At 65.4% G+C, this 49,276-nt stretch carries 48 protein-coding genes and 8 pseudogenes; 13 read left to right on the top strand and 43 right to left on the bottom strand.

The features are described 5' to 3' along the window. Positions 1 to 223: 223 nt before the first annotated feature. From ACVOLI_RS07555 to mobH, 4 genes and pseudogenes are all read right to left on the bottom strand, one after another. Positions 224 to 1,705 (bottom strand): hypothetical protein, encoded by a 1,482-nt coding sequence (locus ACVOLI_RS07555; protein ID WP_003116800.1) that lies wholly within the window; start codon positions 1,703 to 1,705, stop codon positions 224 to 226. 228 nt (positions 1,706 to 1,933) lie between these two features. Further along, a pseudogene (locus tag ACVOLI_RS07550) lies at positions 1,934 to 2,415 on the bottom strand (efflux RND transporter permease subunit); the annotation flags it as partial. A gap of 92 nt (positions 2,416 to 2,507) precedes the next feature. After that, positions 2,508 to 3,704 (bottom strand): annotated as a pseudogene (locus ACVOLI_RS07545) (efflux RND transporter periplasmic adaptor subunit). A 293-nt stretch (positions 3,705 to 3,997) separates the two neighbouring features. Next, the gene (mobH, locus tag ACVOLI_RS07540) at positions 3,998 to 5,845 is read right to left on the bottom strand and encodes a MobH family relaxase (protein ID WP_003109768.1); all 1,848 of its coding nucleotides are present in this window, start codon (positions 5,843 to 5,845) and stop codon (positions 3,998 to 4,000) included. Positions 5,846 to 6,160: 315 nt separating this feature from the next. On the opposite strand from mobH, the gene ACVOLI_RS07535 reads away from it, so the two are divergent. From ACVOLI_RS07535 to ACVOLI_RS07525, 3 genes are all read left to right on the top strand, one after another. Beyond that, complete coding sequence (locus ACVOLI_RS07535) at positions 6,161 to 6,787, top strand: hypothetical protein (RefSeq protein ID WP_003109769.1); 627 nt, start codon at positions 6,161 to 6,163, stop codon at positions 6,785 to 6,787. 12 nt (positions 6,788 to 6,799) lie between these two features. Continuing rightward, the gene (locus tag ACVOLI_RS07530) at positions 6,800 to 7,432 is read left to right on the top strand and encodes an RES family NAD+ phosphorylase (RefSeq protein ID WP_003090219.1); all 633 of its coding nucleotides are present in this window, start codon (positions 6,800 to 6,802) and stop codon (positions 7,430 to 7,432) included. An 84-nt stretch (positions 7,433 to 7,516) separates the two neighbouring features. Further along, positions 7,517 to 7,882, top strand: a complete 366-nt coding sequence (locus tag ACVOLI_RS07525) for a DUF3742 family protein (protein ID WP_003090216.1) — start codon at positions 7,517 to 7,519, stop codon at positions 7,880 to 7,882. A gap of 11 nt (positions 7,883 to 7,893) precedes the next feature. Here ACVOLI_RS07525 and ACVOLI_RS07520 read toward each other — a convergent pair whose 3' ends face one another. From ACVOLI_RS07520 to ACVOLI_RS07445, 16 genes are all read right to left on the bottom strand, one after another. Beyond that, positions 7,894 to 9,414 carry a conjugal transfer protein TraG N-terminal domain-containing protein gene (locus ACVOLI_RS07520; protein ID WP_003090214.1) on the bottom strand — a complete coding sequence of 507 codons (1,521 nt, stop codon included), beginning with the start codon at positions 9,412 to 9,414 and terminating at the stop codon, positions 7,894 to 7,896. Between the two features lie 13 nt (positions 9,415 to 9,427). Continuing rightward, positions 9,428 to 9,787, bottom strand: coding sequence for a hypothetical protein (locus ACVOLI_RS07515; protein ID WP_003090212.1), 360 nt, complete (start codon positions 9,785 to 9,787; stop codon positions 9,428 to 9,430). Beyond that, the gene (locus ACVOLI_RS07510) at positions 9,784 to 11,178 is read right to left on the bottom strand and encodes an integrating conjugative element protein (protein WP_003109770.1); all 1,395 of its coding nucleotides are present in this window, start codon (positions 11,176 to 11,178) and stop codon (positions 9,784 to 9,786) included. Before ACVOLI_RS07510 ends, ACVOLI_RS07515 begins: the two co-directional genes overlap by 4 nt. 9 nt (positions 11,179 to 11,187) lie before the next feature. Next, positions 11,188 to 12,138 carry a TIGR03756 family integrating conjugative element protein gene (locus tag ACVOLI_RS07505; RefSeq protein ID WP_003109771.1) on the bottom strand — a complete coding sequence of 317 codons (951 nt, stop codon included), beginning with the start codon at positions 12,136 to 12,138 and terminating at the stop codon, positions 11,188 to 11,190. Beyond that, entirely contained in the window at positions 12,135 to 12,581 is a 447-nt protein-coding gene (locus ACVOLI_RS07500) for a TIGR03757 family integrating conjugative element protein (protein ID WP_003109772.1), read from the bottom strand. The genes ACVOLI_RS07505 and ACVOLI_RS07500 overlap by 4 nt, the downstream gene beginning before the upstream one ends. Positions 12,582 to 12,745: 164 nt before the next feature. After that, positions 12,746 to 13,240, bottom strand: a complete 495-nt coding sequence (locus ACVOLI_RS07495; protein WP_003090203.1) for a JAB domain-containing protein — start codon at positions 13,238 to 13,240, stop codon at positions 12,746 to 12,748. 175 nt (positions 13,241 to 13,415) lie between these two features. Beyond that, a complete protein-coding gene (locus ACVOLI_RS07490; protein ID WP_003090202.1) occupies positions 13,416 to 14,183 on the bottom strand; it encodes a DsbA family protein in 768 nt (255 codons plus the stop codon). A 24-nt stretch (positions 14,184 to 14,207) separates the two neighbouring features. Further along, complete coding sequence (locus ACVOLI_RS07485) at positions 14,208 to 17,099, bottom strand: conjugative transfer ATPase (protein WP_003105079.1); 2,892 nt, start codon at positions 17,097 to 17,099, stop codon at positions 14,208 to 14,210. Continuing rightward, a complete protein-coding gene (locus ACVOLI_RS07480) occupies positions 17,099 to 17,527 on the bottom strand; it encodes a TIGR03751 family conjugal transfer lipoprotein (RefSeq protein ID WP_447914603.1) in 429 nt (142 codons plus the stop codon). The genes ACVOLI_RS07485 and ACVOLI_RS07480 overlap by 1 nt, the downstream gene beginning before the upstream one ends. A 1-nt stretch (position 17,528) precedes the next feature. Beyond that, a complete protein-coding gene (locus ACVOLI_RS07475) occupies positions 17,529 to 18,947 on the bottom strand; it encodes a TIGR03752 family integrating conjugative element protein (RefSeq protein WP_003109776.1) in 1,419 nt (472 codons plus the stop codon). After that, positions 18,937 to 19,848 carry a TIGR03749 family integrating conjugative element protein gene (locus tag ACVOLI_RS07470; RefSeq protein ID WP_003105643.1) on the bottom strand — a complete coding sequence of 304 codons (912 nt, stop codon included), beginning with the start codon at positions 19,846 to 19,848 and terminating at the stop codon, positions 18,937 to 18,939. Before ACVOLI_RS07470 ends, ACVOLI_RS07475 begins: the two co-directional genes overlap by 11 nt. Beyond that, positions 19,845 to 20,537, bottom strand: a complete 693-nt coding sequence (locus tag ACVOLI_RS07465; RefSeq protein WP_003105641.1) for a PFL_4703 family integrating conjugative element protein — start codon at positions 20,535 to 20,537, stop codon at positions 19,845 to 19,847. The genes ACVOLI_RS07470 and ACVOLI_RS07465 overlap by 4 nt, the downstream gene beginning before the upstream one ends. Continuing rightward, positions 20,534 to 20,932, bottom strand: a complete 399-nt coding sequence (locus ACVOLI_RS07460) for a TIGR03750 family conjugal transfer protein (RefSeq protein WP_003105639.1) — start codon at positions 20,930 to 20,932, stop codon at positions 20,534 to 20,536. Before ACVOLI_RS07460 ends, ACVOLI_RS07465 begins: the two co-directional genes overlap by 4 nt. 11 nt (positions 20,933 to 20,943) lie before the next feature. Continuing rightward, on the bottom strand, positions 20,944 to 21,303 hold the full coding sequence (locus ACVOLI_RS07455) for a TIGR03745 family integrating conjugative element membrane protein (RefSeq protein WP_003090173.1): 360 nt from the start codon (positions 21,301 to 21,303) through the stop codon (positions 20,944 to 20,946). A 16-nt stretch (positions 21,304 to 21,319) separates the two neighbouring features. Beyond that, positions 21,320 to 21,553 carry a TIGR03758 family integrating conjugative element protein gene (locus ACVOLI_RS07450; protein ID WP_003050225.1) on the bottom strand — a complete coding sequence of 78 codons (234 nt, stop codon included), beginning with the start codon at positions 21,551 to 21,553 and terminating at the stop codon, positions 21,320 to 21,322. After that, the gene (locus ACVOLI_RS07445) at positions 21,550 to 21,933 is read right to left on the bottom strand and encodes an integrative conjugative element protein, RAQPRD family (RefSeq protein WP_003105635.1); all 384 of its coding nucleotides are present in this window, start codon (positions 21,931 to 21,933) and stop codon (positions 21,550 to 21,552) included. The genes ACVOLI_RS07450 and ACVOLI_RS07445 overlap by 4 nt, the downstream gene beginning before the upstream one ends. A 203-nt stretch (positions 21,934 to 22,136) precedes the next feature. Between ACVOLI_RS07445 and ACVOLI_RS07440 the strand changes: the two genes are divergently transcribed. The 8 genes from ACVOLI_RS07440 to ACVOLI_RS07405 all read left to right on the top strand — a co-directional run bounded on the left by ACVOLI_RS07440 (position 22,137) and on the right by ACVOLI_RS07405 (position 29,375). Then, positions 22,137 to 22,607 carry a helix-turn-helix domain-containing protein gene (locus ACVOLI_RS07440; protein ID WP_003050245.1) on the top strand — a complete coding sequence of 157 codons (471 nt, stop codon included), beginning with the start codon at positions 22,137 to 22,139 and terminating at the stop codon, positions 22,605 to 22,607. Next, complete coding sequence (locus tag ACVOLI_RS07435) at positions 22,604 to 23,179, top strand: PIN domain-containing protein (RefSeq protein WP_003109777.1); 576 nt, start codon at positions 22,604 to 22,606, stop codon at positions 23,177 to 23,179. Before ACVOLI_RS07440 ends, ACVOLI_RS07435 begins: the two co-directional genes overlap by 4 nt. A 17-nt stretch (positions 23,180 to 23,196) precedes the next feature. Continuing rightward, entirely contained in the window at positions 23,197 to 24,111 is a 915-nt protein-coding gene (gene cap6 / locus ACVOLI_RS07430; RefSeq protein ID WP_003105629.1) for a CBASS system CD-NTase-associated protein Cap6, read from the top strand. Further along, positions 24,108 to 24,578: a type III CBASS phage resistance system CD-NTase-associated protein Cap8 gene (cap8, locus tag ACVOLI_RS07425; protein WP_003105626.1), complete on the top strand. Its 471-nt coding sequence runs from the start codon at positions 24,108 to 24,110 to the stop codon at positions 24,576 to 24,578. The genes cap6 and cap8 overlap by 4 nt, the downstream gene beginning before the upstream one ends. After that, positions 24,575 to 25,075 (top strand): type III CBASS phage resistance system CD-NTase-associated protein Cap7, encoded by a 501-nt coding sequence (gene cap7, locus ACVOLI_RS07420; RefSeq protein ID WP_003090159.1) that lies wholly within the window; start codon positions 24,575 to 24,577, stop codon positions 25,073 to 25,075. The genes cap8 and cap7 overlap by 4 nt, the downstream gene beginning before the upstream one ends. Further along, the gene (locus ACVOLI_RS07415; protein ID WP_003105624.1) at positions 25,075 to 25,977 is read left to right on the top strand and encodes a CBASS oligonucleotide cyclase; all 903 of its coding nucleotides are present in this window, start codon (positions 25,075 to 25,077) and stop codon (positions 25,975 to 25,977) included. Before cap7 ends, ACVOLI_RS07415 begins: the two co-directional genes overlap by 1 nt. Before the next feature lie 38 nt (positions 25,978 to 26,015). Continuing rightward, entirely contained in the window at positions 26,016 to 26,741 is a 726-nt protein-coding gene (nucC, locus tag ACVOLI_RS07410) for a CBASS effector endonuclease NucC (protein ID WP_003050273.1), read from the top strand. A 66-nt stretch (positions 26,742 to 26,807) separates the two neighbouring features. Further along, positions 26,808 to 29,375 carry an AAA family ATPase gene (locus ACVOLI_RS07405; RefSeq protein WP_003105622.1) on the top strand — a complete coding sequence of 856 codons (2,568 nt, stop codon included), beginning with the start codon at positions 26,808 to 26,810 and terminating at the stop codon, positions 29,373 to 29,375. Between the two features lie 40 nt (positions 29,376 to 29,415). Here ACVOLI_RS07405 and ACVOLI_RS07400 read toward each other — a convergent pair whose 3' ends face one another. From ACVOLI_RS07400 to ACVOLI_RS07300, 21 genes and pseudogenes are all read right to left on the bottom strand, one after another. Next, positions 29,416 to 30,165, bottom strand: coding sequence for a TIGR03747 family integrating conjugative element membrane protein (locus tag ACVOLI_RS07400; RefSeq protein ID WP_003105620.1), 750 nt, complete (start codon positions 30,163 to 30,165; stop codon positions 29,416 to 29,418). Next, positions 30,162 to 31,307: pseudogene (gene traD / locus ACVOLI_RS07395) on the bottom strand (conjugative transfer system coupling protein TraD); the annotation flags it as partial. The pseudogene traD and the gene ACVOLI_RS07400, both read right to left, overlap by 4 nt. Beyond that, a pseudogene (locus tag ACVOLI_RS07390) lies at positions 31,234 to 31,863 on the bottom strand (TIGR03759 family integrating conjugative element protein); the annotation flags it as partial. The pseudogenes ACVOLI_RS07390 and traD, both read right to left, overlap by 74 nt. Positions 31,864 to 31,898: 35 nt before the next feature. Further along, positions 31,899 to 33,032: a DUF6094 domain-containing protein gene (locus ACVOLI_RS07385; protein WP_254917107.1), complete on the bottom strand. Its 1,134-nt coding sequence runs from the start codon at positions 33,030 to 33,032 to the stop codon at positions 31,899 to 31,901. A 40-nt stretch (positions 33,033 to 33,072) separates the two neighbouring features. After that, entirely contained in the window at positions 33,073 to 33,720 is a 648-nt protein-coding gene (locus ACVOLI_RS07380; protein WP_003098901.1) for a hypothetical protein, read from the bottom strand. A gap of 76 nt (positions 33,721 to 33,796) precedes the next feature. Next, positions 33,797 to 34,057: a hypothetical protein gene (locus ACVOLI_RS07375; RefSeq protein ID WP_003098905.1), complete on the bottom strand. Its 261-nt coding sequence runs from the start codon at positions 34,055 to 34,057 to the stop codon at positions 33,797 to 33,799. Positions 34,058 to 34,073: 16 nt separating this feature from the next. Next, positions 34,074 to 34,481, bottom strand: a complete 408-nt coding sequence (locus ACVOLI_RS07370; RefSeq protein ID WP_003098908.1) for a hypothetical protein — start codon at positions 34,479 to 34,481, stop codon at positions 34,074 to 34,076. Positions 34,482 to 34,716: 235 nt separating this feature from the next. Continuing rightward, the gene (locus tag ACVOLI_RS07365; RefSeq protein ID WP_003098911.1) at positions 34,717 to 34,926 is read right to left on the bottom strand and encodes a hypothetical protein; all 210 of its coding nucleotides are present in this window, start codon (positions 34,924 to 34,926) and stop codon (positions 34,717 to 34,719) included. 94 nt (positions 34,927 to 35,020) lie between these two features. Next, positions 35,021 to 35,710: a DUF3275 family protein gene (locus ACVOLI_RS07360; RefSeq protein WP_003098913.1), complete on the bottom strand. Its 690-nt coding sequence runs from the start codon at positions 35,708 to 35,710 to the stop codon at positions 35,021 to 35,023. A 94-nt stretch (positions 35,711 to 35,804) separates the two neighbouring features. After that, complete coding sequence (locus ACVOLI_RS07355) at positions 35,805 to 36,632, bottom strand: DUF932 domain-containing protein (protein ID WP_481534130.1); 828 nt, start codon at positions 36,630 to 36,632, stop codon at positions 35,805 to 35,807. Positions 36,633 to 36,777: 145 nt separating this feature from the next. Beyond that, on the bottom strand, positions 36,778 to 37,683 hold the full coding sequence (locus tag ACVOLI_RS07350) for a DUF3577 domain-containing protein (RefSeq protein ID WP_003098919.1): 906 nt from the start codon (positions 37,681 to 37,683) through the stop codon (positions 36,778 to 36,780). Positions 37,684 to 37,993: 310 nt separating this feature from the next. Further along, positions 37,994 to 38,444, bottom strand: a pseudogene (locus tag ACVOLI_RS07345) (XF1762 family protein). Between the two features lie 141 nt (positions 38,445 to 38,585). Further along, on the bottom strand, positions 38,586 to 38,870 hold the full coding sequence (locus tag ACVOLI_RS07340; protein WP_031629745.1) for a DUF3085 domain-containing protein: 285 nt from the start codon (positions 38,868 to 38,870) through the stop codon (positions 38,586 to 38,588). A gap of 45 nt (positions 38,871 to 38,915) precedes the next feature. Beyond that, a pseudogene (locus tag ACVOLI_RS07335) lies at positions 38,916 to 39,434 on the bottom strand (Tn3 family transposase); the annotation flags it as partial. Next, complete coding sequence (locus ACVOLI_RS07330) at positions 39,398 to 39,913, bottom strand: Tn3 family transposase (protein WP_003098931.1); 516 nt, start codon at positions 39,911 to 39,913, stop codon at positions 39,398 to 39,400. The gene ACVOLI_RS07330 and the pseudogene ACVOLI_RS07335, both read right to left, overlap by 37 nt. An 18-nt stretch (positions 39,914 to 39,931) precedes the next feature. Continuing rightward, positions 39,932 to 41,458, bottom strand: a pseudogene (merA, locus tag ACVOLI_RS07325) (mercury(II) reductase); the annotation flags it as partial. A 19-nt stretch (positions 41,459 to 41,477) separates the two neighbouring features. Continuing rightward, a pseudogene (locus tag ACVOLI_RS07320) lies at positions 41,478 to 41,864 on the bottom strand (hypothetical protein); the annotation flags it as partial. Between the two features lie 21 nt (positions 41,865 to 41,885). Then, positions 41,886 to 42,299 (bottom strand): hypothetical protein, encoded by a 414-nt coding sequence (locus ACVOLI_RS07315; protein ID WP_003098951.1) that lies wholly within the window; start codon positions 42,297 to 42,299, stop codon positions 41,886 to 41,888. 136 nt (positions 42,300 to 42,435) lie between these two features. Then, the gene (locus tag ACVOLI_RS07310; protein WP_003108988.1) at positions 42,436 to 42,747 is read right to left on the bottom strand and encodes a hypothetical protein; all 312 of its coding nucleotides are present in this window, start codon (positions 42,745 to 42,747) and stop codon (positions 42,436 to 42,438) included. Positions 42,748 to 43,083: 336 nt separating this feature from the next. Next, positions 43,084 to 43,584, bottom strand: coding sequence for a signal peptidase II (gene lspA, locus ACVOLI_RS07305; protein ID WP_003098955.1), 501 nt, complete (start codon positions 43,582 to 43,584; stop codon positions 43,084 to 43,086). A 3-nt stretch (positions 43,585 to 43,587) separates the two neighbouring features. Beyond that, on the bottom strand, positions 43,588 to 46,500 hold the full coding sequence (locus tag ACVOLI_RS07300) for a heavy metal translocating P-type ATPase (RefSeq protein ID WP_003098961.1): 2,913 nt from the start codon (positions 46,498 to 46,500) through the stop codon (positions 43,588 to 43,590). Between the two features lie 92 nt (positions 46,501 to 46,592). Here ACVOLI_RS07300 and cadR point away from each other — a divergent pair, with 92 nt between their 5' ends. Continuing rightward, entirely contained in the window at positions 46,593 to 46,991 is a 399-nt protein-coding gene (gene cadR / locus ACVOLI_RS07295; RefSeq protein ID WP_003098965.1) for a Cd(II)/Pb(II)-responsive transcriptional regulator, read from the top strand. Positions 46,992 to 47,058: 67 nt separating this feature from the next. On the opposite strand, the gene ACVOLI_RS07290 is transcribed toward cadR, so the two are convergent. Next, a complete protein-coding gene (locus ACVOLI_RS07290; RefSeq protein ID WP_196588568.1) occupies positions 47,059 to 47,421 on the bottom strand; it encodes a DUF3703 domain-containing protein in 363 nt (120 codons plus the stop codon). Between the two features lie 24 nt (positions 47,422 to 47,445). Further along, positions 47,446 to 47,682, bottom strand: a complete 237-nt coding sequence (locus ACVOLI_RS07285; RefSeq protein ID WP_003098970.1) for a sterol desaturase family protein — start codon at positions 47,680 to 47,682, stop codon at positions 47,446 to 47,448. A 384-nt stretch (positions 47,683 to 48,066) separates the two neighbouring features. On the opposite strand from ACVOLI_RS07285, the gene ACVOLI_RS07280 reads away from it, so the two are divergent. Beyond that, positions 48,067 to 48,702 (top strand): cation efflux transmembrane domain-containing protein, encoded by a 636-nt coding sequence (locus ACVOLI_RS07280; protein WP_003098972.1) that lies wholly within the window; start codon positions 48,067 to 48,069, stop codon positions 48,700 to 48,702. The last annotated feature ends 574 nt before the right edge of the window (positions 48,703 to 49,276 follow it).

The following is a 49,276-nucleotide window of genomic DNA, read 5'->3' as shown; positions in this document are numbered from 1 at the left end:
AACCGCGCGCCCGCTCGCCCCCCGTCTGGTGGGGGCTTTTTAATCCGGCAATGGGCGTTTAACACCGGGCGCGCCCAGGGTGCCACCCGGATTCGGCGCCCCCGCGGCCCGGGGCGGCCCGGGGGGGGCGCGGTGCTGATCGCGGTTATTCCTTCGTCTCGATGCGCCACCACACAAAGCGAAGCGCCCCGGTCGAGGCCGGGGCGCTTGCCTTCGGCGCGGGTCAAGCGGCCAGTGCCTCGGCGGGTTCATCCGCCATTGCCTCGGTATCCTCCGGGGCGTCCTGCTCCGGGCCTTCTTCCTGCGCGGCCTCCTGCGGGCCTTCGGCCTTGAAGATGGCGGGCATCCAGCCGGTGCCATCGGCCAGCCGCTCGGCCTCGCTGGCAATGTCGGCCTTCTTGAGCTTCGCCAGCCGGGTGACGAATTCCGGTGCAAACGCGCCCACGGCATCCAGAATCACGGCCTTGGAAACGTGCTTGAAGTAGCCTTCTGCGGTCGGCTTCCACCATGCGGCCATGTCGAGGCCCACGGCCTGCGCCAGTTCTGCGCCGGGCTGGTGCGGCGTGGCACGGGGCGTCACCACGTCCACCGTGGAAGCCACGCACACGGCCAGCAGCCGCACCAGTTCGTCTTGCGACTTCGCCAGCAGCGCGGCGAACAGTTCGGCGCTGTCCTCCGGCAAGGCTTCCCCGGCTACCTGTTGCAGTTCGCGCAGCGCCACAGCGGCGGGCGACTCCGGCCAGTCCGGGGCCATGCCTTCCAGCCGGTCTTGCACTTTCAGGCTCACGCCCAGCGGCAGGTCGTGGCCGTGGTAGCTGTCCTGCAAAACCTTCTGCACCATGCCATGCACCAGCGCGGCCAGCGCGACGTGCGGATGCCGGGCCACTTCGATTTGCAGCGCCGCCGTGCGGTGGGCGCTCAACCGCTGCGCCAGCTGGTCGGACAGGCTCGCGGCCTTGGGCGGGTCGTCGGCGTCCTCGTGCTCCTCGTTGGCGGCTTCGCCTTCGGTGCTGCCGAAGCCGCGCCGCAGCTTTTCCAGCGTGCGCAGCGCCTTGGCCTCGGCTTCGCGCAGCAGGCCGCGATGAATAACAGCCTCGCCGTTGCGGTCGATGGTGACGATGGCACCGGCCACCTCGCGCACTTCGGGGGCGTAGCCTTGCAAGGCATTCTCCGCGTCTTGCAGTTCTCCGACCACCTGATCGCGCCGCTGTTCCAGCTTCTCGGCCTTGGCCTCGTCCTCGGCGTCGCAGGCTTCTTCCAGTTCGGCGTCGATCTTTTCGAGGCGGGTTTCCAGCGAGGCGATGCGGCGGGCCTCGCGGGTGGTCGGCTCGCGGCGGTGGCGCGGGGCGTTCTGGAACGCCTGCCGTTCCTCGTAGGCCAGATGCGGCACGGCCTCCACCCATGCCCAGCCCTCGGCGCGCACGTCCTCGGCCAGCGTTGCCAGCTTGTCGCGCACGAGCGTTTCCAGCACTGCGGTATCGGTGAGGTAGGTTCCGGCATCGCCTTCCGCGAACAGGTCGCGGCGGATGCCGCCGCCTGCTTGCCGGTAGGCGTCCAGCCCGACGAAGCGCACCAGCGCGTGCGCGGCGTCGATTTCGCGCTCGGTCAGGCGCTCGCGCAGCTTGGACGGGCTGCGCTGCCATTCCGGCGCACCATAGAACGTGGCTTCCTGCGCGGCGTGGTCGTCGGCGAAGGGACACAGCAAGACCGCCCCCTCACGCCACCCACGCACGCCGGTTTTCGGCAAGCGGAGCGCGCAGGCACGGATCAGCGAGCCGGGCCGGAGGCGCCAGCGATGGAAGCCCGACAGGGGCGAGACTCGCGCAGCGAGGCTCAATGCGCAGCACGACAGCGCGACGGCGGCACGCCGGGACGCCCGACTGCTTGGGACAGGACTACTCGTTGTCGGTCTTGCGCGGCTCGATGTGCAACTGTCCTTGACGTGCAGCCGGGCGTAGTTGCGAAGGTACAGCGTGTCGTACTGCTTATCGGGCGATGTCAGGTGCACCACCATCAGGAAGGCGGGGGACTGCTTTTGGACGGTGATGCCCTGGCGCACCACATCGCGGGCAGCCGGGCCTGAGCCTGGGCGACGCGGTTTTGTACCCGCACCGTCGCGTCATCGGCGTTGATGCCAGAACGGAAGGTGACCGTGGTCACCAGCACGCCGTCGGAGCCGGCGACAGACTTGATGTACATCATGCCTTCGACGCCGTTGATCTGCTCCTCCAGGGGTGTCGCCACGGTCTCGGCAATCACCTTGGGGTTGGCGCCCGGATACACGGCGCGCACCACGACCTTGGGATATTCGCTGATCGGCAGCGCCGGGATCGCGAGCAGGCCCGAGACGAAGATGACGATCGACAGCACAGCCGCGAAGATCGGCCTGTCCATGAAGAACTTGGAGAGGTCCATGGGCTAATACCTTGAAAGGAGTCCAGGGGGAAGCGCGCCGCGCCGCTCGTTGTGTGATACGTCCGATCGGTGGCGCGCTCCGGCGTGGTGCTTCATTTGGTGGCGGACGCGGGCGCCGCAGCAGCCACCATGGGCACCGCCGTGGCCTGCACAGGCATGCCCGGCAAGAACACCTTCTGCGCGCCGTTGACGATCACGCGGTCGCCCGCCGCCAGCCCCCCTCGCACGATGCGCAGCCAATGGGAACTGCCACCCAGTTTCACATCACGTCGCTGCGCCAGTCCATCCTTGTCTACGATGTAGACGTAGTTACGGTCGTGGTCGGTCAGCACCGCCTTGTCGTCGATCAACACGGCCGAGAATTCGCCGCTGCCGACCAGTCGCACGCGGGTATAGAGGCCCGGCGTGAAAACGCGATCCTTGTTGTCCAGCACCGCGCGCACGGCGATCGTGCCGCTGCCCCGGTCCACCTGGTTGTCGAGGAAGTCCACCGTGCCGGTGTGAGAGAAGTCCGCCTTGTCCGCCAGGGCGATCTGGACCGGCAGCTGGCCGCCTCGCTCGCTGGGGCGCTCTCCCTTGCGCGCCATGCGCGAGTAGCGCAGGAACGCCTTCTCATCGGCCTCAAAGTAGGTATAGACCCTGTCCTGGAACACGATGGTGGTTAGCACACTGGCTGCATCGCTGGCGGCCACCAGGTTGCCTGCGGTAAGGCGGGCACGGCTGGCGCGCCCGTTGATGGGCGAGCGCACTTGGGTCCTCTCCAGGTTCAACTGCGCCGTCTCCACCGCAGCCTGCGCGGCCTGCACCTCAGCCTGCGCGGACTCGTCAGCGGCGCGGCGCTGCTCCCAGGCCTCGGTGGAGACAGCCTGCTGCTCGACCAGCACCTTGGCACGTTGCGCCTCGCTTCTGCTGCGGCCGGCTTCGCTGCGCGCCCGGGTCAATTGCGCCTGGGCCCGGGCCAGTTCCGCGCGGTAGCTTCGGGCATCGATCATGAAGAGCACATCGCCCTTCTTGACCTCGTCTCCTTCGCGATAGGCGACCCGCTCGACGTAGCCAGACACCCGTGGGCGCAGCTCGACGCTCTCGATGGCTTCGATGCGTCCGTTGTATTCGTCCCATTACGTGATGGGCTTGATCTCGACCTGCGCGACGCTGACTTGCGGCGGCGGTGGATGGCCTCCGGCGCCAGCTCCGGCGTTCTCTTTACAACCTGCGAGCGCCATCGCGCTGAGGGAGATCAGTATCCAAAGCAGGCGCACGCCGCGAGGGTCGGAGCTGGAAGTCGTCATCTGAACAGGTTCCGTGGTCAGGTCGTAAAGCGAATGAAGCGAGCGCGATCGCGCTGCACGCTGTCCCCTGACGCTGCTTTCTTGGCAGCGCAAGACCATGAGCGACAGATGCGGCAGAGATCGAATCCCGTTGGTTGTCGGCTTCTCGTCTCGTCGCAGAACGCGCGCGCAAACCGACCTCGGCGGCATTACAAAGCCTCAAAACTTGAGGTCAAGCGATATCGACGTTCTGATTCGCGCCGTTGCGGATTGGTCCGCCGCGTCGCATTTTTGGACGGCTCTTGAGCCGCCGGTTACGCGAGAAGTGACAAGTAAGGATTGTTCGGTGGTGGCTCTGCGAACAGGAGCCGAACATCGTGCAATAGATAGCCATACAGGCGGCGGGACTTCCTGGGGCCTGTGACATCGCACGTCCAGATGTTCAGGCCCCTGGGCTTTTTGCGATGCAGTTGCAGGCGCTCGAAGCGCTTTTGTACCCATTGCCAATCCTGCTGGTTCTCCTGCTTGGCGAGAGTCCCGACCTGGGGGTGTTCTTGTGCGTAGCGTTGGAATACCCCGGGGCTGACCAGGTAGGCCGTGTCGCCCACCGTATGCACGAGCGCCTTCGCGTCGTTGATGACCAGCCGGCGGGTAGCGATACCTTGTTTCAGCCACGCCATGAAGTGCTCGCCCGATGGCTGCGCCGACGAGGACGTGGGCACCGGCGCTGATGACGGCACGGGCACCATCGAGGTTGGCGGTGGCGTTTGAGGGCCAGCGGCGGGTGCGTCGCCCGAGACGGCTTCCGCATCCTGTTGGGGAACAAGCAAATCGCCGATTCCTACCATCGCCAGCAGGTCCTCCATGACATCGGGTGCGGCTTGTGCGGCAGGCAAGTGAACCGGAGTCGCGGCGTCGACGCCCTCCCATGGAAGGGACTCTTGATCGTCGGTGGCTGGCTTTGCCGTCATTGCCGGCGAGGGCACCAAGGCATCGGCATTGTTGGGTGCCGGTGTCCCGTCGATTGCCACTGCCCCTGCGAAGGGCGCTGGCCGCTCTCCAGACTCCCAAATCAGCGCGGGAGCGAGACGCAGCAGGGTGAATGAGTGGGACCAGCCAGTCGTGCTGGTCACGGTCGCGCGCCAGACCGCCTTGCCGTCCGGCGTCGGTTGCAACATGCCGTGATCCTGCAGCACGTTGAAGACGGCGGTGTTGCTCGCGGGGATGCCGTCGACGCCTAGTGACAGCAGGTGCGCACGCAGCTTGTCCGAGACCGTCTTGCTTACCAGCCACAAGGCATCCTCGGTGATCCAGCCATCGGAGGCTTCCGGCTGGTTCAGCTTCAACTGTTCCTTGAGCAGGTAGCGCAGCCCGTCGAGCAACTTGCGCTGCAGCGCATGCTTGTGTGCAGCCATGGCGCGGGCCGGATCGCCGCCCAGTTCCTGGGCCACCGAAGCCCGGTCGGCCTGCACGACAAGTTCGCCCAGCACGCCGGCGCGCTCGTACTGGCCGGCCAGGACGTAGAGCAGCGGTCCCCACAGGTCGGGATAGCCACTGAGCCAGTCCAGGGCATCACGGTCGAGCAGTTGACGGTAGAGTAAACCTGTCGCGGCGCTGTGGAGCCGATATTCCCGATCGTCGCGGTAGCGGAAGCGGTATGGCTGGTGCAGCGGGCCGTGCCAGGGGTGCCACAGCGAGCCGTCGGACAGTTCGACGTGCAGATCGACGGCGATCTTGCCGATGTCGTGCAGCAGCGCGGCATAAGCGACTGCGGCAGTCCAGGCTTCAGACTGCGCCGCCTGGTCTTCGGGACTGCCGCCAATGGGCAGCAGATGGGACTGCCGCAGCTTGAGCGCATAGGCGACGATCTCCAACCCGTGATCCAGCATGCCGCCGGGGTAAGCGTGGTGATGGCTTTCCGATGCGGGGAATTGTTGGACCAACTCGGCGTAGTGCTCCAGCGGCGTGCGGTATAGGGTGGCGAACTGCCGCCGCGACAGCGACGTGCGCTGCCAGATGTGTTCCAGCAGCTTCTGCCGGCGCGGTGTTGCCAGCAGCGATGCGGCCGATTCGGGCCGCAGCAACCCTTTCGGGAGGTCGGTGGCGGGCGCTGGCGACGGGGCAGCGACCGGGGGCCGTTTTCGCTGGAACAGGGAGAGCATGCGGGTGTCCTCTGGGGGGCCGGCCGGGAGGCCTTTTCGCCTTTTCGAGGTAGGGCCTTTCCCCTTGCACCCCATTCCCTTGCCGTTTCGGCCCTTTGGCCTTTAACCGTTTCGGTATAGCCGGGCCTGGGTTGCGTCTCCAGCGTCAATGTGGAACCCGCACGAATGGATTGGACGGAGACCTGGCGCTGGCCCCTGCCTATGCTGCGGGGACGCTACCCCCGGCAGGTAGGCTCTCGCTCAGGCGACTAAGTTGACAAATGCGACAAGGGCGACTAGAGTGAATCCTGTCTCAAACCTGCTTGGGAGATGACCATGCCCACCGCCATTGAATTCATTGCCGATCGTCTGCCGCGCGTCACCGTGGAGGACGTGCGCCGTTTCGCGGATACCGTTGAAATCCGGGATGCGCCGGCTTTCGCGGCCGAGTTGCAGGCGTTCATTCACGAGCGCGTGGAGGCGGTAAAACTGCCAGCCAACCTCGAAGGCGAAACGGTGGAGCAGGCCCTGGCGCGCAAGGCGGCCGCGCTGCGCACCGAAACGCGCTGGACCCCGACTGAAACCGACGTCCAGCGAGGCCGCGCCGTGTTGCTGGAATCCTTCAACCAGCCGCACAACCTGCCGATCCCCGAGTACGCCAAGCTGGCGGACAAGTCGCGCCAGCAGATCTACAAGGACATCCTCGCGCGCCGGCTGCTGGCGCTGAATGTGGGGCCGCGCGGCCAGAAGCTGCCCGACTGGCAGCTCGACCCGGTGAAGCAGCAGTTGACCCAAACCGTGCTTCAAGAGGTCGAGGGCATCGACCACTGGACGATCTACCGCGCACTATCCGAACCGCTCGAAGGCTTGGGCGGACGCTCGCCGGTGGATGCGGTGACGCATGGCACAATCGATGACGTGGCCGAAGCGGTGTTCAACGTGCTGGGCGTCCAGGTGCATTGAGGCAAGACCGCCATGAGCCGCGAACTGCCCTTGTTCTTGATCGATGCGGGTGAACTGCTCCAGCATGTGAGCCGCGTCGTCTATCGGGGCAGCCCGCTGTACTATGGCCGCAGCGGCACCAATCGCTACGACGACCCGGCGCGGACCTACGGCGTGCTCTACCTGGGCCGCGACCTGTCCACGGCGCTGATGGAGTCGGTGTTTCACAAGCACCAGTGGCTGGCGGACGAGAAGCGCTCGATTGCGCTGAAGGAAGTCGAGAGCCGGCTCGTGCGGGCCGTGGGGGTCCTGGACGACGTGCGCTTGGCCGATCTCACGGCCGAGGGTGTCATGGCGGGTTACTTCGGCCTGAACCTGGAACAGTTGGCCAGCCGCGACTACACGCACACGCAGCAGGTGTCCGCCCAGGTGCATGCGATGCTCGGCGATGATGGCCAGCCGCTGTTCGACGGGGTGCTCTATCCGTCGCGCAACAACTATCCCGCCAAGAGCATCGCCCTGTTCGAGCGTGCGGCAGCAAGAGTCGGCGTTGTCGATGACATCGACCTGGTGGACCATGTGGACTGGCCGCGCTTCGTTGCCACGTATCGCGTCGGCGTGGAGCCTGATCCCGGGCCGGTGGAACCGGATGACGAAGCGTCCTGAAGCGGCAAGAGAGCACATTGAAGCCCCAAACAGAATGAAATGGACCAAACTGGAATAGGCATCCCTCTGTAGCAGGAGACGACCATGAACACCACGACCCGCATCAGCACCGCAGAACGCCTCGGCCGCACCTTTGGCCGCGGATGGCGCGCCTACGCGCGCGGCGAACGTCGGGCGTCGAACTGGTTGGTGTCCAAGGGGGTGCCGGCGGCCGTTGCCACCGCGCTCGTGTGGGTGGTCAAGCTGTCTGTGGTGGGATTGCTGCTCTACGTTGCTTTTTGGTTCGCACTCGTGTTGTTGGGCGTCGTGGCGGCGGCGTGGGCTGCTGCTGCCAATACCTCTGACGAGGACGAGTGGCCTTTCACCGATCTCACAGAACTGCGCAAGACACCGGGCTACGATCCCAATCTGTACAACGATACGTCGCACGAGTTGTACACCGACGACTGACGGACTCCGGGCTACTTCAGCTTGCCTCCCGTGAGTGCCCCAGCCCCCTTGCCCCCGGCTTGGCCGGCGCTCTTGCTGCCGTCCGACAACCCCTGAATGGCATGTCCCGCCCGAATTCCAACCCAGGTCAGGCTTGCCAGCCAGAATCCTGGCAGCACCAGGAACATCGTGCCCGCGACGAACATCAAGAGCATGTCGCCGAACGCATTGTTCAGCCCCACCAGCGGGTCGAAGTTCGTGTGTGGCCGGTTCCAGCCAAAGCCCCAGCCATAGAGCGCATCGAGGATAGTGCTGTCGATCCAGCGAGCGAGCTGGAACCAGAAATCCACGAAGAACAGCGCGAATTGCACGACGCTGACCGTGACGACCGTCTTCAGGTCATAGGTGCCCACGACCAGCACGAGCGGGATGCAGATGACCAGCGCCATCTTGAGCAAGGCGAGGACCATGGGTAGAGACTGTCTCACGACGTCCATGGCGGGAAACGCGGCAATCGCGCCGACGGCCATCCCAACGTCTCCCGTGGCCCGTGTCACGATGTTCGGCAAGGTCTTGTCGATCTGGCCTCCGTAGTCCGTATAGACGCTGCCCTGGTTCAACTTCTGCTGCCGCGGTGACGCGATGGCTCGGATCACCGAGTCGTCCACCTCGGCCCGGCTCAGGAACCCGGCCCAGCCCGCCAGGCGACTCAACAGGCTCGGGTCCACCTGACCCAGCAGGCGTGCCCGCAGGCCGTTACTTCCATCGCTCCACCACTGGCGGCAGGTCGGGTAGCCGCCACCGCTGGCCACCTGCGCAAGCCCTGCGTCGCGGGTGCTGTCATAGGGCCAGTCCTCGCGTGGGGTGCTGGAACGGTATGTGTCGTAGTAGCCGTTCGTGTCGGTGAAGAACCGCGATCCGATCCAGGTCACGTCGTGCATCTGCTGCTCATCGAGCTGAGGGCGCTGCATGAACAATTTGGCCCGTGCAGGCCCATAGCAATCCCGCGAGAAATCCGCTACTTCCTGAGCCAGCACCGGGTCATCGATGCGCGTAGCGTCGATCTCCATGCGCATCTGCCGCAGGTCCGTGCCGCACGGGATCGCTGCCACCGAAGCGCCCGTGACGGCGCGCGAGAGCGCGTGCATGAACGCCCACCACACCGGCACCTTCGCCGACTGGTTGTTGATGGTGCTGAAGGACTGCGACCAGCCGGTATCCCCGGGCTGCGCCACGCTGACCTGGCACTGGGCCGAGCGCGAGCTGTCGTACTGGATGGTGTTCAGGTCCACGTCGATGAACGGAATGCCGGCGAACATCACCACCACGATGGCGACGAAGACCCGGTTCTCGATGCGGGCGGCGCTCAGCACGCCTTTGTTGCCCTCGTCGGCGCCTTCCGCACGGGCCTTCAACCACTCCTGCACGATGATGGCGACGAAAGGCAGCGCGAATACCCCGCTGGATACGAGGACCGCCCAGATGCCGTTGTTGACGATCCAGGACACGAGGGTTAGGTAGTACTCCAGGTAGTCGGTCGTGAAAAGCGTCATGGCCTCGATCCCCTCAAGCGGCCTGCATCAACAGGCTGGCTTCCAGCGCCACGATGGCAACAATGCCGGCGACCTCAGCGCGAATCAGCCGGCGTCGGGCCAGCGTGCTGTCCTCGCGCGCCAGCAGCCGCCGCCGCATCCAGACCCAGCCGCAGGCCGTCGCCCCGTACAGGAACAACCGCCACACGAAGAAGTAGCCCGATGCGGCCGCGAGCCACCGCTCCCAGCCGGCCACGCTGCCAACGAGATAGATGCCGGCGATGTTGGCGCCCACCGCAGCGGCGACGATCACGGCCGCCCACAGCAGTGCTTTCGCCGCACGCCGGCTGATGAGCCAGCGCAAGGGGCGCCAGGCCATGCGCTCCGCGCTCATGGCCGGCCTCCCGGATTGCCCTTCTGCAACTGGTCGAGGCGGTCGGGCACCGGATCGCCCTCATAGATGCCGCGCGAGCCTGCCGCGCGCGTGCCATGGCGCTGGATGATGGCCATCGGCGAGTTGTTCGCCAGCTCGCGCCGCAGTTCAAGTTCGGTCTTGAGGTTGCGGATCTCCCGGTCGAGCGTGTCGCTCTCGTGGTTCACGGCCTCGACTGCCAACTCGTTGGCTGCCACGTTGGGCTCTTTCTTGCCGGTGAGCAGCGTGCGCTGGAGCAGCAGTGCCTTCTCCAGCACCGACGAAAGCGCCACCTCGGACGCGAGGCGCCGCGCCAGCAGGTCCTGGTCCGGCTCGTCGCGCAGCGCCTCGATGACGCCGCGCGTGATCGGCAGCGACGTGCTGCCGGCCTCGCGCAAGTTCTCGAAGGTGGTGTTGCGCACGCCGGAAACCAGTTCCTGCAAGACTTCCAGCTTGGCTTCGTACTCCTCCTGGATCAGCGGCGTCAGCCCGACGCCGGGCACCGTCTCGGTCTTGGTGCAGGAATCGCACGTGCGCTGCACCTGTTCCCCGAGGACCCGGGTGGCCCATTCGGTCGCCTGCTGCGGCGACGTCCAGGTCTGGCAGGACAGGCTCGCGCAACTGGTGGACGCGATGGAGGATGTGTCCGTCACGCCGCGCCCGTTGACCAGGTTGTAGCCCGCGCGGGTGACGTCGCCGACCACGCGGATGGCGGACTGGCCTGCGCCACCGGCATTGCTGCCGCCCACCCAGGGAAGGCCGTCGTTGCCGCGGCGCGTCTCGGCCTGCTCGACGGCCGACACGGCATCGTTGCTGCCAACCGCGTCACGCAAGGCCATGCCTTCGGCCATCTGGCTCCAGCCAAGCTGGCCACCCGCAGTCTCGGCCATCTTCTCCGCCATGGCGCGGCACGTCAGCTTGGAGCGGTCGAAGTCCAGCCGCGCCTGCAGCACGCCGTTGGTCAGCAGGTTGTACAGGCCCGGATCGGCGCGCTGAATGATCAGCGCCGGCAGCGATGCAACCGCGCTGGTCGCGCTCTGGATCACGTTGCTCATGATCTGCTGAAAGCCGTTCGTGATGCCGTTGAGCTGATTGCGCAGCGTGGTCTGGATGCTCATGTCGCCGCAGATCAGGTTGCTGTTCCACCCCACGCCGACCCCGATGGAGCGCATGCCGGCCGCGCGGCCCATGGACACCGCACTGCCACCGCCGATCGAGTACATGACGTCATCGCCGAGGACGGGGCCGCTGTTCTGGTATCCGACCTGCGCCCACGCCAGGCCGCAGACCAGAGCGAGCGGGCCGGCCAGCGCCTTCGGGCGCAGCAGGCGGCACGCCTTGGCGGAAAGGTTCATCGATTCAGGACGCTTCATCGTGGCACCTCAGAGGAAATCGACGCTGCCCAGGAACACCTGCCCGCGGCGTTCGCAGCACGCATAGGGACGCCACAGCGCCCAGGCGTAGTCGCCTTGTTGGGCCTGGGTCAGCGTGCCGCTGTGCGGGAACACCACGCAGGTGTTGGACAGGCGCGGCGTCAGCTCCTGCCACTTGCCCGTAGAGGCATCACCCTCCATCAGCGCGCCGGCCGGCCAGTAGCCGTCGCGGGCGTTGGCAAGCAGCGGCTGGTACACGTGGATCTGCCCGCGGCGCGTGACGACATCACCGGCGCGCTGGGCCACGACGGCCCCGGATTTGTAGTCATCGGTCTGATGCAGGAAGCCGCCGCGCGGATAGACATTGCCCCAGAGGTTCATCGTGGTGCGCGCACCGACCTCGCGCATGCCCGGAATCAACGCCTCCGGGTAGGCCATTTCAGGCACGTTGTAGCGCCAAGCCAGCGTGTCCAGGGTGCTGAGTAGATACGGCATGAAGGCCGTGCCCGCGCCTTGGCAGAAATAGCCCGACGACGATGCGAACTGGTTGAATACCTCGCCGCCAGGATGGCCGATGACATCGCTGTTCTTGAATTTGGCGAGGTTGTTGTCGTGGTCTTCGTTCGTGGTCCCATCCCCACCTGCCTGTGCGGATGGGTTGGGCGTGCTCATCGCCTGCACCTCGACCCAGGGGTTCTCTCCGGTGTTGCTGTAGCTGGAGACGACCGCATCGGGCACGTAGTGCCGGACCTTGGTGGATGTGCGCACCGTGCAGCCCGTCCAGGTGCAGTAGAGCCAGTAGCAGATGCCCACCACCCGGTACTCCAGGCAGTCCGGCGACATGACGGAGGACACGATGGTGGCGGTGTTCAAGGCGTAGCTGCCCGTGGCGCTGATCAGCAGCAGCGAGGCCACGGCGACGCGCAGGCGGCGCAGCAGGTCGAATGGGCGATGGGTCACGGCTGCGTCCTCCGGTGTTGCTCGATGCGCGCGACGGCCCGGGCCACGTCCGGCTCGCCATAGACCACAAAGCGTTGATCCACCACGACGGCCGGGATGGTCGTGACACCCAAACTCCATGCGTCGGTGACGCCCTGGTAGGCGGTGCCGATGCGGCGCTGAAGATCGGTGCCGCCTTGCTTCAGGCGTTGCCGGACGATGGCTGCTGCCCGCTCAGGGTCGGCTGGAAGATTCGCGGAAAGCTCGGCCTCGATCCGGGGCGTTTCGCCCAACTCGATCAGTCGCTCGCCGCCCATGGTCTTGACCGGGTGGCGGCTGTCGGTGACGACCACCACGTCGGCGGCGAAGGTGGCCGGGCTGAACACCGCCAGAGACGTCGGCAGCGCCACGGCCAGGCCAAGGGTTCGCCAGCCTGGTGCGAACCGGGTAAAAGCTGCTGGCATGTCATGTGCCCCGGAAGTTGATCAGGGCCATAGTCAAACGCCGAACCCCAGGCGGCCCCAACAAACAATGCGCATCGCGGCCACCCCGCATACCTGCTTGCGTCGCCGCAAAGAAAAAAGCGGAGGCCGAAGCCTCCGCGCTGATCAACGAAGCAGTGCAACCCTTACAGCAGGCCGGACTCCGCAAAGGAGAACGGGGCACCCTGGCCGACGATGATGTGGTCCAGTACCCGCACATCGATGAGCGCCAGCGCGGCCTGCAGTTGCTGGGTCAGCATGCGATCCGCGCTCGACGGCTCGGAAATGCCCGAGGGGTGCTGGTGCGCGAAGACCACCGCGGCGGCCTTCAACTCCAGCACACGCTGCACGACGACACGCGGATAGACCGAAGTCGAGTTGATCGTGCCCCTGAACAACGGCTCGTAGGCCAGCACCTGGTGCATGCTGTCCAGGAACACCGCGGCGAATATCTCATTGGGCTCGGCGACCAGCTTCACGCGCAGGTAGTCGCGCACGGCCGTGGGGTCGAGGAGTTTCGCACCCGCTTTGAAAACCCGCTTCTCCAGCAGTGCAATGGCTTGCTGGATGATCCAGTCCTCGTGTTGGGCAGCGATGGCGGAAAGCGACTCCAGGCAGGAGTCATTGACGACGAAAGACATGGCGAACCTCCAGACGGTGAGATCGGAGGGCGCGCGCCCTGGGAGGGCAAGCCCTCCTGGGGAACGAACAAGGTGCATCCATCACCGCGGCAGCGGTGATCGTTCGCGGCCAGGATGCGAGGCGAACGGGTTTCGGTCAGCGCAGTGGACTGCGCCGTAGCCTTGAAGACCGGGGCTACCTGGGCATGTCGCCGACGACGTCGGCAGGCATTTCCGATGTAGTAGGTGTGGCGGCGGGATCGCCGGCCGCGAGCATGTCCATGGCCGACAGCAAGGCATCGCCCTCGATCGGACCCTGCAGTAGGATCGCCTTGCCGGTTTCGCGATCGTGCAGCCGCAGCGACGGCGTGGCGGTCACGCCGCTGCTCGTGGCTTCCGCCGTCTGGGTGCGGATCGGCGCCTCGGGCCGTTCGCTCGCCAGACACTGCTCGATGGCTGGCGTAAGGTCGGGGTACCGCAGGTCCTCGGGCAAGCCCTGGCCGTCGCTGCGCGTGTGGGCATAGACCCACTCGACAGCCTGCCAGAAGGCGGCATGGCCGCCAGATTCGCCGGCGCACTCCGCCAGGCTCGCTTCGGCAGACGCGGCCGGCTCATGCGCGGCCAACGGGAGGTGGTGCCATTGCAAGGCCACGTCCGCGTTGCCGGCCACCCAACGCTTGAGCACTGGGAAATAGGATCGGCAGAACGGGCATTCGAGGTCCGCGTAGAGCGTCAGCGTGAAACGCCCTTCCGGATTTCCCATCTGCCACGGAGGCCCGGCCACCTGCGTCACGCTGACCGGCGTTGAAGTCTGGGGAGTGGACTTGCCAGAATAGCGGGACACGAGCCAGATCAGCAGCAGCGCTACCAGCACGGCGGCCAACACCCAGGGCCAGCTGAGCCTCCAGCGCCGACGGCGGAACGCCTGTACCTGCATCGGAATGGATGGGCGTTTCTGTTCCATGGCGTTCTCCGGTGTACGGCAGATTCAGGGCAGGTCCAGGGTCGGCGACTCGATGCCACGTGCCCGGTCGATCTTCTCAGCCACCTTGAAGGCGGCATCCAGCTCGCTGACGCCGTGCTGCTGCATGAGCTGGTAGCGTTCTGCCTTCTCCTCGGGCTCGGTTTGCGCGAGCGCGAGGTAGAGACTTGGCGGCACGGCGCGGAACAGCACTTCCATGCTCTTGGAGAGGATGACGCCCTCGGTGAACTTGCCCGCTTCCTTGCGTGCGGAGAGCATCAGCGCCTTCTGCGCCGGCGAGAGTTCGCGGAACCTGGCGATCTTCTCCACTTCGTCCGGCGGCATCGACAGGCACACCCACCACTCGATCATGTTGAGCATGGGCTCTGCGGCGCGCGGCAGATCGTCGATGTTTTGCGTCGCCAGCCAGAACCAGGCGCCCAACTTGCGCCACATTTTTGTAATTTTCACGACATAGGGCGCGAGCAGCGGGTTCTTGGTGATGATGTGACCTTCGTCGGTCACGTTGACGATCGGCCGGCCCAGGTACTGGTCGCGCTCGGCGATGTTGTTCACCGTGCTGATCAGGCTGATGTAGGCGATGGAGAGCTGCGCGTTGTAGCCCTCGCGGGCATAGGTCGCCAGATCGACCAGCGTGATGTCGGCCTCGGGCCACGGCGTGCCGTCACGGTCGAACATCTCGCCGTCCGTGCCTTGGCAGAACATGTCCATCGCGTCCGCCATCTCCAGCAGCCGCACGCGCCGCATCTCGGGCAGCGTCGGGTCCTGGCCACGGGCGCGCAGCGCGTTGCGCACGTCGCGCGTGAGCACGGTGCGCTTTTCGGCCACGCAATGTTCGGCGGCGTCGAGGATGCACTGGCGGATCAGCGAGCGGTCGGCCCGCGTCATCCGCGCTTCTTCCTTGTCTTCGCCGCCCGTGATCATCAGCCGCGCTGTGATCTCCAGTTCGCCCAGCACGTCGCGCTGCTCGTCCGCTTCCATGGCCGAGGCATCGGGGGGCAGGTCTTCGTCCAGCGCGTCGGCATCGAGCGTCTGTACGTCGCTGGGCGTTTCGATCAGCCGGCGTGCGTCGGCGAACGGCGCCAGGCTGATGCCCGATCCGGGGGCCAGCTTGACCCGGTTCACGGTCAGGCCCAGGCGCCTGGCGAAGTCGCTGAACAGGCCGAAGCTGTTGCCGGCTTCCACGATGAAAAGCCGCGGCCGGTAGATGGCCGTCACCTGGTTCAGCAGGTTGTTGAGCGTGGCGGACTTCCCCGAGCCGGTGGGGCCAAATAGAAACAGATGGGCATTCATCTGCCGATCCAACCTGTTCAAGGGGTCGAACGTAATCGGGCCGCCGCCGCGATTGAACATCGTGATGCCGGGATGCCCCGTGCCCTGGGCGCGGCCCCATACTGGCGACAGGTTCGCCGCGTGCTGGGCGAACATCAGTTGCGTGTACCACCGGCGCCGGTCCTTGCCGGGGTTGTAGCAGCACGGCAGCCAGCGCAGGTAGCTGTTGAGCGGCGCCACCTCGTCGTCCTCGCGCACCGGCTGCAGGCCGGCGTTGAGCATCACGTTCGCGAGGTCCAGGCCGCGCCGATCCAGTTCCGCCTCGTCGCGCCCGCGTAGGTAGAACGCCAGAGTGCCCCGGTAGAGCTTGTGCGCGCTGCCGATCAGGGAGCGGGCTTCATGCACGTCCTTGAGCGTCTGCTCCGACGCCAGCGTCTCGCCCACAGCTTTCTTCGCCAGATGGTTGAGGTCCGATTCGAGGACGTCCTGCGGCGTGGCCACCATGGTGAGACACATCAAGGTGTCCTCGGGCATCTGGTCGAACAGCGTGTTGATCGCGTCCCCCTTGCGGGTCTCGCCGGTCAGGTGCCCGGTGCCGGGCGGCATGCGCAGCCGGTCGGTGATCAGCACGCGGTGCGGCATGCCGTCGAAGTACCAGGCCCCTTGCGCCACGTCCGAGCGCGGCTGCCCAAAGAACAGCCGCTGGCTGAAATCCCGCCCGCTCGCCAGCTCGATCTCGCCGGCCTCGCTTTCCTCGGTACTGTCCGGATAGCGCGCCAACGCGTAGAAGCGCTCCCGGTCCTCCACCCCAGGCCCGAGCAGCGTGGGGCGCGGGTTGAACCACCGCAGCAGCCAGTCGTGGACGTCGGCCGCGACCATGCGCCGGGCCTGGATGCCGGCGTTCGCCAGGCCGCCGCACAGGCGGTCGCAGACGATGCCCAGCATCTGCTCGGGTGTCTGGCCGCGGCGGTTTGCCTGTCCCTGTCCGCTCGCGCGGCGGTACACCACCATGCGCACGCGCCGCGTCTGGCCGCGCCAGCGCAGCCGCGTGACCACCGTGTCCTCGAACAGGCCGCCGGGCTTGGCCACAGCGCGCAGGTGGTGGCCGAAGAAGCGCAGGTAGAACTCGGTGAACGCCGAGCCGCGCGCACGTGGCTGCACGTAATCGCGCAAGGTCTGCATGTACTGGTCGAAGCTCGGTTCGTCCTGGGCATAGAGCTGGAGCACCCACGGGTTCTCGTCCAGTTCATCGAAGCTGTCCTGAAGCGCGTTTTCCAGGGCGTCGCGGGCATGCGCGAGCCAGCCGGGTTCCCGGCCTTCGGTGCCCAGCGGCACCAGCTCGTAGAAGGCGGCCACCGATTGGCCGTCCTCCAGGAGCATCGATTTCGACTCGGGCAAGAACTCCACCCAGGGCAGCAGTTCCACGAAGGACGGTGCGACGTCGTACAGCGCCTGCTCGTCGGCCACGGTCGCCGGCTTGCGGCCCTGGACCGCGGCGCCGGGTTCGGGGATGCCGGCTTGCTGCAAGGCCTCGACGTGGCGCTGCCAGCCGTCCGGCTGCTCGTCGGCGGCGGTGTCTTCGGCGCTGACGGCAGCCAGCTTCGGCCATGGAAGTTTCCACCGCATCAGTAGTCCTCCGTCCTCTCGCCAGGCATCGCGTACTGCACGCGCTGGTACAAGGGGAAAACCGTCGTGTAGCCCGGCACGGGAACGGGGTCGGTGCCGGCCAGGTGCGGGTACACGTACATCACGAGATCGGGATTGGGCAGACGCTGGAACTGGCGGTGAACCTCATTGCGCGCGGTGCGCGTGTAGCGCATCTGCTCGACAGGTGCGGCCTGCACGTCGGCGTCGGTCAGGGGCCGACGCAGGCTCTGGCGCGCATCGAGCAACTGGCGGCCGGCGTTCCGTCCGGCTGCGCCACCGCCGTCGCCGGCCTCCTGCTGCCAGATGTCCATCATCGTGCGGTCACCGTGGGTCAACAGCTTTTCCTTGCTGGTGGCGCAGCCGGCGAGCACCGCGACGGCGAGGGCCAGTGCTAGGCCACGGGCCAGGTTAGTCAAGTTCAAGGGCATGGCTTTCTCCTGCGCGGTGATCGACCTTGCGGCCTTCGGGATCGAAGTCGATGGCGAGCGGCTTTTCGAGGTGGACGGCAACCTTGGCGCCGGGTTGGACATAGACGGCGGCGAAGGCTTGGCCGTAGAGCTTGTTGACCCAGGCCGACATGTCCCGGACACCGCCCGCGAGAATCTGGCCGACCGCTTCTTGGCCGGTGATGCCCACGGTGCCGATGGAGCCGTCCGAGCCGACATAGGACATGCGGCCGCTGCCACTCTCGATGAGCGAGGCCACACCGGCACCGGCCGCGGTGATTAGGGCCTGCGAGCCGAGGTATTGCTGGGCGTTGCTGCGCCGCTCGCCGCTGACGCAAGGAATGCCGTGGGGATCGCTGATCCAGCCCAAGCCGTCGCGCTGTTGGTTGTTCTGCTGGTTGCCCTCGCGGTCTTCGGGGATCGTGCGAATCGTGCCGTCGTTGAAGACGAACGTGATGCTGCGCACCTGACCTCGCACGCACGAGAGCGTCCAGTCGCCCGAGGCGGTGCCGCTGAACACGGCGCCGGCCACGTCGGGAATGTCGATGCCATTGGCGGTCAGGTTGTCCGGCCCGACCAGAACTTTGAACGGATAGGGATCGTTGACCGTGCCGTCGATCGGCACGCGGCCGATCAGGGCCGTCATCGCCACCGATCCCATTAGCGTCGAGTTGGTCGGCACGGTATAGACCGGCTTGGCATTCTTGACCCCGGCGGCGCGGGCGCCCGCGTTGGCCACGGTTTCAGCGGTGGTTTCGAGCGTGCTCTGCGCCGGGCCGAAGCTCGTGGGGAAGCTCATGCCGCCGCTCGCGCCACGCCCCCCGTTGCGCCCCTCGGCGGGCTTTGCGTCGTCCGGCTCGACCCACCGCACGCCGCCCTCCATGCCGGCCTCGTCGCCGCCCTGCAGCCCCAGGCCCACGGGCAGGTCCGCATGGCCGCCGCCGCGCCCGCCGATGCTGTCCAGGCGCCGCTGCAGGTCGGCGAGCAGCCCTTCGGTCTGCTGGCGCGCGCTGGCCGCCTGCTCTTGGTCGCGGCGCAGGTTGGACCGCTCGGATTCGAGCGCCGAGTTGATGCGCTGGTCGATGGAGTTCTCGCGCTGGCGCAGCCGCTGGTTCTCTTCACGCTGCGACTTGTTGTCCGAGAGCGCGGTCTGAAGCTCGGTGCGCAACTGCTTCACTTGGGCAACGAGCGTCGCCACGGTGTCGCGCGGGGTGTCGCCTTCGATGCCCAGCGCCTTCATTTCCTCGGGCGTGAGCTGGGCGCCGTTGTCCGCCGCGGGTGGCGCCGTGCCGCCTCCACCCGAGAACAGCCGGATACCGGCGAACAGCACCAGGATGGCGACAGGGATCATCAGCCACTTGAGCAGGCCGTTACTGCGCATGGCGGGCCTCCTTGGCGTTCTCGTCGCCGTCCGGCTGCGGCAGATGCACGGCAGGGTCGAAGCGGTGAATCGCCGGCAGCAGCGACTGCGCGAGGCCGCGGCCGCGCGTGACCAGGTACAGCACGGTCGTGTCCTCGGTCGTGCCGCGCGGGCCCAGCGCCTCGTGCTGGAAGGTGGCGGTGAGGAAATCGCCTTGCAGCACGCGCGGGTCGAGCGCGACCCAGTCGGCGCCGGTGTTGGTGAGGCGCACGGCAGTCACCCATTGGTCTTCCAGGCGCCACGACGCGAGCACGGCCGCGCGCACCGGCAGCGTTGGCATCAGTGTGTCCAGGTCGAGGTCGCGGGGAAGGTTGACCCGCATGACGCCCGGAAGCGGCTCGACGGTGCGCAGCGGTGCGTAGAGGTTCTGCGCGGCGAAGCGCGTCAGCACGACAGGGACCGGAGTTTCGCGCCGCGCGGTCCGCGCACCTGCCTGGCCCTGGGCGCGTGCCGGGGCCTCGGCACTGTCGGCCTGCTCGCCATAGCGTCCCGGTGCGCTGTCACCCTCGACGATGCGCACCGGCTCCAGCTCGGCTTCCCCGTCCTTGGGCGGTTCGGCTGCGATGTCCAGCAGGATCAGCGCGCCCGTGTCGGCGTCCTGCAGTTGCAACCGCGTGGGCTCGATCGGCTCGCTGGCACGCAGGTACACCGCGCCGCCCGCACTCTGCACGCGCAGGCGTTTGCCCACGCCTGCGGGCACGCCCACGCGCACGTTCCGGTCGATGAATACGATGCGTTCCTGACCGACCTTCAGCGGCACTGCCAGTGGCATGCGTTCCCAACGCAGGATCTCCACCGCCTGGGCGACGGGTGCCGCGGCCACGGCCAGTAGCCCCAGCAGCGCGAGTACAGGATGCTTCATGGGGTGTTTCCTCCTTGAGGCGCTTGCGGATTCAGGTCACTCGGCGCCGGGCGCGCCGGCTCCGGTGCACTGATGCGCTGGGGCGCGCCTTCGTAGCAGTCCAGCGCCAGGCCGAACGGGTTGCGGGCGGGATCGACGTCCACCCGCGTGACCTTGATCGGATAGCGCACCAGGGCGCGTTTGACCTGCTCGGCGCCGTAGTACTCGTCCGCCGTGATGTCCAGCGTCACCACCCAGTCGCGATCGGATACGGTGCGCACGCGCGCCGTGGGGTCGTCGCCATAGCCGCGGCCGGGAATCTCGTAGATGCCGCGCACGCGCTGACGCAGCTCGCCCGTGGAGCGGCGGTAGTCATAGTCCGCCCGCAGGAAGGCCTGGCAGGACGGGGTGAGGTACGGCGAGAGCGTATGGAGGTTGCGCGAGTAGTCTTCTTCGCCATTGGTCGGCCAGCGGTTCAGCGTCTGGAACACGTAGAACGTGAACGCATAGACCGATTCGGGCGGCACTTCCCACCACTTGCGGGTACTGCCAGAGCGCAGGTCGGGCGGGACGTGGATGGTCAGGTCGCGCGGCGCGCTCCACCAGCCGCCGCCCATGACCAGGGCGACAATGACCAGCGCGCCCGCGCCCAGGCGCAAGGTCTTGATGTGCGCCTGCAGGTGGGCGATCTCGTTCTTGAAGCGGCTCATCGCATGCTCCTGCGGGTGGACCAGAAGCCCGAGCGCGAGATCAGCACGTGGCCGCCCACCCAGCCGGCCATCAGCGGATGGCGCGTTGCGATGCGCCACTGCAACTGTCGATACAGCCAGGTGTCGGGGCGCCCACGCTTGAGGCGGCGCAGGATGCCGCCGCCGATGAACACGCCCAAGGCCACGCCCAGGACAACGAACGTCGGTGCGATGGCGATCGTGCGGAACACCCACGAAAGCGGCGCGCCGACCAGCAGGCCGGCCGCGCCGGACAGGCCGCAGCAGATCCACAGCTCGTCGGCGGTGAGGCCGCGCACGACCACGGGATGGCGGTTGAGCCGGTGCGGAAGGAACGTGACCGTCCCGTCCGCACGGACGTGCTGCTGCTCGGACATACCGGCCTCGCTTACAGGATGCCGGTGGCTTCGGTGAGCAGCCAGATGCCGATCACGAGCAGCACGGCGCCGATGGCGACCGTGAGGCCGAATTGGCCCCACGTCTTGCGGCCGGTGTGGATCTCCGCGTAGGTGCCGTAGGCGTGGTAGCAGACGCCGATGAACATCGACGCCACCACCAGCAGGGCCACGAGCATGATGATGTCGTAGCCGTAGTTGCGGATGGTCTCCATGATGCCGTTGCCGGTGCCGCGCGTCGGGTTCTCCAACTGCGGCAGACCTTGCGCGAACGACAGTGCGGGCAGCGCGGCGGCGCCCAGGGCCACGGCGGCGCGCTGGGCAAAACGGGAAGTGAGGTTGCGGTTGTGCATGGTCGGGCCTTTCATGTCAGGACAGGAGGAAGAAACTCAGGACGAGGTACATCGCGACGAAGCGGATGCAGACGCCGAGGAACTGGCGCTGGTTGAGGCGGCTCTCGGACCACCCCACATAGGCCGTTCGGATGGCCCAGACGCCCCACACGAGCAGGACCGCGAACACGACGCCGACCAGGACGGTCGCCATCGCGGAAGGCGCGATACCGCTGTTGGCTTGAAATGCCGAGACCTGGGCGCCGTTCATTGCTCGCCCTCCGCAGTCGTCTTCGGCGATGGCGAAGCGGCCCGCTCGGTGCGGTAGTCGCCGGCCAGTTCGGAGGGGTCGCGCGGCTGAGCGCGTGATGGCGTCAGGTGGAACTGGATGCCGGCGCGCACGCGCGCCAGGTCAGCCAGCAGCCGTGGGTAATCGAAGTGGTAGCGCTCGCCCGGCTGGATGGGGGCATGCGCGGCGCTGTCCGCGACGGTGCGTTCCAGCGCGTCGAGCTGGCGCAGCGCGGCGACCAACTCCTGGCGCTGCGCCGGGGACTCGGCCAATGCCATCGGGGACTGGCCCAGCACGAGGGCCGTCACGAAACAAGTGGGCACGCCGCGATGCGCGGCGCGCAGCCAGATCGAAGCCACCATCGCGCCATTCCTGTGTGATCAGCAATGGGTTGATCGTGGAGATCAGGGCTGTTTCAGGCCGCAAACAATAGGAACTGGCGGACGACCGGATTGGGCATGCTGCGAGCGAACCTACAAAAGCACGGGTCGCGCTTCGATTATTGCGTTTTTCGAGTATTTCGAATATGATCGGCTCTGCAACCGTTTTCGCTTAGGAGCTACCCATGACCACCGCCACTGCCCAATCCAAGATGACCCTTCCCGCCGCGGGAGAGGTGAAGGCAGCCGTCCAGGGTCAACGTGCCTTGGCGGCTTACCTCGCAACCCAGTTCGAGACGCAGCACATCCAGATCTTTGATGACCACAAACAGGCTCATCAGGTGGAACTGCCTACCTCGGCTTTACGCCTGCTGGTCGACATCCTGGCCGAGTTGGCCGATGGCAATGCAGTAAAGGTGGTGCCCGTCCATGCAGAGCTGACGACCCAAGAGGCGGCGGACTTGCTCAACGTGTCCCGTCCCCATTTCGTCAAGCTGCTCGAAGATGGGGTGTTGGCATTTCATCGCACCGGCAAGCACCGCAGGGTGAGGTTCGCCGATCTGATGCAGTACAAGGAAGCGCGCGAGCGCGCCAGTGAGCAGGCGATGGCCGAACTCGCTCAGCAGTCGCAAGAGTTGGGAATGGGATACGAATGAGGCATTCCCCATTCACCGCCGTCTACGACGCGTGCGTTCTATATCCCGCGCCACTGCGGGATTTCCTGATGTGGCTCGGCCTGTCTGGCCGCTTCCGGGCGCGGTGGAGCCAAGCCATTCATGAGGAGTGGAAACGCAACCTGTTGATCAACCGCCCCGATCTCACCCGGGTTCAGGTCGACAGGACGTCGGATCTCATGGACCGGGCAATTCCGGACGGCTTGGTGGAGGGCTACGAAGCGCTCGTGGCAGGCCTGACATTGCCCGATCCGGACGACCGGCACGTCCTGGCTGCGGCGATTCGCTGCGGTGCGAGCGTGATTGTGACGTTCAACGAACGGGATTTCCCGAACGATCTGCTGGCTCCGTACGGCATCGAATCGCAGCACCCCGATGAGTTTGTGGACAACCTACTGGATCTGGACGCGGCCGCCGTGGTGTCGGCTGCGCAGCGCCAGCGTGCCCAACTCAAGCATCCGCCGATCGAGGTGGACCGCTATCTCGAAATCCTGCTGCGCCAGGGCCTTGTGCAAACGACCAAGGTGCTGGCGACCTATCGCACCATTCTCTGACCCGCCGAGAGCCACGGATGACCAAGAATCCTTCATCAGACGCCACTTTGCCGAAAGGCATCCATCGAAGCTGGAAGCTGCCGGACACGTCGCTGGGCGCCCTGTGGGATTCCATCGTCATGGACGAAGCTCTCAAGAAGCAGTTGCTGTCACAGGCGATCGTCAACTTCACGGTGCGCCCCAAGGTGGAGCGCACGGTACTCCCCCTGCACGGCGTGATCTTGTTGGTCGGCCCGCCGGGGACTGGGAAGACCTCCTTGGCACGGGGCTTGGCGCATCGTGTGGCCGAATCTTTTTCTTCTGCGAAGTTTCGATTGCTGGAAGTAGAGCCTCACACGCTGACGAGCTCTGCAATGGGAAAGACTCAACGCGCCGTGGCAGACCTGTTCTCGCAATCGATCGCAGAATCCGCAGCGGCGGGCCCGACGATCGTCCTTCTGGACGAGGTCGAAACGCTTGCGGCTGATCGAGCCAAGCTCAGCCTGGAAGCCAACCCGGTTGATGTGCACCGGGCCACCGACGCGGTGTTGGTGCAGTTGGACATGTTGGCCGAACGCAACCCGCATCTGCTGTTCGTGGCCACCAGCAACTTCCCACAGGCCGTCGACAGTGCCTTCCTATCTCGTTGCGACATGGTGATGGAGGTGCCACTGCCCGGCAAGGATGCCTGCAAGCAGATCCTGGTGGACTGCCTGAATGGCCTGGCAAAGACATTTCCGGGGATTGGCAAGCTTTCCTCGGCTCACCAGTTCGACGCGTGCGCTGGCGAGTGCGTCGGATTGGATGGTCGGGCCATTCGCAAGGTCGTAGCCAACGCCCTCGCGGCCGACCCGCAAGTGGCTATCGATCCGAACAAGCTTTCCGTAGAGCACCTGCGCAGTGCGATACGACAGGCAACGCAAATGCGCCTTCAAGGAGGGAAGCAAAAATGACCACCGTTGTCAGCCGGACGTTTCGCAGCTCGCCGCACCGCGATGCGTTGCAGACGTGGGATGCCATTGTCGAACTGCTCACTCAGGGCAAGGACGGCACGGCTCGCTCTGAACTCAGGGCCGTGGCGGGCGTGGCCGCCAGCTTGATCGCCGACCAGGCACCCAAGAGCGCGCCCATCGTTGCGACATGCGATGGACCACGGACCAGGATCTACTGCCTCTTCGACGAAGACGCGATCGATGGTGATGATGCCAACGAAGAAGTCTTGGGGTTCGAGCCGTTGAAGGGAGACTGGGGAGTCTCGCTGCCGTGTCCGAAGGAGCAGCTCGGCTGGGTGCAAACCGCGCTCAAAAAGCACAGTTCTCGCATCATTGCACGGGACTTGAGCCAAGGAATTGCCACGCAGGCGCAGGCCGATGCTGGACAAGCGCTGTCGCTCGACCTCGGAGGTTTCCTCAAGTCATGAGCACCGTCGCCACCTACTCGTACACGCACTCGGTTACCTATGTGACCGACAACATCCTCAAGAGCTTGAAAGACATCATCCTGCTCAGTGGGCTGGACCCCGAGCACTTCGCGGATCGCTGGGAGAGCAATACCCGAGCCATCAAGACGTGGCTCGGGACCGGTGATCTGCGCAAGGTGATTCTGGAGATCTACAACCCGGCAACCGACAAACTCGTGACCCGATGGGATATCGACATCGTGTATGGGTGGTCCGATGGCGACGGCAGCTTCTGGACGGATACCGAGCAGTTGAAGTACGCGATCAAGAAAGCTGGGCTGCTGCCATCGCAGGCCAAGTACAAGTTAATGCTCGATACAAAGCCAGGGCGGCCTGATGTGGAGGGGTGGAGCAAAGGAAGTTATCGCTCGACGGATGGAATGGTCAAGCAGAGCCTAGGCTCGACTGTCGAACACAGCGGCCTGGCGGGTCAGGCCGGATATTGGAGGCAACGCTGATGCTGTCGATCGATGAAGCTTTTCGCAAGTTCAAGTCGCGTCTGGAACTCAACGAACGCGAACAGAAGAATGCCTCGCAACGCCAGAACGAAGTGCGGGACTACCTGCAGACCAAGTTCGGCATTGCGCGCAGCTTCCTGACCGGGTCCTATGCTCGATACACGAAGACGAAGCCGCTCAAGGATATCGACATCTTCTTCGTGCTGAAGGACTCGGAGAAGCATTACCACGGCAAGGCCGCATCGGTAGTGCTGGATGATTTCCACTCTGCATTGGTGGAGAAATACGGTTCGGCGGCCGTGCGCAAACAGGCGCGCTCGATCAACGTGGATTTCGGTGTTCACATCGACGCGGAGGACAACACGGACTACCGGGTGGTCAGCGTGGATGCGGTGCCCGCATTCGACACCGGCGACCAGTATGAGATCCCCGATACGGCGTCCGGAAAGTGGATCAAGACGGACCCGGAGATCCATAAGGACAAGGCGACCGCAGCGCACCAAGCCTATGGCAATGAGTGGAAAGGTCTCGTGCGCATGGTGAAGTACTGGAACAACAATCCCAAGCACGGCGATCAGAAGCCGGTGAAGCCCTCGTTCCTGATCGAGGTAATGGCCCTTGAGTGTCTTTACGGCGGCTGGGGAGGATCGTTCGATCGCGAGATCCAGTCGTTCTTTGCCACGCTTGCCGATCGTGTTCATGACGAGTGGCCGGATCCCGCCGGACTTGGCCCGGCGATCAGCAACGATATGGATGCCGCGCGCAAGCAGCGCGCGCAGCAGCTGCTGTTCCAGGCGAGCCAGGACGCAAGCATCGCCATCGACCACGCGCGTCGTGGTCGCAATATCGAAGCGCTTCGCGCCTGGCGCGCACTGTTTGGCCCCAAGTTCCCACTGTCCTGATTCCATCGGCTTCCATACACGTCCCATCGAGGTACAGCATGTCCCAGTGGTCGCTTTCCCAGCTCCTGTCGTCCCTGCATGAAGACATCCAGCAGCGCTTGTCCGTAGTACGCAAGACCTTCGGTCACCCGGGTACGAAGGGGGATGCGAGCGAGAACGTCTGGATCGACATGCTGGATACCTATCTGCCCAAACGGTACCAGGCGGCGAAGGCGCATGTGGTGGACAGCCTGGGGAACTTCAGCCAGCAGATCGATGTGGTGGTGTTTGATCGGCAATATTCGCCTTTTATCTTCACCTACGAGAACGAGACGATCATTCCAGCCGAAAGCGTGTACGCCGTGTTCGAGGCCAAGCAGACGGCTGACGCGGGGCTTGTGGCCTATGCCCAGGAGAAGGTCGCCAGTGTGCGCAGGCTGCACCGCACGAGCCTGCCGATCCCGCACGCTGGCGGGACCTACCCAGCGAAGCCGTTGATTCCGATTCTGGGTGGCTTGCTCACCTTCGAGAGCGAATGGAGTCCTGCATTGGGCCCATCCATGGACAAGGCGCTGAACGCAAACCTCACCGAGGGGCGTCTGGACATCGGATGCGTTGCCGCCCACGGGCACTTTTTCTATGACCAAGCCAGCGGCGCGTACAGCTACACCAACGAAAACAAGCCGGCGACCGCGTTTCTTTTCAAGCTGATCGCGCAGCTTCAGTTCAGTGGAACGGTCCCCATGATCGATGTGGAGGCTTACGGTCAGTGGTTGACCAAGTGAGGGGTCGCTGTGGCAAGCATACGTTCGGAGTACCACCGGTTCCTGGCGCACTTGACGCAGCGGCACGTGCACGACGACGTGCGCCGGCTGGCGCACCTGGTGCTCGATCACCTGCAGCCACTGGCCGAGGTCGGTGCTGCACGCCGGGGGCGCTCCACGCGCTTGGCGCCGCTGGCCATCGCGCATCTGGCGCAGATGCCTGTCGCCTACGACGGGGACGCGCGCGGCCCCGAAAACGGGCCGGCGCTCGGGCGACTGCACCAGCTCGAAGTCGGGCCGTTTCGAGGATTCATGCGGCAGGAGACGTTCGACCTCAGCCATGACATCACCTTGGTCTACGGTGCCAACGGCACCGGCAAGAGCAGCTTCTGCGAAGCCTTGGAAGTGGCGATGCTCGGTTCGATCAGCGAAGCGCAGGCCAAGCGGGTCGACCAGCGGACGTACTGCAACAACGCTCGCCTGCGCCGCCACATCGCGCCAGTCCTGTCGTCTACGGCGGCGGGCGAGGCGCAGGCCGTCCAGCCCGACGAAGCTGAGTATCGCTTCTGCTTCATCGAGAAGAACCGCCTCGACGATTTCGCCCGAATCGCCGCGCGGACCCCGAGCGATCAGCGCCAGCTCATCGCCACCCTGTTCGGCGTGGACCAGTTCAGCGAGTTCGTGCGCGGCTTCAACCCCTCGCTCGATCAGGACCTGATGCTTGCCGGCGTGCAGGCGGCGCAGCTGGCGCAGCGTCGCCTGCAGTTGGCGAACTCCGAACAGACCATCGCCGCCTACCCGCAGAAGATCGCAGCGGTCGAGGGCCTGGAACAAGCTTTGGCGCAGCGCATGTCACCTGGCGCGACCTATCAAACCTGCGTGGACTGGCTGCTGGGTACGCCGCAGCAGCAAGGACGGCTACCGTATGTCCAGGCTCAGCTGGACGCCAACCCGCCTGCCATTCACGAGGTGACCCAGGCCCGCCTGCAAGCGTTGCTGGCAGAGGCCTACCGCGTCCAGGGACTGTGGCAAGCGTCTTCCGCGCAACTCGCGGCCCGCGCCGGCGAGGTGTCGTACGCGAAGCTCTACGAGGCCGTGCAAGCGTTGGCGGACGGGGCGACCGCGTGTCCGGCATGTGGAACCGAACTGGCCGCCGTGGCGCAGGACCCGTTCGCCAGGGCGCGAATGGGCCTGGAGCAGCTCGCGCAACTGGCCGTCCTGCAGCAGCAGGAGGCCGGGCATCGGACACAGTTGAGCGAGGCGGTCCGAGCGCTGTGTGACGAAATGCGCCGCGTGGTGGCGGCGGCTGGGGTCGCTTGTCCTGCCGAATCGCAGGCCGCGGGCCTGCCACTGCTGCCTCCCACGTCGGCGGGCAATTGGCTCGGCGGCGGGGTGAATGGGGACCAGCGCGCCTGGCAAGCCCTCTTACGGATCGCACAGATCATCGAAGGCTTCGACGCGCAGGCGCGCGACGTGAATGCCCAGCGCGGCGCGATGGCCCAGGAGCGGGACCGCCTGCAACAGCATCAGCTGGAGATCGAACGGCTGCGGACCATGCGCACGACTGCGGATCAGGAGCTGGCGGCCGCCCGCCAAACCGTGGCCCAATTCGACGACGCGAACCGCGGCCTGATCCAGGCGGCCACGGACGAAATGCCGGTGGTGGTGCACCATCAGCGGGTCAAGGCCGCCTACGACGGTTTCCTGCCCGAGATTCAGGCATACCTGACCGCTCTGCCGGGGGTTCTGCTACAGGGGCTGGGAGACCAAGCCCGCCATCTCTACAACGCATTCAACCGGGCCGATCCGCCCGGCGATCTGCTGCACGCGCTGTGGTTGCCCGTGGCCGAGAACGGCAAGATCGAGGTGGAGTTCGCCGGCGAGCCGGGCGCGCGCTACGACGCGTTGATCGTCTTCAGCGAAGGGCACATCAAATGCCTGGGCCTGGCGATTCTGCTTGCCAAGAACCTCGCGCAGGGCTGCCCCGTGGTCATATTCGATGACGTCGTCAACGCGATCGACGACGACCATCGCGATGGCATCTGGCGTACCTTCTTCGAGGACGGTTTGCTCCACGGCAAGCAGGTTATCCTCACCTCGCACGCAGAGGAGTTCCTGCACCGCATCCAGCAGGAGTTGGGCGTGCGCCGCGCCGCGGCCATTAAGCGCTACAAGTTTCTCCCGCATCAGGGAGAGCACGAACTGCGGGTCGACAGCGACCCGCCAGCGAAGAACTATGTTCTTCTGGCCCAGCAGGCGTTGGCGGCTGACGAGAAACGCGAGGCACTGCGTCAGGCCCGGCCGGCGCTGGAGAGTCTGACGGACCGCCTGTGGACGTGGCTGGGTCGGCGGGCGGACGGCCGGATCGACATCAAGCTGAGCGGGCCCCGCGCGCCTTGGGAGCTGAACAATAAATGCACCAAGTTGCGGTCGGCCGTCGAGCGTATCGCGGCGCAACATGCGGGTGCGCCGGATGCCGTAGGGGCGTTGGTCCGGCTGCTCAATGTCAGCGGTACGAGTATTGAATGGGGTTACCTCAATAGCGGTGTGCACGACGCTCAGCGCGATCATGAGTTTGATCGGGCGACGGTAAGAACGGTCGTCGAGGCGGTTACGGCGTTGGATGCTGCTCTTGATACCCTGCAGAACCGATGAACGGCACACGGCTTTGCAGAGCCGTGCCGCCCGTGTCACCTCATAAGTACTTCTTGAAGCTGCCTGCGGTCAGGCTGACTGCCATCCCCAGCAACGCCGCGCTGGGCAGCAGGATGACCAGAGGATGCACCGATATGGGCAGAGCGAGATAGGTGGCCCAAGGCAGCACGGCCAACGGCATCAGGCTGGCCTTCGCGCGGTGGTAGATGAAGCCGGATTCGCGGCCCGCGCCGAACCGGCGCACATCCCGTCGCACCAGGCCGTCAATCAGGCCGACGAATGCCGCCGTGAGGATCAGCGGCAGCGTGAGCACCAGGACCAGCAGGCGCACCAGGAAGGTGAGCGTCGTGAAGGCCGCAGCGATCAGGTAGCTTTCGGCCCAGACATAGACTTGGCTGATGTAGTAGCGGAAGTTGCGGCTCTGCCCGTGGCTGGGCGCGCGGACGCGCTCGGCGGTCTGGCTCATGCGCTCCAGCAACCCCGAGCGCACGAACACCCACTCGTACCCGGTATCCACCAACTCGTGCGCCGTGCGCCCGGGCTCCTGTACCACCACGCTGCGCGTGAAGTGGTTGGACAGGTGCCCGAGTTCGTACCGCAGCATCTGCTGGGAGTGGCGCCAGCCCTGGTCCTTCCAGAACAGGTGCATGCCGGCGCACTCCACCACGATCGAGAACAGCAGCGAGCCAATGAGCACCCCGAGCAGCCGGAACGGTAAGGTGATGGTGCCGACGATCAAGCCTTGGCGATGGTTCTGCTCCCGCTGCGCGGTCGAGGCGGCATCCTTCATGGCACGGCCTCGTTGCCCGCGCCATCGTCGGCGCCGGTGGCCACCGCGCCGGGCTCGGCCGCAGCGGCATCGTCCAGCAGGTCGTCGGGCAAGGCCGCATCCTGCAAGGCCGACGAGCTGGTGAACTCCCACCACTGCGTGGCCTCGCTGTAGCTCTGGCGCATGTACCCGGCCAGTTGCTGCAGGTCCGCCGGCATCACTTCATCCGGGTCCGGCGCCGGCAGCGGCATACGCACCTTCCAGAGCTGGCCGCCCTGCAGCAGCGCGAAGCACTGGCCCTTGGGCAGGCCGACGACGTGTGACGGCTCGATCATCGGCACGCTGGCCATGCTGATGCGGTCCTGGGTGTTCGACGTGAAATCCGTCGCGCCGCGGATGTCTGAGCTGTCCGTCGCGCCCGAGACGATGGTGGTTGTATAGACCTCGACCTTCGGCAACTGCCTCGTCAGCAGTTCCGCGGTGGCCGTCTCGCGCACGCGCAACATGAATAAATTGTTGAAATTCCCGATCACTTGGCCGGCCTTCGCGCGATTTCCGATGCGGGCCTCGATGTCCGAGAGCGTCTGCGTGTACGCCGTGACTTGCAGGCCGGCACCGCCGCCCTTGTTGATGAGCGGGATGAATTCATCGCCCATCAGTTCATTGAATTCGTCCGCGTGCACGTTGATCGGCACGCGAGCGCCAGCCACTGCGCCGGGCAGGCCATCGTCGATTCCGTGCTTGTAGATGTGTCCGGCCACCGAAACCAGGTCAGAGAACATCGAATTGCCGACCGCTGCGGCGACCTCGGCGTCAGACAACGCATCCAGACCCACATAGACGATGGCCCGCTTTCGGATGACCTGCATCCAGTCGAAGATCGGGCGCGGGTCGGCCAGGTCGGAGTAGTTCGGCGCCAGGAGCTGGGCGATCTTGCCGCTCGTGAGCTTTTCCAGCAGCGGCAGCAGCGATGCAACGATCTTGTCGAAGTAGGTCTTGTCGTAGCGCACCGCCGAGCGCAGGCCATCGAGCACAGGGTCGTAGTTGCGCGCCTGGGAGAGGTATTGCTCCAGCGCCACCACACGCTTCTCGCGCCCGATCATGTTCCTTGGGATGTTCTTCTCGTTGAGCTTGGCCTCGATCTGGACGATCATCCTGGCGGCTGCCCACCATGTACAGGTCGAACTCCGCGCCCGAGGATTGCAGGCGCTGCACGAGCTGTCCGCAGGCTGCGCAGCCGTCCTTGACGAACACCGCCATGCGGCCGCTGCCGCGCAAGGGACTGCTGGATGGGCCGGCGCCCGGCTTGTCGTCGGGCAGGTTCACGCGCTGCATCCCCGGATTCAGGCGCTGCCAGGCCTCGTCGTAGGCGCGCTGGTAGGCGAGCAGCTTCTCGACGCGGCGCGCTTCCACCTGCACCTGCAGTTCCGCATAGCGGCGCCGTTCTTCGTCCGTGCGAGCTTCGATGCCCAGGGCGGACAGCGGGTCCAGGTTGGGCGAGTAGATACCCAGCGGCCCATCCATCAGCTCGCGGTAGCGTGCCCATTCTTGTGGCTGCAAGCCCCATTCGGTTGCCACCCGGTCGTCCAGCACGCGGGCGGCCAGCGGGCGCTCCTGGCTCTGTGCGTTGCGCGCCGAGGTCGTTGCGGGCTGCTGCGCCCAGGCGGGCCATTGCGACGACGCCACCAGGACCGCGAAAAGGAGGATCGACGGCTTCATGGGGTGCTCCGGTCAGGGAATCGCCACGCGGCGGGTCAGCGAATGGTCAGCACCTCGCCCCTTGTCGGGGAGCCAGGCGTCATGTCCCACGCGCGGATAACGGGCACAAACTTGTCGGTGAGGATGCGTGTCTCGGCGATGGAGCCGTCTTCGCGTTCGGTGAATTCCCGCTGGAGCGTCTTGTCCTTGTGGGTGTCACCTTTGACGACGAGCACGCGCCCCGTCTGGGAGCGCACGACGCCGGAGATCGCGCCCGCGGCCAGAGCCAGGGCGAGATGCCAGTGGGACAAGGCCCGCGCCGGTGGACGCAGCGACTGCTGCGCGGTCCCCAAGTGCGTGTCCAGCGACGGCCAAAGGCCTTGCAGCCGGCCAACCTCGTCGGCGAACTGTTCGGGCTCCATCGTCACGCGGAAGAAATGCTCCGGCTCGGCCGGACTGGCGGGGACGATGTACGGCAGGAACGGCCATTCGCTCGGCAGTTCCTCGGCTTCGACTTCGCCAAGCCCAACCTGCAGCAGCAGATTGCGCACGGCCTTGACGCCATCGGGTGCCAGCTCCCGCTGACGGACCCGGCGGCCGAAGATCACCACCTGCTTGAACTGCGTTTCCACCGCTCGGTAGATACGCAGATCGGTGTAGTGGCGCGTCAACCAGCCGACCAGCTCCGCGTCGAGCACGTAGCCGGGGACGATGAAGACCAGCACGCCGCCGTATTGCAACAGCGACAGCGAACGCTGATAGAACAGCTTTTCGAGGCGGGCACGGCCCTGGCCCTGATAGCCGATGTTGCCGTTGACGTCCTTGGACAGGTCGCCATACGGTGGATTCAGCCACAGTAGTCCGAAGGACTGCTTGGAGATCATCGTGTCCATCAGGTCCGCGTGCAGGCAGTGATCGACCAGGCCGCGGGCATGGCGCGCCCGCTCGGCGTCGAATTCGACGGCGAACGCCTTGGTCTGTTCGCGCCCGAGGGCATGAGAGGCTTCGGCGATTGCCACGCCTTCACCGGCGCAGGGATCGAGGATGCACATCGGCCCGTCGCTGGGCATCAGTGCGTTGAGGGCTCTTTCGAGCGTGGGTTCGTCGGTCGGGTAGTACCCATTTTTGGCGAAATTGCGGGCGAGCCGCGGGAACATGAGAGCCATGGAAGTCTCCTGGTTGGCGGGGATGAATGACGGAAGCACGCCAAGGCGTGCCTCCGAGGGTGGGTCAAGCCGCTACCGCTTCCGGCGTCCAAATCTTGGCCGGATAGGGATAGGCGGTGAGCGCGTCACTGCGGATCAGGGAGCCCAGCGCCAAGCTCAGCGCCGGCACGTCGATGGCGAGCCGATGGCCTTCCAGCGGCCCGAGGGCGAACGGAAGGCGGGCCAGCATCTCGCGGCTTTGCAGCAGTTCCAGCACGGTCTCGCGCCAGTGGTCGAGCAGCGGCAACGGGCAGGTGTCCCGCACCAGCATCCACAGGCGGTCAAGCCGGTGGGCGCTGTCACGTGGCAGCAGTGCCAATGCGCTGGCGTTGGCCTTGTCGGGCTTGACGCAGCGCCGGTCGAACAGCCACACGTTGGACAGCGAACCGAACAGCGTTCGCCGGTAGGCGCGCGTGATGCGCTTTTCCAGGCGATCGACGTTGCCGATGAATACCGGGACGCTGCCGCCCTGGTCGGTGATGACGTGGAACTGGTCCAGTCCCTGCTCGTCGCGCCCGAGGGTCAGGCGTGCAAGGAACTGCTGGACGGCGGTGTCCCGCGCCCAGATGGACAGGAAGATCAGGTTGCCCTGGTCATCGCCGACGCAGGCGTCGGCCATCACGTCCGGGCATTCGTCGATGCGGTACAGCGTGGAAGAAGTGTTTGCGGGCATGGTGGTGTCCTCGGATGAACGGGAACAGCACCGCCCGCTGGGGCAAGTACTGCCCCAGGGGGTGGAAGAAAACCGCTCAGTCCGGCTCGAACTGTTGGGTGTGCGGATTGAAGTGAAGCGCCTCGTCCACCGCGGTGATCGGCGTGAAGCCGTCCAGGTAGATGTTGTTGAGGTACTGGTCGCGGTAGGTCAGCGCCTGCCGTGCCTGCTCCTCGGTGAGGCCGTTGTCGATGAAGTACCCCAGCATTTCCTCGTCGGAGGAAACTTCGTCGTTGGACAAACTGCCTTCAACGAGCTTCAACAGCGAGAGCGGGAGTGCAGCCAGGATCGGGTCCATGTCGGTTCCTCCTGGCTCAGGCCAACAGCGCCGCGGCGGGTGCCGTGACAGCCGTGGGTGTGCGCCGCCGTGCGTGGTAGGCGCGAACGCCTGCACGCCAGTCGGCGGACTGCTCCGGTGCGAGGTCCAGATAGGACAGCGGGCACGAGTAATAGTACGGATGCATGGACTCTTCCAGCGGCTTGTAGCCCCACTGGTTGCCGCTTCGTTCCAGCAGATCGCAGCGGATGTAGCGCAGGGACTGGCCCGGCGCGAGATCACGATGCACACCTTCGACCTTGGCGGTCAGTTCGACCACGGACCACAGCACGTTGCTGCGCAATGCGTGAGCGATAACCTTCGCGCTGACGCGCTCGGTCTGCTGTGGTGCGATCAGTTCCGCGATCAGTTCAGACCGCGATTGGGGAGAGAAATACCAGCCCATGAGAGGCCTCCTCGAAAAGTTGAGCTGGAGGCCTCCCCGTGGGGAAGAACCCCCAGTGGGTGATGGAATGCCGCAGGTGCAGCGAAGGAAAACCTATGCCTTGCCCTTAGTCCCAGTCGTCATCGTCGCGATCACAACCAGCCGGGCAGCTGCCGAACTCGATCCCATGCGAGCAATAGCCGTGCTCCGCATTCCAGTCCTGGGTTTCCTGCCGTTCGGCCGGTGTTGCGTAGTCTCATTCCTGTGCGATCTTCAGCGCCTGTGCGCGCTGTTCTTCGGGCAATCGACCGAGTTGCGCGTCGATCGCCGAACTGAAGCGTTCGACGTAGTAGTCGTGAGACAGTCCGCAACCCTTGGTGGCTTGTGCGGCTGCCGTCTCGCAGAGAGCCCGCCACGCGGGTTCATCCAGCGCGGAGCGGGGGATATCGCAAGCGATGGTGGACATGATGAAGACCTCCAGAAGATGGCCAGGGCCTCCCCCGCATGGGGAAGGAACCCCGGCGGGTGGATGAAGAACACCGCGCATGCGGCGTCTGCGATCACGCAGGTTGCAGTTCGGCCTGGCGGCTCCACTCCTGCGTCTTGAAGTCCAGCGCGTAGCCCAGCTCGCCCAGGCGGACGATCTGTGCACGCAAAGCGCGGCGGTCGATGGTCGAATCCAGTTTCACGGACTCGCCCAGCGGCCACAGCAGGCCGAAGAGCGCGGGGTCACCGTCTTGGGTGCTGCCGGGGGCAGCAGCCTCAGCAGGTGGCGGCGCATCCACGCCAAAGGGCGTGGTATCGACCATCGGGTCCGCGGACGCCTGCACGGGTGCGGGCTTGGCGGGCCTGGACGCTTTGGTGGGCTTGGCCGGCGTTGCCGCAGGCTGCGCCCCTTGCTCTTCATCGAGCGGATCGACGTCCTGGGTGGCGAAGCTGCGGGCTTCGTCGCGGCTGAGTTTGTCGATGCCGTTGAGCGTCATGCCGTCGAGGCTGGCACGGATCTCGAACCGCATGCCGCCGCCGACCGGATAGGACTTCGGGAAGATGTACCTGATGATGAATTCCCCGTCGTACTTGCCTTCGGGGTACTGCTCCAGCTCCGGGTCTTTGACCTCGAACGTACCGAGGTGCGTGGCGAGGCGGCCAACCGTGAACGGGCCGTTCTTGCCGCGGATGGTACGCAGCGTGAGCTGGCCGGGGACGACGATGGGCGCAACCGATTTCTCGGGTGCCAATGGGGTTGCCATGATGGTTCTCCTGATGATGAATGACGGGCCGCCGACGGCACCCGGTGGATGAGAGGAAATGGCTTCGCCCGAGGTGGGCGAGGTCCGCGTGGCATCACGCCTTGAGCTGGCGCATGCCTTCGGCCAGCAGCCACAACGCCCGGTTCAGGCGCAGGTTCTGGTCGATGCCTTGCACCGGACGGGTGCGCTGATTGCGGCCGTTGGCCGTGCGTCCGTTCAGGCCCCCTTTGACGAGGTTCTCCTGGACGCGGTTGAAGACGGCCCACAGGTCGTTCTTGCGGTCGTCCCATCGCCGGGGTGCCAGCAGTTGGCACTCCGTGACAGGCGTGGACTTGGCTGGATCGTCGTACTTGAGTGCGAGCGCGGAGTTTGCAAAGACCTCCGCTTCGCCCTCATCGAGGGTGATGGTGCGCATCGCATCGCGCGCGTTCTGCACGCGCTCGAAGCCGTCGAGGACTCCGTAGGCACCTTCGATCACCTGGCTGACCACGTCGCCCTTGTGGGGAACGCGGATGTCGGCGGTGGTGTCACCGCAAACCAGGCCGTTGTGGCAGACGAACCGGAACATGCCGGCGAGCATCTGATAGCTGCTCGTGCCGTCATGGCTGTTGAGCAGGATGATCTCGTTCGACTCGTCGCCGTTGATCTGGCTTGCATGGCGAAGTCGGATGAGGTGCTTCGTGTACTCGCGCCGGTCTTCGTTGCGCACGCGCGTCTGACACACCATGAAGGGCTCGAAGCCCTCCTGGCGCAGCTTGGTCAGCACGGTCGAGGTCGGTATGTAGGCATACCGATCGGACCGGCTCCCATGTGGAGCGTCGGCGAAGATCGACGGAACGACGGCACGAATGCGGTCGTCCGAGAGTGGGCGATCAGAGCGCAGGATCGGGGATTGCGGAGCAAAGCGGGATACCAGAGACATGGCTGATCTCCTTTGAGAAATTCGACAACCGCGTGGCCGTGAGACCACGCGGAACTCGGGGGATGAAATGCGCAAGCACGCGTCCTGGGGACGCGGCGTACGTGGGGAGGAAAAGCGACAAGGCCCCGTGAGAGGCCGTGCCGGATCAGAACGAAGCAGCCAATGCCGGCTCCTGCTCCTGGACTTGCGCCTCGGGCTCGCGCTCGGCGGGCTCGGTGGCCGTGTCGATGGCATCGTCGGCTTCGGACGCGGATGCGTCTTCGGCCGGCGGCGCCTCGGCTTGCGCCTGGCTCGTCGGATAGACCTGGGTGCCGTCGATCTTGATGAGACCGATGTGGACCAGCGTCGATTCCAGGCTGGCGGCCGGTTCCCCGGCGTGCTCACCCTTGGTGCGGATGTACGGATCGATCTTCATGTCGTTCAGACGGAAGGCGATCAGCACCTTGCGGTCACCCTCGATGGCCTGAACGCACCGGCGAACCAGGTGCTCGGCTTCCGGGGTGGCGACGATGGTGTCGAAGTACCGATACTCCGGTTCATCGACAGGCCCGGCCAGTGCCGCGACGGTGCAAGAGAGGAACGAGTCGCCAGCTTTTGGGGTGACGTCCTTCACACGATTGAGATAGCCGATGCCGCGGGTGATCAACTCGTGCTGCTCGATCGAAGCCAGTTCGGCCCGGTCGATCAGTTCGGCCTTGAGCAGTCGCGCCTTGAGGGACGCGGCGGCCTGACCCTTCTGCTCACCCTTGTCGCGGATGTACACATCGCCCCACAGGTCACCGAGGCGAAAGCGCACCAGCGGGCGCTGCTTGGGATCGTCAACGCCGATGTAGCGCTGAACGAGCTTCTTGGCCTCGGCACCCGAGACCTTGACGTCGAAGTAGCGGTAGCTGGGGTCCCGGGCGGGGCCGACCAGCGCGGCGATGGTGCATGCCAGGAAAGGCTGCGCACGGCGGCCGCCCCGGACGGGCACTTCACGGACACGCTGGATGTAGCCGATGCCCGAGGTGTGGAGGTCGAAATACGATTTCTCGTTGGACGTGGTGTTCATGGTGAATCTCCATTGGGATGAAGCGGAGACACACCGGCCCACGCATGCGGGGAAGGTGCGTGACCCCGCGGTGGGTTGATAAGGCGAAAGCATCCGCCACCAGAGGCTGGTGGCCGCTCGCGGAAGGATGCGGTGCGAGCTGGCTCGGTCACGCAGTGGGAACTGCGCCGCAACCTCGAAGACCGATGGTTGCCTGGCATGTCGCTGACGACGTCAGCAGGCATGGGGCCAGCATGGCGGGGCCTCGCGCGCGCGGCAGCAATCAATCGGCACCCGGGCGCTTCCCTTTGTCCGCGCCACCCGGCGCCTGTCACAGGCACTTGGCGCCGCGCAGGTGCTCGGGGGTATCGGCGCGCGGACGGCCGGGACGGCTCCAGGCGCCGCCACCGCGCGCGCCGATCAGCCGCCAGCCGGCGGCGCGCAGGCTGGCGCCACCTTCGTCGGGCATGGTGTAGGTGAGCAGGCGTATGTAGCCCAGCGCCCTTGCCGCCTGCCAGGCCGCGCCGTAGAGCTTGCTGCAGGCGCTGGGTGTGCCGTCGGTGCACAGCCGCGTGACTTCCAGCGTCCAGGTGCCGCGCGACCGGGCGGCCGACAATGGCCACGCCGTGGATCAGGTCGCTGTCGCTCAGCGTGACGGCCAGGGCGAACTTCGCGCCCTGGACCGGGCGGTGGTGGCGATGGTGCGACAGAACGAATGCATTGGCCGTGCGCAGCGACACCGGTAGGAGGTGCAGCCTCGGCGAGGTCGATGGCGTGTTCATGCGGTTGTCTCCGGTGGCATGCCGGCGTTGTGGCCGGCGGGGCGTGCCTCGGCGGCTGGAGACAAACGCGCACGCGCGGCGATGGCGGCGGTGCGAACAAAAGAAGGCCCCCGATGCGGGGGCTGCGAGGCGGTTGCCGCGTCAGGCGGGAGGCACCACTGCTAAGGACAGGTGCGTGGCGGTGGCGGAAAGCACGAGATCGTCCGCCGAGTGCTGGAGGCGCGTGAACAGGCCGTCCTTCGGGTCGAAATACTCCGCGAAGTCATCGCCGCCCAGCTCGCGGCCGGCGAGGTGCCACCAGTCATCGAACGGGTCGGTGTCCGGGTTGCATCCGACGGCGTAGGCGAGCAGTGCCTGGCGCCCATCCGGGCGACGCTCCCCACGCTCGGCGAGGAAGTACACGCCCTGATCCTTGACCAGGACAATGCGGCACTGATTGGGGACGTCTCAGAAAACGGAAAAAATCGTACGCTAAGCCGGTTGCAGCGGTCGTAGCGGCCTGAACTTGCCCGCGCCGATCTTGGCGCTGCTGCGCCAGAGGTAATCGCCGGTCAGGTTGATGTGCTCCCAGCCCAGCGGCGACAGGTACTGCAACAGGGCGTCATCGACAGTCTGGCCGTGACCGCGTAAGGCGTTTGAGGCCCGTTCCAGATAGACCGTGTTCCACAACACTATGGCCGCCGTCACCAGGTTGAGGCCGCTGGCCCGGTAGCGCTGCTGCTCGAAACTGCGGTCGCGGATTTCGCCCAGCCGGTTGAAGAACACGGCGCGGGCTAGCGCGTTGCGGGCTTCGCCCTTGTTCAGTCCGGCATGCACGCGGCGGCGCAGCTCGACGCTTTGCAGCCAGTCCAGGATGAACAGCGTTCGCTCGATGCGGCCCAGCTCGCGCAGCGCCACGGCCAGGCCGTTCTGGCGCGGGTAGCTGCCGAGTTTCCTGAGCATCAGCGAGGCCGTCACCGTGCCCTGCTTGATCGAGGTGGCCAGCCGCACCTTGGCGTTGATCGCCTTGCCGGACGCCTGGAACTGCTGCTGATGCTTGTGCTTGGCAGCGTTGAACAGCTTGCCCAGGATGCGGTCGTGCAGGTCGATGATTTCGTCGGTGACGGTGGCCATGCCCTCGATGGCGAGCGCACCAGGGTCGCGTAGCGGCGCTGTGCCTCGAACTTGGCCAGATCGGCGGGCGTCATCTGGCCGCCTTCGCGGGCGATCTTGAGCAGGCGGTTCTGGTGCACCGACCGCTCGATGCCGGAAGGCAGGTCGAGCGCCTGCCAGGCTTTGAGGCGCTCGATGTGTTCGAGTATGTGGCGCGAGTTCGGCTTGACGGGCGACTGGCGCAGCCAGGCCAGCCAGGTCGTCTTGCCGTTGTCGTGGCGCTTGAGCAGATCGTCGAGGCGGTGCCGGTGGGTGGCCGACAGGGGATCGGACAAGGCCGCGTAGATGCGGCGGTTGGCGCGGCTGTAGGCGTTCATCGAACACCTCCCTTTTCCTCATCCGGCGCAACAGGACAGTTGCTTCACGTCCTTGTTGAAGGTCTGCGCCGCGAGCTTCAGTCCCTCGACCATGGTCAGGTAGGGGAACAACTGGTCGGCCAGCTCCTGCACGGTCATCCGGTGGCGGATCGCCAGCGCGGCCGTCTGGATCAGTTCGCCCGCTTCCGGCGCGACCGCCTGTACGCCGATCAGCCGCCCTGAGCCAGCTTCCGCCACCAGCTTGATGAAGCCGCGCGTGTCGAAGTTGGCGAGCGCCCTCGGCACGTTGTCGAGCGTCAGCAGCCGGCTGTCGGTCTCGATGCCGTCGTGGTGCGCTTCCGCCTCGCTGTAGCCCACGGTCGCCACCTGCGGATCGGTGAACACCACCGCCGGCATCGCCGTCAGGTCCAGCGCCGCGTCGCCGCCGGTCATGTTGATCGCGGCGCGCGTGCCGGCCGCCGCCGCCACATAGACGAACTGCGGCTGGTCGGTGCAGTCGCCGGCAGCAAAGATGTGCGGTGCGCTCGTGCGCATGGCGCGGTCGATGACGATGGCTCCCTGCGCATTGACTTCGACGCCTGCCGCTTCAAGGTTCAGGCTGCGCGTGTTCGGCGCGCGACCGGTGGCGACCAGCAGCTTGTCGGCGCGCACTTCCCCCTGCCCGGTGGTGAGCACGAATTCCCCGCCCGCATAGGCAACGTGGCTCGCCTGGGTGTGGTCCAGCACCTCGATGCCCTCGGCGCGGAAGGCGTCTGTTACGGCTTCCCCGATGGCCGGGTCTTCTCGGAAGAACAGCGTGCTGCGCGCCAGGATCGTGACCTGGCTGCCCAGCCGGGCGAAGGCTTGCGCCAACTCGACCGCCACCACGGAGGAACCAATCACGGCCAGCCGCTCGGGGAGCGAGCTGCTTTCCAGCGCCTCGGTGGAGGTCCAGTGGGGTGTGTCCGCAAGGCCCGGGATTGGCGGAAGCGCCGGGCTCGCGCCGGTGGCAATCAGGCAGCGGTCGAAGTTCACCTCGTGCGTGCCGCCGTCAGCGGTCGCCACGGTCAGCGTGCGCGTGTCCCTGAACCGGGCCTCGCCGCGCAGCACGGTGATGGCCGGAGTGCTTGCCAGGATGCCTTCGTACTTGGCATGGCGCAGCTCCTCGACGCGGCCTTGTTGCTGGGCCAGCAGCCGCTCGCGCAGTACAGCGGGCGCTGCGGCCGGCAGGCCAGCATCGAACGGGCTTTCGCGGCGCAGGTGGACGATGTGCGCGGCGCGGATCATGATCTTGGACGGCACGCAGCCGACATTGACGCAGGTGCCGCCGATGGTGCCGCGCTCGATCAGCGTGACGCGGGCGCCTTGCTCCACGGCCTTCAAGGCAGCCGCCATCGCCGCGCCGCCGCTGCCTATCACAGCCACGTGCAGCGCTTGTTCACCGCCAACATGCTTCGTTTCGCCACCGAGCCAGCCCAGCGCCTTGTCTAGCAGGCCGGCAGGCTTGTTCGGCGTGTCGGTAAGCCGTGCGCGATAGCCGAGCGTGGCCACTGCGGCAACCAGCGGGGCCACGCTCACGCCTGCAACCGCTGTAGTTCACCAACAGATCGGCGATGACCTTGCGGCGTTGCAGATCGAGACCATCGAAGTCCGACAGTCCTTGGAAGTGGCAGCGCTTGAGCATGGCACCGCCCTCGCGCGCGTTGTAGAAGCTGAACATGGCGGACAGGAACATGCGTTCCCCGCTGCTCAGGACGCCGAGTGCGTCGTTGGCACGCAGCATGTCGGGACGCAGATCCCACTTGCTCTTTGCCTGGTTCAGGCCTTCGCGCGTGCCGTCGCCAAACCATTGCGGGCCTGCGATCTCGACGCCGCGCTTCCAGACCTCGAAGAAGGCTTGGGGCGCGGCGGCGAAATGCTGCTCTTCCCGCATGATCTGATCGACGACTTCCTGGGGCAAAAGCTGGTTCATGACGTGGTTCCTCCAGTTGGATCAGGGTGTGGCGAGCTGGGACCCGCCGCCTCTTTCGAGGGCACGTTGAGCCGCGGCATAGCTGCGGAAGTACTGGCAGGATTCCCGCGAAACGGGACCTTCTGTATCGCGCGTGCCGATGTAGTGGCCGGCGGCGCTATGCAGGATTTCGAGCGGCAGGAACTTGCCGCAATGGATCAAGGCCAACTGGCCGAAAGAGGCTTGCTGGGACGTGGACGGGCTCCTTGGAAAAAGCGGGGCCTCGTCCCTCACGGGATGGCAGCTCCCGCACGCGGTTGAGAAAAAAGCATCGGCGTCACGGGTGACGCGCGTCCGCAGACTCGATGCGATGGCGGACTGGCGGGTAGCGCGGAAAGAATCCGCGGCAGCCTGGAAACTCTGGCTGCTGGCATGGTGCTGACGAATCAGCGACACATGCGGGCAGCTTCATGCGCGAGGCGAGCCGCGTCAGCCGGAAATCGGCATTTGCAACAGCCCCGATTGGCGAACGCGGAAAAAAGAAAGCCCCGCAATAAGTGCGGGGCTGGCAGGAGGATGAGGCGAAACTGGGTCAGCGAGGCCTGTCGCCCAGTACATGCTGCTTCCACAGGGCGAATGCCTCGTCCGGTCCCAGCTCTGCGAGGATGACGATGGGCTGGCCCCGACGGGCACGCAGCGATGCGAAATACGCTGGCCGGTCGGCGATGGCGTTGAGCTTGATGCCCTTTAGGAACAGCAACTGGCGGGGGCGAACTTTGGTGGTAACGCAGGCATGATTGCGCTTGTTTGGGGCAAAAGGGCCAGCGAAGCGGGCGGACACGGCCAGAAAACCGCGACGAACTACTTGTACTTGCCAGGCGAGGCGAACGGGTGACATCAGCATATCGCTATGCGGTAAAGAAGACCGTCCTAAAGCTTGCAGGATCCCGGCATAGCTTCATCATCACCTCTCCGTGACGGCTCATTGGAACGAAAAAGGCCAGCATCGCCGTGATGGACTTTCATAATTGCCAGGTCAACTGGCTTGCGTGCTGTTTATTCACAGCAAGGCATTGCGACGTCGTTGCAGCAATCGCCGCCATCGCAACAGGGCGTTGCAGCAAAAGCGGCGGTGGGCGCTAGCATGAGGGCCAAGCCGCGGCCGCTCATGCTGGGGGCCGTTCTCTTCAGATTGGTGTCCTGCACCGTGTGCATTGCGAATTTCCGGATCGTCCCAATGTCACTGGGACTCCTTTGTGGCGGCCGGGTTCTCCACGCTCATGAACGACTGGGCCACCAGCGCGATCGCCCCGCCCACGATGGCCATGTCAGCGATGTTGAAGGCGGGCCAGTGCCAGCCGTGCAGGTGAAAGTCGATGTAGTCGATAACGTGCCCGCGCGTGGCGCGGTCGAACGCGTTGCCCAATGCGCCGCCCAGAATGAGGCTGTACGAAAGGCCTTCCGTTTTGCGCAGCGGCCGGGAGAGCAGCCATGCGAGCCATGCCGATATTGCGAACGCGATCGCCAGAAAAAACCACCGCTGCCAGCCGCCCGCGCCAGCAAGGAAGCTGAACGCCGCGCCGGGATTGAGAGCGTGAACTAGGTTGAAGAATGACGCCACCTCGTGCGACCAACCCAAGGGAGTTGTCGCGTCAATGTAGCTCTTAGCTGCCTGATCGCCGGCGAATATAACGATCGCGAGTGAGTACCACTGCGTCTTGCGAAGAGATGGTTCATCCATTGTTCATGCCGCCTTGAACTTCAGGAGGCGCAGCCCATTGACGACAACCAAAAGACTTGCCCCCATGTCAGCGAACACAGCCATCCACATGGTGGCATGCCCTGTGAACGTCAACGCAAGGAACACCGCCTTGATGCCAAGGGCCAGAACGATGTTCTGCGTGAGGATCGCCGCAGTGCTACGCGACAGCCGGATGAAGGCGGGGATCTTGCGCAGGTCGTCGTCCATCAGGGCGACGTCGGCTGTTTCGATCGCGGTGTCGGTGCCGGCCGCGCCCATGGCGAAGCCGATGTCGGCACGGGCGAGCGCGGGCGAATCGTTGATGCCGTCGCCCACCATGCCCACCTGGCCCTCGCCGCCGACCAGGCTTTCGATGGTCTTGAGCTTGTCTTCGGGCAGTTGGTCACCACGGGCTTCAGAGATTCCGACCTGGGCAGCGATGGCCGCGGCCGTGTGCTGGTTGTCCCCCGTCAGCATCAGCGTGCGCACACCCAGCGCCTGCAGGTCGGCCACCGCCTCACGGCTGGTTTCCTTCACGGTGTCGGCCACTGCAAAAATGCCGAGCACGGTCGCATCGTCCATCAGCAGGATCGCTGTCTTGCCTTGGCGCTCCAGGGTCTCCAGCCGAGCCTGGAGCGTCGCTTCGCTCAGGCCCAGCTCCTGGGCGAGCCTGTGGTTGCCCATGTGCAACATGCGCCCGGCGACGCGGCCGCGCACGCCGCGGCCAGGCAGCGCCGCGAAGTCGTCGACCTCGTGCAGCGCGATGCCGTCACGGTTCGCCTTGCGGGCGATGGCCTGAGACACAGGATGGTCCGAGCGTGCCGCGAGGCTTGCGGCCCAGGCGGCAACTTCCTGCGCCTCGCCGATCAGCGGCACGAAGTCGGTCTGCTCGGGCTTGCCATGTGTGAGTGTGCCGGTCTTGTCCAGGGCCAACGCCTTGAGCTTGCGCCCGCCCTCCAGGTAGACGCCACCCTTGATCAGGATGCCGCGTCGGGCGGCAGCGGCCAAGCCGCTGACGATGGTGACCGGCGTGGAGATGACCAGAGCGCAGGGGCAGGCGATCACCAGCAGTACCAGGGCCTTGTAGACCCAGTCAAACCATGCGCCGCCGAAGGCGAGCGGCGGCACGACGGCAACCAGCACGGACACCGCGAACACCGCCGGCGTGTAGACGCGGGCGAACTGGTCGACGAAGCGCTGCGTGGGCGCACGGCTGCCCTGCGCGGACTCCACGGCATGGATGATGCGCGCGAGCGTCGAGTCGCTGGCGCCTGCGGTCACCTTGTATTCGAAAGAGCCGGTCTCATTGATGGTTCCGGCGAAGACCTGGTCACCTTCGGCCTTCTCGACGGGCAGGCTCTCGCCGGTGATGGGCGCCTGGTTGATGGCCGATCGACCCGAGGTGATCAGGCCGTCCAGTGCGATGCGCTCGCCAGGACGCACGCGGACCACCGCGCCCTTTGCGACCTCCTTGGCCGGCAGCTCTGTCCATGAGCCATCGGCCTGCCGCACGGTCGCGGTCTCGGGCGCCAAGTCCATCAGCCCCCGAATGGCGTTGCGGGCGCGGTCCAGCGACTTCGCCTCGATCACTTCCGCCAACGCGAACAGGAACATGACCATGGCGGCCTCCGGCCAGTGGCCGATCGCCATGCCGCCGGTGACCGCGATGGCCATCAGGGCGTTCATGTTCAGGTTGAGGTTCTTCAGCGCGATCCAGCCCTTCTTGTAGGTGCTGAGGCCGCCGGTGAAGATCGAAACCAGTGCCAGCACGATCACGGCCCAATGATTGCCGTCGTTGACCCAGTACACGCCTTCGGCGGCCACCGCCGCAACGCCCGAAACCGCCATCGGCCACCAATTGGTCTTGTGCGCGGCCACCGGGGCATCGCGCGGCTCATCAGTCCTCTGGACCTCGGCTTCCATGCCCAGCGATTCGATGGCTTCGACTGCCGGCTTGATCGCGTCGGGTGTGTGCCGAACCGTGAGCGTGCGCTGCATCAGGTTGAAATCCATTCCCTGCACGCCCGGCATGCCTTGCAGCTTGCCGCGGATCAGACTTTCCTCGGTCGGACAGTCCATCTTCGCGATGCGAAGTACCGTGGTGGCTGTCTGCATGTCCTGCCGCGCAGCCTGCATTCCAATGGAAGCAAGCGCCTTCTCGATCGGCGCTGAGGTCGCCAGCGTGTGCTGGACTCCCAGCACACGCTGCATCAGATTGAAGTCGAGCGCGGTCACACCCGGCAGCTTGCCCAGCCGGTCGCGGATCAGCGCTTCTTCCGTCGGGCAATCCATGTTCTCGATCCGGTACGTCACCCGCTCGCCGATCGGCGGCGCGGAAACGGCAGCGGTTGGTTGCTGCTGCAGGGCCGAGGATGGGATCACAGCCGCGGCTTCGATCGGCCCCGTGTGGCCGAAGGTCTGCTCCTTGGCGCGCATGCCGATCGAGGCCAGGACCTGCTCCATCTGCGCGCGTGCCTGAGCGAGGTGTTTCACCGACAGGGTGCGCTCAGCGAGGTCGAAGTCGAGGTCCTGAATTCCCTCGACTGCCCCGAGGTGCGAGCGGATGAGTTTCTCCTCGCTCGGGCAGTCCATGTTCTCGATGCGGTAGGTGGTCGACACGGCGGCGTCTCGGACAGCCTGAGCCTTCATGCCCACCGAATTCAGCGCTTGCTCCAAGGCATCGGCCGAGACTTCGCGGTGCGAAATGGTCAACAAACGCTGCGGAAGATCGAACAGGAGCCGCTCGACACCGGGCATGCCCTCCAGCGTTCGCCGCACCAGTGCTTCCTCATTGCGGCAATCCATGTTGCTCACGTGGAAAACGGTGGTTTCAGTGCTGGCCTGCTCACTGGCGCACGCCGTCTGTTGGCCATTGCCGCCGGAGCAGGCGCATGGGCTGGAAGGTTCTTTGTTCATAGATCGCTCTTCATTGACAAGGTTTTCCCCGGATGCCATCATTAGAAAACCTCTAGTAGATATAGAGTCAAGTTTTTTTATAGGAAGCAACCATGATGCGGATCGGTGAACTGGGCAAGAAGGCAGATTGCTTGGTGCAGACCGTGCGCTTTTACGAGTCAGAAGGCTTGCTGCCCGAGCCTGCACGTAGCGAGGGCAACTTCAGGCTCTATGACGAAGTCCATTTGCAGCGCTTGCTGTTCATCCGCCGCTGCCGGGCGAAGGACATGACGCTGGATGAGATCCGTCAACTGCTGAACTTACGGGATCGGCCAGAGTTGGGCTGCGGCGAGGTGAACGCGCTGGTCGACGCTCATATCGCGCAAGTGCGGACCAAGATGAAGGAATTGCGCGCCTTGGAGCGCGAGTTAATGGATCTGCGACGCTCCTGCGATAGCGCCCGAACCTCGCGCGAGTGCGGCATTCTCAACAGCTTGGCCGAGCCCGCCTGAAGCTCGAGCGTGTCATCGGTGCTGGAAGTGATCGGGTCCAGTTCTGAGAGCCACGTGCCGCGCTCCATCATGCGAAAGCGCGCGGTTCTGACGTTTTGAGACGGCGTGCGACCGAGGGCGTGGCCCACAGGAGCCAGCGCGAGCCGGACGACCTGCGCGCCGCAATCTCCGCCACCTTACGGGTTCTCCAGGCCAGACCGAGCATCGCGGCGTGGCTGCGCAGGTGCAGGTGCAGGCCAAGGTAGCAGTGCGCCACGACGCGGCCCGACTCATGGGCACGCCACGCAACTCGCGATCGCTTCGCAAGAAGCCGCAAGGCCCGACTCGCGCAAGAATGCGACGTGGGCAAGATCGTATAGCCAGCAGCGCAAGCGTTTGCCGCTGCTGGCCGGCTCCGGAAGGGATAGACAAGCTGCGGGCCGTAGTCCATTGGAAAGTCCATCTTTCTTGAGTGTCACTCTTTGGCGCCCAGCGTGTGCTTTTGCGACCGGAAAGCGCTGAACAAGTGGCCCCCGGGCATCCAGAAATCGCCGTAGTTGACTTGGGCGTCTTCGTGCTCACGCTTGTGATGCCAGCGATGGGCTTCAGCCACCCCGATCAACAATCCCAACGGCCCGACCCGGTATCCCAGATTGGAGTGCTGGAAGGCCAGATGCACGACCAAGAAGCCGAGCCATGCGCCGACGGCCAACCACAGCTTGGAACGCCGCTACTGGCTCAACGGGGAGTGGAAAGGCCGCCCGCCCTCTAGCAAGGCGGCACAAGCGAGCGCGACGATCACTGTGAGTAGCTCCGTCGGAAAAGACGGCCGGCCGGTCGCGAGCTCGCCGAAGAGCACAACCGCAGTGGCGCCACGGATCAGTGGATAGCAGCCATACCGGATGACAGTCGCAATGAAGGGGGCGCATTGGTGCTCATCTGTTCTGTCCTAAAGCTCTGACTGGATTGGAAAACCTTCTAGCTACGGTAGAGTCAAGGGCGTCCGGGAAGACCCTGTGGCAAGTTCGTTGCATCTGCGCCTTGACTCTCCAGCCGCTACAGGCTTCAGCATCCATCGATTTGGAAGGAACAATGCATGGCTGAAAACCACAGAAATCACGAAAACGACGAGTTGGGCCGCCTAGATGCGAGCGATGCGAAGGACCGAAAGATTCTTCTGACTGTGTTGCTGATCAACCTGACGCAGTCCGCCGCCGGCATTGCCCTTGGCATCTGGGCTGGCTCTACGGCGCTGATGGGCGCCGGGTTGGACAACCTCGCCGATGCGTCGGTCTATGCGGTTAGCCTGTATGCCGTCGGTCGTGCGGCAACGGTCAAGGTGGGCGCGGCCCGCTTGTCGGGTTTCTTGCTAATCGGCCTGGCCGCGCTGCTGCTGTTGGAAGTCCTACGCCGCTTCGCTGGAGGGGAAGAGCCTGTCGGCCCAGCCATGATGGCCATGGCCGCGCTGAACGCGGCTTTGAACCTAGTGTGCCTCAGACTACTGCGCCGCCATCGCGGGGAAGATGTGAACTTCAAGGCGTCAGCGATCTTTACCAGCAACGACTCCATCGTCAATGGTGCGATTGTGCTGTCCGGGGTGCTGGTGATGGGGTTCGGGTCGAACATCCCGGATCTGGTGCTGGGCGTCATCGTGGCCGCAATCGCAGCGAATGGGGGGCGGGAAATCCTGCGCGAAGCATCGGAAACAGCTCGCCGTAAGGCGGGCACATAAGGCATGTTTTCGCCCAGTTCATCCCGAGGTTTACCTCTGCAAAAGAGGTAGTCCAGCCTTTGGGCTACGGCCTCGGCTGCAGCCGAGCGTACCATTGGCGATGGCCGCGCGATAGGCGGGCATGCCGTTCTCGACCTCCGTCTGCCGTACAGCAGCGGTGCGCAAGGTTGAGGGTGCATGTCGTCTCTCCTGTTCGTGTGGCCCAGGCCAATGGCCGGGCCGGGACGTTGATGGGCAGGAGAATGGCGCCGAAGGCCCAACGGCCTTCGGCTCGGGAGAAAAGAGGAACCACCCGTGGGCTGATTGGCAGGCCCGGTCGTCGCTAGAACCATCTGCTCATCAAGCAATCACACCCGGCCCATGTCGTGGCTGGGGCCGGCATCGTCTGGCGCACATCCGCGCACAAAGGGAGCCCGTTTTTGCACCGGCGGGCACCGGCACCGATTACCGCTGACCACGCAGGGGGGGGCCCCGGGGGGGGGGCGGGGGCCGCCCCCCCCCCCCCAGAGCCGCCCCCCCCCCGGGGGGGGGGGGTGGGGGGGGGGGGGGGGGGGCGCGCGCGGGGGCGCGAGGG

This window comes from Stenotrophomonas sp. STEN029, from assembly GCF_056760015.1.
This window is presented reverse-complemented; position numbering and strand designations above follow the sequence as displayed.

Excerpts from the sequence above, each read along its gene's own strand:
- mobH (WP_003109768.1), bottom strand. The coding sequence starts at position 5,845 with ATGCTCTCCCTGTTCCAGCGAAAACGGCCCCCGGTCGCTGCCCCGTCG.
- ACVOLI_RS07535 (WP_003109769.1), top strand. The coding sequence starts at position 6,161 with ATGCCCACCGCCATTGAATTCATTGCCGATCGTCTGCCGCGCGTCACC.
- ACVOLI_RS07530 (WP_003090219.1), top strand. The coding sequence starts at position 6,800 with ATGAGCCGCGAACTGCCCTTGTTCTTGATCGATGCGGGTGAACTGCTC.
- ACVOLI_RS07525 (WP_003090216.1), top strand. The coding sequence starts at position 7,517 with ATGAACACCACGACCCGCATCAGCACCGCAGAACGCCTCGGCCGCACC.
- ACVOLI_RS07520 (WP_003090214.1), bottom strand. The coding sequence starts at position 9,414 with ATGACGCTTTTCACGACCGACTACCTGGAGTACTACCTAACCCTCGTG.
- ACVOLI_RS07515 (WP_003090212.1), bottom strand. The coding sequence starts at position 9,787 with ATGAGCGCGGAGCGCATGGCCTGGCGCCCCTTGCGCTGGCTCATCAGC.
- ACVOLI_RS07510 (WP_003109770.1), bottom strand. The coding sequence starts at position 11,178 with ATGAAGCGTCCTGAATCGATGAACCTTTCCGCCAAGGCGTGCCGCCTG.
- ACVOLI_RS07500 (WP_003109772.1), bottom strand. The coding sequence starts at position 12,581 with ATGCCAGCAGCTTTTACCCGGTTCGCACCAGGCTGGCGAACCCTTGGC.
- ACVOLI_RS07495 (WP_003090203.1), bottom strand. The coding sequence starts at position 13,240 with ATGTCTTTCGTCGTCAATGACTCCTGCCTGGAGTCGCTTTCCGCCATC.
- ACVOLI_RS07490 (WP_003090202.1), bottom strand. The coding sequence starts at position 14,183 with ATGGAACAGAAACGCCCATCCATTCCGATGCAGGTACAGGCGTTCCGC.
- ACVOLI_RS07485 (WP_003105079.1), bottom strand. The coding sequence starts at position 17,099 with ATGCGGTGGAAACTTCCATGGCCGAAGCTGGCTGCCGTCAGCGCCGAA.
- ACVOLI_RS07475 (WP_003109776.1), bottom strand. The coding sequence starts at position 18,947 with ATGCGCAGTAACGGCCTGCTCAAGTGGCTGATGATCCCTGTCGCCATC.
- ACVOLI_RS07470 (WP_003105643.1), bottom strand. The coding sequence starts at position 19,848 with ATGAAGCATCCTGTACTCGCGCTGCTGGGGCTACTGGCCGTGGCCGCG.
- ACVOLI_RS07465 (WP_003105641.1), bottom strand. The coding sequence starts at position 20,537 with ATGAGCCGCTTCAAGAACGAGATCGCCCACCTGCAGGCGCACATCAAG.
- ACVOLI_RS07460 (WP_003105639.1), bottom strand. The coding sequence starts at position 20,932 with ATGTCCGAGCAGCAGCACGTCCGTGCGGACGGGACGGTCACGTTCCTT.
- ACVOLI_RS07455 (WP_003090173.1), bottom strand. The coding sequence starts at position 21,303 with ATGCACAACCGCAACCTCACTTCCCGTTTTGCCCAGCGCGCCGCCGTG.
- ACVOLI_RS07450 (WP_003050225.1), bottom strand. The coding sequence starts at position 21,553 with ATGAACGGCGCCCAGGTCTCGGCATTTCAAGCCAACAGCGGTATCGCG.
- ACVOLI_RS07445 (WP_003105635.1), bottom strand. The coding sequence starts at position 21,933 with ATGGTGGCTTCGATCTGGCTGCGCGCCGCGCATCGCGGCGTGCCCACT.
- ACVOLI_RS07440 (WP_003050245.1), top strand. The coding sequence starts at position 22,137 with ATGACCACCGCCACTGCCCAATCCAAGATGACCCTTCCCGCCGCGGGA.
- ACVOLI_RS07435 (WP_003109777.1), top strand. The coding sequence starts at position 22,604 with ATGAGGCATTCCCCATTCACCGCCGTCTACGACGCGTGCGTTCTATAT.
- cap6 (WP_003105629.1), top strand. The coding sequence starts at position 23,197 with ATGACCAAGAATCCTTCATCAGACGCCACTTTGCCGAAAGGCATCCAT.
- cap8 (WP_003105626.1), top strand. The coding sequence starts at position 24,108 with ATGACCACCGTTGTCAGCCGGACGTTTCGCAGCTCGCCGCACCGCGAT.
- cap7 (WP_003090159.1), top strand. The coding sequence starts at position 24,575 with ATGAGCACCGTCGCCACCTACTCGTACACGCACTCGGTTACCTATGTG.
- ACVOLI_RS07415 (WP_003105624.1), top strand. The coding sequence starts at position 25,075 with ATGCTGTCGATCGATGAAGCTTTTCGCAAGTTCAAGTCGCGTCTGGAA.
- nucC (WP_003050273.1), top strand. The coding sequence starts at position 26,016 with ATGTCCCAGTGGTCGCTTTCCCAGCTCCTGTCGTCCCTGCATGAAGAC.
- ACVOLI_RS07400 (WP_003105620.1), bottom strand. The coding sequence starts at position 30,165 with ATGAAGGATGCCGCCTCGACCGCGCAGCGGGAGCAGAACCATCGCCAA.
- ACVOLI_RS07380 (WP_003098901.1), bottom strand. The coding sequence starts at position 33,720 with ATGCCCGCAAACACTTCTTCCACGCTGTACCGCATCGACGAATGCCCG.
- ACVOLI_RS07375 (WP_003098905.1), bottom strand. The coding sequence starts at position 34,057 with ATGGACCCGATCCTGGCTGCACTCCCGCTCTCGCTGTTGAAGCTCGTT.
- ACVOLI_RS07370 (WP_003098908.1), bottom strand. The coding sequence starts at position 34,481 with ATGGGCTGGTATTTCTCTCCCCAATCGCGGTCTGAACTGATCGCGGAA.
- ACVOLI_RS07365 (WP_003098911.1), bottom strand. The coding sequence starts at position 34,926 with ATGTCCACCATCGCTTGCGATATCCCCCGCTCCGCGCTGGATGAACCC.
- ACVOLI_RS07360 (WP_003098913.1), bottom strand. The coding sequence starts at position 35,710 with ATGGCAACCCCATTGGCACCCGAGAAATCGGTTGCGCCCATCGTCGTC.
- ACVOLI_RS07355 (WP_481534130.1), bottom strand. The coding sequence starts at position 36,632 with ATGTCTCTGGTATCCCGCTTTGCTCCGCAATCCCCGATCCTGCGCTCT.
- ACVOLI_RS07350 (WP_003098919.1), bottom strand. The coding sequence starts at position 37,683 with ATGAACACCACGTCCAACGAGAAATCGTATTTCGACCTCCACACCTCG.
- ACVOLI_RS07330 (WP_003098931.1), bottom strand. The coding sequence starts at position 39,913 with ATGAACGCCTACAGCCGCGCCAACCGCCGCATCTACGCGGCCTTGTCC.
- ACVOLI_RS07310 (WP_003108988.1), bottom strand. The coding sequence starts at position 42,747 with ATGCTGATGTCACCCGTTCGCCTCGCCTGGCAAGTACAAGTAGTTCGT.
- lspA (WP_003098955.1), bottom strand. The coding sequence starts at position 43,584 with ATGGATGAACCATCTCTTCGCAAGACGCAGTGGTACTCACTCGCGATC.
- ACVOLI_RS07300 (WP_003098961.1), bottom strand. The coding sequence starts at position 46,500 with ATGAACAAAGAACCTTCCAGCCCATGCGCCTGCTCCGGCGGCAATGGC.
- cadR (WP_003098965.1), top strand. The coding sequence starts at position 46,593 with ATGATGCGGATCGGTGAACTGGGCAAGAAGGCAGATTGCTTGGTGCAG.
- ACVOLI_RS07290 (WP_196588568.1), bottom strand. The coding sequence starts at position 47,421 with ATGGACTACGGCCCGCAGCTTGTCTATCCCTTCCGGAGCCGGCCAGCA.
- ACVOLI_RS07280 (WP_003098972.1), top strand. The coding sequence starts at position 48,067 with ATGGCTGAAAACCACAGAAATCACGAAAACGACGAGTTGGGCCGCCTA.